This is a genomic window from Cerasibacillus quisquiliarum, from assembly GCF_014202495.1.
GTDB classification, from domain to species: Bacteria; Bacillota; Bacilli; order Bacillales; family Amphibacillaceae; genus Cerasibacillus; species Cerasibacillus quisquiliarum.
This window is the reverse complement of record NZ_JACHHA010000012.1, coordinates 1-57,671: the sequence shown is the minus strand read 5'-3', so window position 1 is coordinate 57,671 and position 57,671 is coordinate 1. Positions and strand designations below refer to the sequence as shown.

At 36.7% G+C, this 57,671-nt stretch carries 51 protein-coding genes (1 of these 51 running past the window's edge); 50 read left to right on the top strand and 1 reads right to left on the bottom strand.

Going from position 1 to position 57,671, the window contains the following annotated elements; translation table 11 throughout:
* The 33 genes from glyA to HNQ35_RS11265 all read left to right on the top strand — a co-directional run.
* Window positions 1-753, top strand: partial view of a serine hydroxymethyltransferase gene (gene glyA / locus HNQ35_RS11425; protein WP_146938443.1) — the 3' portion only. 483 nt of this gene lie to the left of the window's left edge; the window shows 753 of its 1,236 coding nt (coding positions 484-1,236); its start codon lies beyond the left edge, outside the window; its stop codon occupies window positions 751-753.
* A 164-nt stretch (window positions 754-917) separates the two neighbouring features.
* The gene (gene upp, locus HNQ35_RS11420) at window positions 918-1,547 is read left to right on the top strand and encodes a uracil phosphoribosyltransferase (protein WP_146938442.1); all 630 of its coding nucleotides are present in this window, start codon (window positions 918-920) and stop codon (window positions 1,545-1,547) included.
* A 201-nt stretch (window positions 1,548-1,748) separates the two neighbouring features.
* The gene (locus HNQ35_RS11415) at window positions 1,749-3,929 is read left to right on the top strand and encodes a S8 family serine peptidase (RefSeq protein WP_146938441.1); all 2,181 of its coding nucleotides are present in this window, start codon (window positions 1,749-1,751) and stop codon (window positions 3,927-3,929) included.
* A gap of 441 nt (window positions 3,930-4,370) precedes the next feature.
* The gene (locus tag HNQ35_RS11410; protein ID WP_146938440.1) at window positions 4,371-4,754 is read left to right on the top strand and encodes an ATP synthase subunit I; all 384 of its coding nucleotides are present in this window, start codon (window positions 4,371-4,373) and stop codon (window positions 4,752-4,754) included.
* 63 nt (window positions 4,755-4,817) lie between these two features.
* On the top strand, window positions 4,818-5,540 hold the full coding sequence (atpB, locus tag HNQ35_RS11405; RefSeq protein ID WP_146938439.1) for a F0F1 ATP synthase subunit A: 723 nt from the start codon (window positions 4,818-4,820) through the stop codon (window positions 5,538-5,540).
* 119 nt (window positions 5,541-5,659) lie between these two features.
* Window positions 5,660-5,872, top strand: a complete 213-nt coding sequence (gene atpE / locus HNQ35_RS11400; protein WP_146938438.1) for a F0F1 ATP synthase subunit C — start codon at window positions 5,660-5,662, stop codon at window positions 5,870-5,872.
* A gap of 145 nt (window positions 5,873-6,017) precedes the next feature.
* The gene (locus HNQ35_RS11395; RefSeq protein ID WP_146938437.1) at window positions 6,018-6,542 is read left to right on the top strand and encodes a F0F1 ATP synthase subunit B; all 525 of its coding nucleotides are present in this window, start codon (window positions 6,018-6,020) and stop codon (window positions 6,540-6,542) included.
* Entirely contained in the window at window positions 6,539-7,084 is a 546-nt protein-coding gene (locus HNQ35_RS11390; RefSeq protein ID WP_146938436.1) for a F0F1 ATP synthase subunit delta, read from the top strand. Before HNQ35_RS11395 ends, HNQ35_RS11390 begins: the two co-directional genes overlap by 4 nt.
* An 18-nt stretch (window positions 7,085-7,102) precedes the next feature.
* Window positions 7,103-8,614, top strand: a complete 1,512-nt coding sequence (gene atpA, locus HNQ35_RS11385) for a F0F1 ATP synthase subunit alpha (RefSeq protein WP_146938435.1) — start codon at window positions 7,103-7,105, stop codon at window positions 8,612-8,614.
* Window positions 8,615-8,725: 111 nt separating this feature from the next.
* Complete coding sequence (gene atpG, locus HNQ35_RS11380; protein ID WP_146938434.1) at window positions 8,726-9,589, top strand: ATP synthase F1 subunit gamma; 864 nt, start codon at window positions 8,726-8,728, stop codon at window positions 9,587-9,589.
* 41 nt (window positions 9,590-9,630) lie between these two features.
* Window positions 9,631-11,046 carry a F0F1 ATP synthase subunit beta gene (gene atpD / locus HNQ35_RS11375; RefSeq protein ID WP_146938433.1) on the top strand — a complete coding sequence of 472 codons (1,416 nt, stop codon included), beginning with the start codon at window positions 9,631-9,633 and terminating at the stop codon, window positions 11,044-11,046.
* Window positions 11,047-11,160: 114 nt separating this feature from the next.
* Window positions 11,161-11,559, top strand: a complete 399-nt coding sequence (locus tag HNQ35_RS11370; RefSeq protein WP_146938432.1) for a F0F1 ATP synthase subunit epsilon — start codon at window positions 11,161-11,163, stop codon at window positions 11,557-11,559.
* A gap of 183 nt (window positions 11,560-11,742) precedes the next feature.
* Window positions 11,743-12,021, top strand: coding sequence for a DUF1146 family protein (locus HNQ35_RS11365; protein WP_371862327.1), 279 nt, complete (start codon window positions 11,743-11,745; stop codon window positions 12,019-12,021).
* Between the two features lie 433 nt (window positions 12,022-12,454).
* The gene (murA, locus tag HNQ35_RS11360; protein WP_146938431.1) at window positions 12,455-13,759 is read left to right on the top strand and encodes a UDP-N-acetylglucosamine 1-carboxyvinyltransferase; all 1,305 of its coding nucleotides are present in this window, start codon (window positions 12,455-12,457) and stop codon (window positions 13,757-13,759) included.
* 475 nt (window positions 13,760-14,234) lie between these two features.
* The gene (locus tag HNQ35_RS11355) at window positions 14,235-15,041 is read left to right on the top strand and encodes a serine hydrolase (protein WP_146938429.1); all 807 of its coding nucleotides are present in this window, start codon (window positions 14,235-14,237) and stop codon (window positions 15,039-15,041) included.
* A gap of 130 nt (window positions 15,042-15,171) precedes the next feature.
* Window positions 15,172-16,104, top strand: a complete 933-nt coding sequence (locus tag HNQ35_RS11350) for an ABC transporter permease (RefSeq protein ID WP_146938428.1) — start codon at window positions 15,172-15,174, stop codon at window positions 16,102-16,104.
* 2 nt (window positions 16,105-16,106) lie between these two features.
* Complete coding sequence (locus tag HNQ35_RS11345; protein WP_146938427.1) at window positions 16,107-17,063, top strand: ABC transporter permease; 957 nt, start codon at window positions 16,107-16,109, stop codon at window positions 17,061-17,063.
* 7 nt (window positions 17,064-17,070) lie between these two features.
* Window positions 17,071-18,084 carry an ABC transporter ATP-binding protein gene (locus tag HNQ35_RS11340; protein ID WP_146938426.1) on the top strand — a complete coding sequence of 338 codons (1,014 nt, stop codon included), beginning with the start codon at window positions 17,071-17,073 and terminating at the stop codon, window positions 18,082-18,084.
* An 18-nt stretch (window positions 18,085-18,102) separates the two neighbouring features.
* Window positions 18,103-19,761 carry a peptide ABC transporter substrate-binding protein gene (locus HNQ35_RS11335; RefSeq protein WP_146938425.1) on the top strand — a complete coding sequence of 553 codons (1,659 nt, stop codon included), beginning with the start codon at window positions 18,103-18,105 and terminating at the stop codon, window positions 19,759-19,761.
* 81 nt (window positions 19,762-19,842) lie between these two features.
* Entirely contained in the window at window positions 19,843-20,865 is a 1,023-nt protein-coding gene (locus tag HNQ35_RS11330) for an ABC transporter ATP-binding protein (RefSeq protein WP_146938424.1), read from the top strand.
* 195 nt (window positions 20,866-21,060) lie between these two features.
* Complete coding sequence (gene spoIID, locus HNQ35_RS11325; RefSeq protein ID WP_146938423.1) at window positions 21,061-22,128, top strand: stage II sporulation protein D; 1,068 nt, start codon at window positions 21,061-21,063, stop codon at window positions 22,126-22,128.
* Between the two features lie 446 nt (window positions 22,129-22,574).
* Complete coding sequence (locus tag HNQ35_RS11320) at window positions 22,575-24,827, top strand: 5'-nucleotidase C-terminal domain-containing protein (RefSeq protein ID WP_246118098.1); 2,253 nt, start codon at window positions 22,575-22,577, stop codon at window positions 24,825-24,827.
* 75 nt (window positions 24,828-24,902) lie between these two features.
* Entirely contained in the window at window positions 24,903-28,742 is a 3,840-nt protein-coding gene (locus tag HNQ35_RS11315; RefSeq protein WP_146938421.1) for an FN3 associated domain-containing protein, read from the top strand.
* A 226-nt stretch (window positions 28,743-28,968) separates the two neighbouring features.
* Window positions 28,969-29,802 carry a stage II sporulation protein SpoIIQ gene (gene spoIIQ / locus HNQ35_RS11310; protein WP_146938420.1) on the top strand — a complete coding sequence of 278 codons (834 nt, stop codon included), beginning with the start codon at window positions 28,969-28,971 and terminating at the stop codon, window positions 29,800-29,802.
* A 934-nt stretch (window positions 29,803-30,736) separates the two neighbouring features.
* Window positions 30,737-31,024 (top strand): sporulation transcriptional regulator SpoIIID, encoded by a 288-nt coding sequence (gene spoIIID / locus HNQ35_RS11305; protein WP_146938418.1) that lies wholly within the window; start codon window positions 30,737-30,739, stop codon window positions 31,022-31,024.
* 432 nt (window positions 31,025-31,456) lie between these two features.
* Window positions 31,457-32,458, top strand: a complete 1,002-nt coding sequence (locus tag HNQ35_RS11300; protein WP_146938417.1) for a rod shape-determining protein — start codon at window positions 31,457-31,459, stop codon at window positions 32,456-32,458.
* A 51-nt stretch (window positions 32,459-32,509) separates the two neighbouring features.
* Window positions 32,510-33,313: a flagellar hook-basal body protein gene (locus tag HNQ35_RS11295; RefSeq protein WP_146938416.1), complete on the top strand. Its 804-nt coding sequence runs from the start codon at window positions 32,510-32,512 to the stop codon at window positions 33,311-33,313.
* A gap of 71 nt (window positions 33,314-33,384) precedes the next feature.
* Window positions 33,385-34,215, top strand: a complete 831-nt coding sequence (locus HNQ35_RS11290; RefSeq protein WP_146938415.1) for a flagellar hook-basal body protein — start codon at window positions 33,385-33,387, stop codon at window positions 34,213-34,215.
* An 83-nt stretch (window positions 34,216-34,298) separates the two neighbouring features.
* Entirely contained in the window at window positions 34,299-34,622 is a 324-nt protein-coding gene (locus HNQ35_RS11285; protein WP_146938414.1) for a DNA-directed RNA polymerase subunit beta, read from the top strand.
* A gap of 83 nt (window positions 34,623-34,705) precedes the next feature.
* On the top strand, window positions 34,706-35,125 hold the full coding sequence (gene fabZ, locus HNQ35_RS11280; protein WP_146938413.1) for a 3-hydroxyacyl-ACP dehydratase FabZ: 420 nt from the start codon (window positions 34,706-34,708) through the stop codon (window positions 35,123-35,125).
* A gap of 227 nt (window positions 35,126-35,352) precedes the next feature.
* Window positions 35,353-35,541: a hypothetical protein gene (locus HNQ35_RS11275; protein WP_146938412.1), complete on the top strand. Its 189-nt coding sequence runs from the start codon at window positions 35,353-35,355 to the stop codon at window positions 35,539-35,541.
* A 324-nt stretch (window positions 35,542-35,865) separates the two neighbouring features.
* Window positions 35,866-36,735: an efflux RND transporter periplasmic adaptor subunit gene (locus HNQ35_RS11270; protein ID WP_146938411.1), complete on the top strand. Its 870-nt coding sequence runs from the start codon at window positions 35,866-35,868 to the stop codon at window positions 36,733-36,735.
* A 3-nt stretch (window positions 36,736-36,738) separates the two neighbouring features.
* Entirely contained in the window at window positions 36,739-39,816 is a 3,078-nt protein-coding gene (locus HNQ35_RS11265; RefSeq protein WP_146938410.1) for an efflux RND transporter permease subunit, read from the top strand.
* A gap of 65 nt (window positions 39,817-39,881) precedes the next feature.
* Here the strand turns inward: HNQ35_RS11265 and HNQ35_RS11260 are convergent, their stop codons facing one another.
* Window positions 39,882-41,342 carry a zinc ribbon domain-containing protein gene (locus HNQ35_RS11260; protein ID WP_146938409.1) on the bottom strand — a complete coding sequence of 487 codons (1,461 nt, stop codon included), beginning with the start codon at window positions 41,340-41,342 and terminating at the stop codon, window positions 39,882-39,884.
* 439 nt (window positions 41,343-41,781) lie between these two features.
* Here HNQ35_RS11260 and HNQ35_RS11255 point away from each other — a divergent pair, with 439 nt between their 5' ends.
* The 17 genes from HNQ35_RS11255 (at window position 41,782) to HNQ35_RS11175 (ending at window position 57,592) form a co-directional block, all read left to right on the top strand.
* Window positions 41,782-42,912: an AAA family ATPase gene (locus tag HNQ35_RS11255; RefSeq protein WP_170226718.1), complete on the top strand. Its 1,131-nt coding sequence runs from the start codon at window positions 41,782-41,784 to the stop codon at window positions 42,910-42,912.
* Window positions 42,913-42,961: 49 nt separating this feature from the next.
* The gene (locus HNQ35_RS11250; RefSeq protein ID WP_146938419.1) at window positions 42,962-44,125 is read left to right on the top strand and encodes a TadA family conjugal transfer-associated ATPase; all 1,164 of its coding nucleotides are present in this window, start codon (window positions 42,962-42,964) and stop codon (window positions 44,123-44,125) included.
* Between the two features lie 25 nt (window positions 44,126-44,150).
* The gene (locus HNQ35_RS11245; RefSeq protein WP_146938407.1) at window positions 44,151-45,086 is read left to right on the top strand and encodes a type II secretion system F family protein; all 936 of its coding nucleotides are present in this window, start codon (window positions 44,151-44,153) and stop codon (window positions 45,084-45,086) included.
* Between the two features lie 6 nt (window positions 45,087-45,092).
* Window positions 45,093-45,956 carry a type II secretion system F family protein gene (locus HNQ35_RS11240; protein WP_146938406.1) on the top strand — a complete coding sequence of 288 codons (864 nt, stop codon included), beginning with the start codon at window positions 45,093-45,095 and terminating at the stop codon, window positions 45,954-45,956.
* A 48-nt stretch (window positions 45,957-46,004) separates the two neighbouring features.
* Window positions 46,005-46,187 carry a Flp1 family type IVb pilin gene (locus HNQ35_RS11235; RefSeq protein WP_146938405.1) on the top strand — a complete coding sequence of 61 codons (183 nt, stop codon included), beginning with the start codon at window positions 46,005-46,007 and terminating at the stop codon, window positions 46,185-46,187.
* A 243-nt stretch (window positions 46,188-46,430) separates the two neighbouring features.
* Complete coding sequence (locus HNQ35_RS11230; protein ID WP_146938404.1) at window positions 46,431-47,039, top strand: pilus assembly protein; 609 nt, start codon at window positions 46,431-46,433, stop codon at window positions 47,037-47,039.
* A gap of 14 nt (window positions 47,040-47,053) precedes the next feature.
* Window positions 47,054-49,279, top strand: coding sequence for a DUF5702 domain-containing protein (locus HNQ35_RS11225; RefSeq protein WP_183330162.1), 2,226 nt, complete (start codon window positions 47,054-47,056; stop codon window positions 49,277-49,279).
* Window positions 49,280-49,306: 27 nt separating this feature from the next.
* Window positions 49,307-49,951 carry a DUF4352 domain-containing protein gene (locus HNQ35_RS11220; RefSeq protein ID WP_183330160.1) on the top strand — a complete coding sequence of 215 codons (645 nt, stop codon included), beginning with the start codon at window positions 49,307-49,309 and terminating at the stop codon, window positions 49,949-49,951.
* A 231-nt stretch (window positions 49,952-50,182) separates the two neighbouring features.
* A complete protein-coding gene (locus HNQ35_RS11215) occupies window positions 50,183-50,770 on the top strand; it encodes a TadE/TadG family type IV pilus assembly protein (RefSeq protein ID WP_146938841.1) in 588 nt (195 codons plus the stop codon).
* Between the two features lie 30 nt (window positions 50,771-50,800).
* Window positions 50,801-51,322 carry an A24 family peptidase gene (locus HNQ35_RS11210; protein WP_146938842.1) on the top strand — a complete coding sequence of 174 codons (522 nt, stop codon included), beginning with the start codon at window positions 50,801-50,803 and terminating at the stop codon, window positions 51,320-51,322.
* A 39-nt stretch (window positions 51,323-51,361) separates the two neighbouring features.
* On the top strand, window positions 51,362-53,185 hold the full coding sequence (locus tag HNQ35_RS11205) for a DUF6382 and FHA domain-containing protein (RefSeq protein ID WP_146938843.1): 1,824 nt from the start codon (window positions 51,362-51,364) through the stop codon (window positions 53,183-53,185).
* Between the two features lie 524 nt (window positions 53,186-53,709).
* The gene (locus tag HNQ35_RS11200) at window positions 53,710-54,297 is read left to right on the top strand and encodes a DUF4352 domain-containing protein (protein WP_146938844.1); all 588 of its coding nucleotides are present in this window, start codon (window positions 53,710-53,712) and stop codon (window positions 54,295-54,297) included.
* A gap of 32 nt (window positions 54,298-54,329) precedes the next feature.
* On the top strand, window positions 54,330-54,932 hold the full coding sequence (locus HNQ35_RS11195; RefSeq protein ID WP_146938845.1) for a DUF4352 domain-containing protein: 603 nt from the start codon (window positions 54,330-54,332) through the stop codon (window positions 54,930-54,932).
* A 98-nt stretch (window positions 54,933-55,030) separates the two neighbouring features.
* Window positions 55,031-55,678, top strand: coding sequence for a hypothetical protein (locus tag HNQ35_RS11190; RefSeq protein ID WP_146938846.1), 648 nt, complete (start codon window positions 55,031-55,033; stop codon window positions 55,676-55,678).
* 171 nt (window positions 55,679-55,849) lie between these two features.
* A complete protein-coding gene (locus HNQ35_RS11185) occupies window positions 55,850-56,455 on the top strand; it encodes a DUF4352 domain-containing protein (protein ID WP_183330158.1) in 606 nt (201 codons plus the stop codon).
* A gap of 94 nt (window positions 56,456-56,549) precedes the next feature.
* Entirely contained in the window at window positions 56,550-56,879 is a 330-nt protein-coding gene (locus HNQ35_RS11180) for a DUF4352 domain-containing protein (protein ID WP_183330164.1), read from the top strand.
* Window positions 56,880-57,157: 278 nt separating this feature from the next.
* Window positions 57,158-57,592, top strand: coding sequence for a hypothetical protein (locus HNQ35_RS11175; RefSeq protein ID WP_183330156.1), 435 nt, complete (start codon window positions 57,158-57,160; stop codon window positions 57,590-57,592).
* The last annotated feature ends 79 nt before the right edge of the window (window positions 57,593-57,671 follow it).

Genomic DNA, 57,671 nt, shown 5'->3' with positions numbered 1-57,671 from the left:
GTAAAACCGAAACTCATTGTAGCTGGTGCAAGTGCTTATCCACGTCAAATTGATTTTGCTAAATTCCGTGAAATCGCCGATGAAGTCGATGCTTATCTGTTAGTTGATATGGCTCATATTGCTGGATTAGTTGCAGCTGGACTTCATCAAAATCCTGTAAAATATGCTGATTTCGTGACAACAACGACACATAAAACATTACGTGGTCCACGTGGTGGGATGATTTTATGTAAAGAAAAGTATGCTAAACAAATCGATAAAACTGTATTTCCTGGAATGCAAGGTGGTCCATTAATGCATATTATTGCTGCCAAAGCGACATCATTCAAAGAAGCGCTATCTGATGAATTTAAAGCATACTCTAAACAAATTATAAAAAATGCTAAAGTTCTTGGAGAAGCTCTAGTTGAAAAAGGTATTCGCATCGTATCTGGTGGTACGGATAACCACCTACTATTATTAGATGTCACACCACTTCATTTAACTGGAAAAGTGGCAGAAGAAGTCCTTGACGAAATCGGTATTACAACGAATAAAAACACGATTCCATTTGATACGGAAAGCCCATTTGTAACAAGTGGTATTCGTATAGGTACACCCGCTGTTACAACACGTGGCTTTAAAGAGGAAGAAATGAAAGAGATTGCAGCCATCATGGCACTTGCTCTTAAAAATCATGAAGATGAAGCGGTATTAGAAGAAGCAAAGGCTCGTGTAAAAGCATTGACAGACAAATTTCCACTATATGCGTAATCATGAAAGCAGGTGAAGAGAATCGTATATTCTCCACCTGTTTTTTTCCAATTAACCTGTCAAACACCTTTTTTACTTAATGAAAAGAGCGTCCACTTGAATCTAAATGTTTTATTCTGTAAAATTTAAGGGATGTAAAAAAATCATAAAGGAGTGCACCGCATATGGGAACATTACACGTACTTGATCATCCATTGATTCAACATAAACTAACACATATTAGGGATAAGAATACCGGTACAAAAGATTTTCGTGAACTCGTCAATGAAATCGCCATGCTAATGGCTTTTGAAATTACAAGAAATCTACCAGTAGCTGAAACAACAATAGAAACACCAGTTAAAACTGCGAAAGCAAAAGTGCTAGCTGGCAAAAAAATCGGTCTCATTCCAATCTTACGTGCTGGTCTAGGTATGGTCGACGGTATGGTCCGTCTTATTCCAGCAGCTAAAGTAGGTCACGTCGGACTATATCGTGATCCAAAGACATTAGAACCAGTAGAATATTACATAAAGTTACCATCTGACATATCAGAGCGTGAATTAATCGTCATCGATCCAATGCTTGCAACAGGTGGTTCCGCAGCTGATGCGATTCACTCCTTAAAAAAACGTGGAGCAAAGCAAATTCGTCTAATGTGTATTGTCGGTGCTCCAGAAGGTGTTAAGAAAATTCAAGAAGAGCATCCAGATGTTGATATCTATCTCGCAGCACTAGACGAAGGATTAAATGAAGAAGCGTATATTGTTCCAGGTCTTGGTGATGCTGGTGACCGTTTATTTGGTACAAAATAATATTTACAAAAAGCGATCAAAGTTGTCTCATTGACAATTGATCGCTTTTTTGTTTTTAAAGAAGCGTAAAACTCATCACCCACTTTGATCGTGAAAGCTCCTTCACACTTACATAACAAAATTCGCTCGTCTGTCGTATGATTTACCTCTTAATTCAAACACTAAAGAAAACAGCACGTTAATTTAAAAGGAGCGGTTAACATGTTTCGACTCATTTCGTTTATCTTTTTATTCGGAAGTATATTACATTTTCCAAATGATAAGAATGAACAGCCAATACAGACTGAAGATGAAGCCATTATCATAGAAACAAATGGTGAACCGAAAAAGCATAAGGAATATATCGAAACATACTATCCAGCTATTAAAGTCGTTCAAGTATACGAAAAAATATTTACCGGACTTGCTTTAAAGGCTCATCCCGACAAACTTCAGCCGATTGGTCAGCTTGAGTTTGTTAAAAATATTCATCCAGTAAAGACTTATCAATTATCGCCAGAATTAAAAGAAACGATGGTACGTATAAAACAAGAATCATTAGAAAATAACACATCGTACACAGGAAAAGGTGTAAAGATTGCAGTGATTGACACGGGGATTGATTATAAGCACCCTGACTTAAAAGCGAATTATAAAGGTGGATATGACCTTGTAGACTTAGATTCAGATCCAATGGAAACAGGAGTCAAAGAGGGCATACCGACATCACATGGAACGCATGTCGCCGGTATCATCGGTGCTAATGGTCATATAAAAGGGGTGGCACCAGACGCTGACATATATGCATATCGCGCATTAGGACCAGGCGGTGTCGGTACATCTATTCAAGTCATTGCAGCGATTGAGCATGCGATAAAAGATGATGTTGACATTATTAATTTATCATTGGGGAACACAGTTAATGGTCCAGATTATCCAACAAGTCAGGCTGTCAATAAGGCAGTTGAGTTAGGAAAGCTTGTAGTCATTGCAAATGGAAATAGTGGACCCCAATCATGGACTGTTGGTGCACCTGCAACAGCGTCAAAAGCAATTGCTGTTGGAGCTTATCAACCCGCTACTAAAACACCTTACTTATACTACTGGAAAGAGAAGAAAACAATCCCTCTACAATTATTATTAAATTCACCTCCATGGAATTTAAACAAATCTTATCCCGTTATTCATACAACTTTACAAGAAGAAATACAACTTCACGGTAAAATAGCACTTATTCCTAGGGGTGATCGTTCTTTTTATGACTTGGCTAAACAGGCAGAACAAAATGGTGCCGTAGCAGTCCTTATTTATAACAATGAACCAGGTCCATTTCAGGGAGCTTTACAAGGAAATGAACGAATAAATATTCCAGTTGCCTCTTTATCCCAACAAATAGGAGAGTGGCTAAAGGAAACAACGACTCAAGACAACTTATGGTTAGAAACTCAATATCAAACATATTCTGAACAAATTACACCATTTAGCTCACGAGGACCTGTAACAGTCAATTGGCAAATTAAACCGAATATCGTAGCACCGGGAAAGGGCATCGTTAGTACCGTTCCTAATGGATATGCAGCATACGATGGAACGAGTATGGCTGCCCCATTTATATCAGGTGTTCTAGCTTTAATGAAGGAAGCACATCCAAATTGGACAAATGAACAAATCCAAAATGCTTTATTGACAAATGCTCGACCACTGTTAACACATCGAAAACGACATATCAACCCAAGTCTCCAAGGAAATGGACTTGTACAAGTCGATAAAGCAATCGATGCTCAAACGATTATATATGAACCTTATCTAGCATTCGGAAAAACAGATGAACCAAACTTTCGTAAACAACAAACGATAACAATAGAAAATAAAACAAATAAACCAAAAACTTACTCATTCATCATACCTAAGAAAGAAAGAGGTGTCCGCTTCCAACTTCCCAAAGCTTTCATACTCCAAGGAGGCGAGAAAAAACAATTAACATTAAAACTCAATTTACAATCATTACTCGTTAAGGAAGGCATCCATGAAGGTTATATACAATTAAAAGAAGGAGAAGAAATCTATCATCTTCCATATATGTTTATTCACAAAACAGCTGATTATCCAAAGACAAGCGGATTTGAATTCACTCTTAAACCATTTGATACCGATACGTTTCTTTATCGATTATATGTCACATCAAAAGAGGTCGAAGAAGTCAATATTACTTTATATGATGCCGATAGCTTAATCTTTAAGCAGCATCTCTTAACAATCAAACCGGTTAGACAAGGCATCAATAAAGGACAATTAAACCGTCAAAAGATTAAAAAGCCTGGCTTATACCGAGCGCTCATCACACTGAGATTGACTGATGGGACATATGAAAATAGCGAAACAGAGGTTTATATCACACCATAGGCGGTTAAACTGATGGTGAAATTGCATCAAATTAACCAAAAACGTTCACAAAAATGTTACAATTAGCATGAAAGATTAATATTATAATGGAGGATAGGTGTTCTATTTTAAGTGTCATATTTTGTTTTAATATTGGCATGTTCAATGTTTACATTAGCCTCGCATATTCTACAGGATTTCTTGTGAAATATAACGAAAAAACAGTAGTACATAAAGTGGTTTAAGAAGCTCACAAACCCTACATAAAAAAATATTGATAATTGTAGGATACTGATTGACAATGCTGTTTTGCTAATGTAAACTTGCTTAGTGTGGAACGCTGAAGGTTTCGTGTTAAGATGCGATATCAGTCTTCAATAATAGGAGATGGACAAGCAGTTTCAACTTCATTCGAAGCAATATGTATGTAGCCACCGATGAATAATTGAGGAGTAGAGTTATATGACGGAATATAGAAAGATAGTCATACGACAACGAAAATGGATGCTCTACCTCCTAGCAGTCATCGTACTAGGGGCTGGATTCAGTTCTTACCACAGATTTTTCAATGGACTCGTATTAGGTACCGCATTTAGTTTCTATCATTTATGGATACTCCATCGTAATATGGAACGTTTCGGTGCTATGATCATTAACCACGGAAAAAGAGCAGGTACGGGGACATTTATCCGATTAGGAGGGGCTGCATTAGCTGCATTAATCGCATTACGCTATGAAGAATACTTTCATATCGTTGGTGTTGCAATCGGACTATGTACAGCGTATATCGTTGTTTTAATCGATTTAACGATCCACTTTATTAAGGATGATAGTCGTTCTAAGTAAACCTACGAATATGGAATAATTCTTCTCTTATGCTATAATTTTGCCTGAAAAGAGGTGATGAATGTGGATACAAAAGCACCAATCGTTGAGAATGTGTTTGGTATTTCCTGGCTTTCCTTTAACCTATCTAACGTGCTAATGATTACATTAGTATCAGTGATCATTCTTATCATTTGTATAGCAGCAACACGCAAGTTACAAATGAAGCCAACTGGTGCACAAAATGTGATGGAATGGTATGTTGATTTTATTAAAGGACTCATCGGTGACACGATGGATTGGAAAACAGGTAAAACTTTTCTGCCACTTGGTCTAACGCTCTTTTTATTCATTTTAATTAGTAACGTCATTGGGATGGTAACAGTTGTCGTCGTTGATGATTACTCCTGGTGGGGTTCTCCAACAGCAGACGCAGGAGTTACATTAGCATTAGCGTTTATGATTGTCTTGTTATCACACTTCTATGGCCTTAAACTTCGTGGAGGTAAGGAGTATGGTAAGAAATTCTTTGAACCTGTATTCTTTATGTTTCCGTTTAAAGTCATTGAAGAGTTTACAAATACGTTAACGCTTGGCTTACGTTTGTTCGGTAACATGTTTGCTGGTGGAATGTTAACAGCACTCATAATTGGAATAGGAGCAAAAAGTATCGGTGGTGCTGTTTTAGCTAGTGTGCCAATGCTCATTTGGTCAGGATATAGTTTATTTATTGCCGGAATTCAGGCGTTTATATTCACGATGTTGACGATGCTTTACATCTCACATAAAGTGGAAGCAAGTCACTAAGAATCAAGTGATTAATGAAACGAAACCTTTTTAAATCTGTGTTTTAACTTTAAGAAATAACAGTTTCTTAATGTAAAATAAAAATAAACTTAGGTAAATATAAAAGGAGGAACTTTAGAATGGGAGCTTTAGCAGCAGCAATTGCTATTGGTTTAGCAGCATTAGGAGCAGGACTTGGTATTGGATTAATTGGTGGAAGAACAGTTGAAGGGATTGCGCGTCAACCAGAATTACGTGGTCCGTTAACAATTACAATGTTAATGGCGATCGCGCTTGTTGAGGCTATTCCTATCATGGCTGTCGTTATCGCATTCATGGTACAAGGCCGATAATATTCGTTTTACTTAAAAATGTATATGGCGGGGTTCGTTTCCGAATGAATCTTCGCCATTCCTTTATGTACGACTATTATTCAGATGATTCATTTAAATACTTAAATCAAAGACCGTATGTAAGAGATTGAAAGGAGTGAATTCTGTGCATTTTTATAGTGACTTTTTGACATTAGGAGCTGTTGGAGGGCTTCGTACTGGTGATATGTTCTTTACGATTATTCTCTTTATTATTTTACTTGCATTACTTAAAAAGTTTGCATGGGGTCCATTAATGGAAACGATGGAGAAACGTGAAGAGTATGTTAAAAACGAAATTGAAATGGCAGAAAAAAGCCGCCGTGAAGCAGAAACAGCTTCTAAAGAGGCTAAAGCCCAATTAAGACAAACAAAAGAAGAAGCACAAAAGATTATTGATGAAGCTCGCAATACGGCAAAACAAGAAGAGCAGAAAATTATCGATATTGCAAGACAAGAAGCAACCCGTCTCAAAGAAGCTGCTGAAGCAGATATTCAAAATGAGAAGGAAAAAGCCATTCAAGCTTTACAAGATCAAGTTGCCTCATTATCCGTTCTTATTGCAAGCAAAGTAATTGAGAAGGAAATCAGTGCACAGGATCAAGAAAAATTGATCAATGAATATATTAAAGAGGTAGGAGAAGAGCGATGAGTGAAGCTGTAGTTGCTAATCGATATGCAGATGCTCTCTTTCAATTTGGGACTGAAAAAAATATATTAGATCAATTAGTTGACCAATTCCGTACTGTAAAAGAAGTCATCAATACAAATCAATCATTCCGTCTAGTATTGGAACATCCACAAATTTCACAAGAAAAGCAGCAACAACTGGTTGAAACTGTGTTCCAAGGAATGGATTCACATGTTATTCATACTATCAAGCTACTAGTTGAAAGAAATCGTGTTCATATCATTGGAAACATGGTTTCACGTTTAGAACAGCTTACAAACGACGCCAAAGGGATTGCTGTTGCACAAGTTTATTCCGTTCGTCAACTAACTGAAAAGGAACAACAAGATATTGCACAAGCAATCGCAAAGCGTTTTCAAAAACGAGAAGTGAAAATTAATAATATTGTAGACCCAGCGATTATCGGTGGCTTAAAAGTCCGAGTTGGTAATACAATTATAGACGGTTCAGTAAGCGGCAAATTAGAGCGACTTGAACGCCAGTTTGCAGCTCAGAACAATTGAAGATAGGGGTGAAATGGTATGAGCATCAAAGCTGAAGAAATTAGTACGTTAATTAAGCAACAAATCGAAAATTTCGATTCAAATATTGAAGTAAGTGATGTTGGAACAGTCATTGAAGTTGGTGACGGAATCGCACGTGCTTACGGTCTAGATGATGTTATGGCCGGTGAGCTTGTAGAATTTTCCAACGGCACAATGGGTATGGCACAAAACCTTGAGGAGTCTAACGTCGGTATCGTTATTCTAGGACCATACACAGATATTAAAGAAGGCGATGAAGTTCGTCGTACAGGCCGTATTATGCAAGTACCTGTTGGAGAGGAGTTATTAGGACGAGTTGTTAACCCACTCGGACAACCAATTGATGGACGTGGACCAGTAGAAACGACAAAAACACGTCCAATCGAATCGCCAGCACCAGGAGTTATGGATCGTAAATCTGTTCATGAACCATTACAAACAGGGATTAAAGCGATTGACGCTCTCGTTCCGATTGGTCGTGGCCAACGTGAATTAATTATTGGAGACCGTCAAACAGGTAAAACGACGGTTGCAGTTGATACAATTATTAATCAAAAAGATCAAGATATGATTTGTATTTATGTTGCGATTGGCCAAAAAGATTCAACAGTTCGTGGTACAGTCGAAACATTACGCCGATACGGTGCACTCGATTATACAATCGTTGTCAGTGCATCAGCATCTGACCCTGCACCATTATTGTATCTCGCACCATATGCTGGTGTATCAATGGGTGAAGAGTTCATGTATAACGGTAAACATGTCCTTGTTGTCTATGATGACCTATCAAAACAAGCGGCAGCATACCGTGAACTATCACTACTATTACGTCGTCCTCCAGGTCGTGAAGCTTTCCCTGGTGACGTATTCTACTTACACTCACGCTTACTAGAGCGTGCTGCTAAGTTAAGTGATGCCAAAGGCGGCGGTTCTTTAACAGCTTTACCATTTGTTGAAACACAAGCAGGAGATATCTCTGCTTACATTCCAACAAACGTTATCTCTATTACTGACGGACAGATTTTCTTACAATCTGACTTATTCTTCTCAGGTGTTCGTCCTGCGATTAACGCTGGATTATCAGTATCCCGTGTCGGAGGGGATGCGCAAATTAAAGCGATGAAGAAAGTTGCTGGTACACTGCGTCTAGACTTAGCCGCATATCGTGAACTTGAAGCGTTTGCTCAGTTCGGATCAGACCTTGATAAGGCAACGCAAGCGAAGTTGAACCGTGGAGAAAGAACGGTTGAAGTTCTAAAGCAAGGCTTACACAAACCATTACCAGTTGAAAACCAGGTAATGATTATTTATGCTTTAACACGCGGATTCTTAGACGATATTCCAGTAGAAGATATCCAACGCTTTGAAGCAGAATTTAACACATGGCTTGCTCACAACCGCGAAGAGTTACTCGCTAGCATTCGTGACACAGGCCAATTACCAGATGAGAAAGATTTAGATGATGCAGTAGAATCATTTAAGAAGACTTTCTTACCATCTGAAAAGTAATGTACGTGAATGAATATTACGATAGAACGGATAATGAAGGGAAGATAATGTAACTTTCCTTCACCATCCGTTATGAGAAACAGACTTCTGTTAGGAAGGATGGTGAACAGCTTGGCATCTTTAAGAGACATTAAACAACGGATTGACTCGACTGAAAAAACGAAACATATTACAAAAGCGATGGAAATGGTATCGGCATCAAAAATGAGTAAAGCAGAAGAAAACGCACGATCATTCGTTCCATATAGTGAGAAGTTACAAGAAGTTGTCGCACATATCGCTGCTCATTCAGATGCTACACATCCAATGTTACAAAAGCGTGATGTGAAAAAAACGGGCTATGTCATTGTGACATCAGACCGTGGTTTAGCAGGGGCTTACAACAGTAACATCTTAAGAACGTTTCATCAAACCGTTGAAAAACGCCACACATCAAAAGATGAATATACCATTATCGCTATCGGTCGAATTGGCTATGAATTTTGTAAAAAACGTGATTTACCAGTCGTAAAAAGCATTCTAGGCTTAGCCGATCAACCGAACTTTGCAGATATTAAAAAGCTAGCATCTGAAACCGTTCAGATGTATACAGATGAAGAAATCGATGAACTCGTTATATTTTATAACCATTATGTGAGTGCGATTTCACAAGTGGTAACTACGAAGACACTGCTTCCAATTACAGATATAGAAGCAGGTGAAACAGGTTCAGTAGAAAGTCAATACGAATATGAACCAAGTGAAGAAACAATTTTAAAAACACTTTTACCTCAATACGCAGAAAGTCTTATTTATGGGGCGTTATTGGACGGTAAAGCAAGTGAACATGCTGCGCGTATGACAGCGATGAAGAACGCTACAGATAATGCTGAAGAGCTTATTGATGATTTAACATTAGCATATAACCGCGCACGCCAAGCAGGAATTACACAAGAAATTACCGAAATTATCGGTGGAGTAGCAGCATTAGAATAACTCTATCATCGATAGTTCTAAGTTCGTTAGGAGGGAAATGGATGAGTAAAGGACATGTTACTCAAGTTATGGGACCTGTCGTTGACGTGAAATTCGATGACGACAAGTTACCTGAAATTTATAATGCATTGACTGTCCACTTTGATTCAGACAACGAAGGTGAACAAGACAAAACACTTACACTCGAAGTCGCACTTCACCTAGGAGATAATACTGTCCGTACAATTGCAATGGCATCCACTGATGGAGTAAAACGTGGTATGCCCGTAACAGACACTGGTAACCCAATTTCTGTTCCTGTTGGTGATGTCACATTAGGTCGTATTTTTAACGTATTAGGAGAAAATATTGATTTAGATGAACCATTACCAAAAGACGTAAGAAAAGATCCTATTCACCGTGAATCACCGAAATTTGAAGAATTAACAACTGAAACGGAAATTCTCGAAACGGGAATAAAAGTTGTTGACTTATTAGCACCATATATTAAAGGTGGAAAGATTGGTCTATTCGGTGGAGCAGGTGTTGGAAAAACCGTTCTTATTCAGGAATTGATTAATAACATTGCACAAGAACACGGTGGTATTTCTGTATTTGCTGGTGTTGGAGAGCGTACACGTGAAGGAAACGACCTTTATTTTGAAATGAAGGACTCAGGAGTTATCGAAAAAACAGCAATGGTTTTCGGTCAGATGAACGAACCACCAGGTGCACGTATGCGTGTTGCTTTAACTGGGTTAACAATGGCTGAATATTTCCGTGATGAAGAAGGTCAAGACGTACTCTTGTTTATTGATAACATATTCCGTTTTACACAAGCAGGTTCTGAAGTATCTGCTTTACTTGGGCGTATGCCTTCTGCGGTTGGTTATCAGCCTACACTTGCAACAGAGATGGGTCAATTACAAGAACGGATTACATCTACTAATAAAGGATCAGTTACATCCATTCAAGCAATTTATGTACCAGCGGATGACTATACAGACCCTGCTCCGGCAACGACTTTCGCACACTTAGATGCAACAACGAACCTTGATCGTAAACTTTCCGAACAAGGTATTTATCCAGCGGTTGATCCACTTGAGTCTACCTCACGTGCATTAGACCCTGAAATTGTCGGAGAAGAACACTACGAGGTCGCAACAGCTGTCCAACGTACATTACAGCGTTACCGTGAACTTCAAGATATTATCGCTATCCTTGGTATGGATGAGTTATCTGATGAAGACAAATTAACGGTTGCACGAGCACGTCGAATTCAGTTCTTCTTATCTCAGAATTTCCACGTTGCTGAACAATTTACCGGTCAGCCAGGATCATATGTCCCTGTAAAAGAAACAGTTAAAGGGTTTAAGGAAATTCTTGAGGGTAAGTATGACCATTTACCAGAAGATGCATTCCGTCTCGTTGGTCGTATAGAAGAAGTTGTAGAAAAAGCAAAGAAAATGCAACAATAAGTTTTGATATAGGGCGGAAAGGCTAATTATTGGTCCATGGTGGGGACCGATGACTGCCCCAGAAAGATGCGTACGCATCTTTCTGGACTCTTGCCTGTCTAAGGAGGGGTTTCTTTGAAAACACTAGAAGTGAGTGTTGTTACTCCTGATGGCCCAGTTTTGGAAGACAATTTCGAAATGGTTGTCTGTAAAGCTGAAAATGGTGAAATCGGTATTCTACCACAACATATACCATTAGTGACACCACTCGATATAGGCGAAGTCCGTCTAAAAAGTGGAAACGACACCAAGTTCGTCGCAGTTAATGGCGGTTTTCTCGAGGTGCGTCCAGATAAAGTTACGATATTAGCTCAATCAGCAGAAAAAGCAGAAGATATTGATGTTGCACGTGCCGAACAAGCAAAAAAACGAGCCGAAGACCGCCTTCAGTCCAAACAAGACCATATAGATTTCCAAAGGGCTGAATTGTCACTCAAACGAGCGATGAACAGATTACGAGTAGCTCAAAGATAACTAGAAGACTCTCGCTTATTGCGAGAGTCCTTTTAATTTGATTTAAAAAGGAACATTTAAATAAAATTTGTCGATATTTCCCAGGCAATAAGTTTTTATCATCTAATTATTTTCGACAAGTTTTGTCAAACATTCACGATATGTTGATGTATGTTATATTTCCTTTGACAAGTGGGCTATCAAGTGGCAAAGTACAGTTATGCTTATTATAAAACGACAGGAGAAATATACATGTTTTCAATCGGTCAAACAGCCATTATAAGTATGATTTCACATTTACTATTCATTTTTATCACATGGCGGGTGATGCAAGCTATTAAGTTCGATCCCCTTATTCGTAAGGGCCGTGTTATTGAAGCACGAATTTTCCTATTATTCATCGCAATTGCTATTGGAACAGCAGTCAGTCGTTTCTTTTTGGAGTTTTTACATTGGTCAGGAGACTTGATTTATCTTTTTTAAACATATGGATATTCTTCATTCAGTTGTAACTAAAATGAAACCATTTCTGTAAAGAAATTGTAGACAATCATAGTATATGATATGTTTGTGACATTTGTTTTAACAATTGTTTACAAAAATTTAAACTAAGTATATTAGCTTGTCTGACAACCTGATGTAATGCTATAATAAAACGTGATTGCTTTTTTATGTGAGTCAATGAAATCTTGTTGAACGAATGTTTATTTTGATTACATATATTTAAAAAAAGCAACCATTTAATTTTAATAAAAAGATGATACTGTGGTATGTAAAATACAGTTATCTCACGTTTTAATCTTGAATTTACGGGTAAGCTAAAAAAACTGAAATAAATGAAAAAGTGTCATTGGAACACCTAACTTTAATTTTGAATATGAATATAGTGAAACTGGATCTGAAGGAGACTTGACATATGGAAAAAATCATTGTAAAAGGCGGAAAAGTATTAAATGGTACCGTCAAAGTAGAAGGAGCAAAAAATGCAGTACTACCTGTTTTAGCAGCAAGCTTATTACCTAGTAAAGGAACAAGTGTTATTCATGGTGTTCCTGTATTAGCTGATGTATACACAATCAATGAAGTTCTACGTAATTTACATGCAGATGTAACGTTTGAAAATAATACGGTAACAGTAGATGCATCAAAACGGTTGCTAACGGAAGCACCGTTTGAATATGTTCGACAAATGCGTGCATCTGTCCTTGTGCTCGGGCCATTATTGTCACGCTACGGTCATGCAAAAGTAGCTATGCCAGGCGGGTGTGCAATCGGTTCAAGACCAATCGACTTGCACTTAAAAGGATTTGAAGCAATGGGAGCCGAAATTCACGTTGGAAACGGCTATGTTGAAGCGAAAGCTGATGGACGACTTAAAGGTGCTAAAATTTATTTAGATATGCCGAGTGTTGGCGCAACCGAAAACATTATTATGGCAGCTGTGTTAGCTGAAGGCCAAACGGTTATTGAGAACTGTGCTAAAGAGCCAGAAATTATCGATTTGGCAAACTTCCTCAATAAAATGGGAGCCAAAATTGTTGGTGCTGGTACCGAAACAATACGGATTGACGGTGTAGAAGAACTCCACGGTGCTGAACATACTGTTATTCCTGACCGTATTGAAGCAGGTACTTTCATGGTTGCTGCAGCGATTACTGGTGGCGATGTGTTTGTTGAGAACGCCATGAGCGAACATTTACGTCCAGTCATCGCAAAGCTTCGCGAAATGGGTGTCACTGTTCTTGAAAAAGAAAATGGTATTCGAGTCATCGGAACAGACCAACTGAAGGCGACCGATATTAAGACATTGCCATACCCTGGCTTTCCAACAGATATGCAATCGCAGATGATGGCATTAATGCTCTGTGCAGAGGGAACAAGCGTCATAACTGAAACCGTATTTGAAAATCGTTTCATGCATGTTGAAGAATTTAGACGTATGAATGCACAAATGAAAATAGAAGGTCGTAGTGTTATTATTGAAGGCCCTGTAAAACTTCAAGGAGCAGAAGTCGCCGCAACAGACCTTCGTGCAGCTGCAGCTCTCGTGTTAGCAGGACTTGCTGCTGAAAATTATACACGTGTTACAGAATTAAAACATCTTGATCGAGGATACGTCGATTTTGTCGAGAAACTCGCAGCCCTAGGTGCAGATATCGTTCGTGTAGACGACCGTAAAGTTATTAAAACTGTCACACCAAAATTTGCGGCAGAGTCATAAACATATGTTTTGCTTAGAACTTATTGCTCGTCTCACCTTATAGTATAAATATTAAATTAATGCTCACCGATATGTTTGAGCTATAGTTAATGAGATGGCTACCATCATTGAGAGATCCAATGCTGGTAGCCGTTTTTTATGATTAAACCTCCCATTCAATGTATCATCATTCCATTCATGACCAATCTTTCTAATAACAAATGTTAAGTACTTTGATATGGTGTTTAAATTCCACAGTTCATCATACATGAAACCTCAAAAATAATTATTAGAAAGACTATGTTAAACCCCACAAATATTCACAAAACACCATATAATATAAATAATTTTTATTTTAACCTTTATTTTTATCAATTTATATGGTATTATTTATAGAAAATTAGAAAACTTGATTAGGATAGGAAGTATTTTTTAGGAAGTCAATGAAAACGCTTACTTATTTAGAAAAAATTATGACTTACTTAAGGGGAAAACGATGAAAACATTAATACAACAAATTGAAAAGACCATCACAGATTCTAACGGCGAATGGGGCGTCGTCCTAGAAGATCTACAAACGAAAGAAACATGGACATACAATGAGCATGAACAGTTTCCAGCAGCAAGTATTATTAAGCTACCGATCATGGTCGCAGCATTTCAAGCGGCAGAAGATAAAATATTACGCCTAAGTGATACATATTCATTAAGTCATGACGACCTTGTAGGTGGTAGTGGTGTATTACAACATATGACACCAGGAACAAATATAACAATTCATGATTTGATTACACTCATGATTATACAAAGTGATAATACAGCTACAAATATATTAATTGATTTATTAGAAGTCGATTATATCCAAAAAATTATGGAAGATATTGGAATGCATGAAAGTGAATTTTATAACAAATTAATGATTGTTCCTGTAAAGCGTAAAGGGGCAAATACAATAACTGCTAAAGATGTGTCACACTTATTAAAACAACTTGTTCAAGGTGCACTCGTTTCCGAACATGCATGTGAACAAATGATAGAAATAATGAAAAAACAGCAGATTTCTGATGGTTTTCGTGGTAAGCTGCCTTCACAACAAACAGAAAGTATAATTGGCGCCATGCCCCAATGGCAACTTGCTAATAAAACTGGTCATATAACGAATGTTCAACATGATGCCGGAATATTTTACGTTGGATATCGCCAGCTCATTGCAACTGTTTTAATAAAAAACTTAGAGGATTATAAAGCCAACACAAGCTTGATGCAATTAGGGGAAACAATTTATCAATATTTAAGAGCATAAGTTTTCTAATAGTTGATGAAAAACAATCATATAAAACATTCATTTTATAAATAACTAAGATTAATGAAGTTTAAATATTAAAGATAATTATAAAAGACAATATATGAACGGCACCATGAGGAGGACGAAAATGTTAAGATATACGTTAAAAAGATTGCTCGTTATGCTTATTACTTTATGGATTATTATTACATTGACATTCGTACTAATGGTTTCAATACCAGGGTCACCATTTAATAGTGAGCAATCATCGAATGAAACGGTTCAAGCAAACTTAGAAAAACATTACAACTTAGACAAACCGTATGTTGTCCAATATTTATTATACATAAAATCGTTAGCGACATTTGACTTTGGTCCATCGATTTCCCAGCCTAACCAAACTGTTAATGATTTACTCGGTCGAGGCTTTCCAATTTCCTTTGAATTAGGGATCGTTACGATTATCGTCGCTGTTATATCGGGAATTATTCTCGGTATATTAGCCGCTTTAAGACATAATGGAATCATTGACTATATCGCAATGGGAATCGCTGTATTAGGCATATCGATTCCGAACTTTATTTTAGCCACATTACTTATTCAAAAATTAGCCGTCGATTGGGAGCTTTTACCTGTTGCCACATGGGCAGGACCAGAGTATATGGTTCTTCCGGTTATTGCACTAGCCACTGGACCGATGGCAATTATAGCACGATTAACACGATCAACCATGCTCGATGTACTTACACAGGACTATATTAAAATGGCTCGTGCAAAAGGCTTATCACCGTGGAAAATTATATTTAAACATGCGTTAAGAAATGCTCTTATGCCTGTTGTGACAATTATGGGAACATTACTGGCAGGCATCTTAACCGGAACATTTGTTATTGAGAAAATATTTGCCATCCCAGGAATGGGGAAATATTTCGTGGAAAGTATTAATCATCGTGACTACCCAGTTATTATGGGCACGACCGTTTTTTATAGTGCCTTTTTAATTATCATGTTATTTCTCGTTGATATCGTCTATGGTCTATTAGATCCGCGTATCAAAGTACATCAAAAGGACGGTGAATAAACATGAACCAATTAAAGAAACAACCAGTTACTGCCACTAACATACCTGATCATTGGTTTAAACAAGTCAAACAAGATGAATCACAAGCCGAAGCTGTATACCGTCCCTCTCTATCATATTGGCAAGACGCATGGCGCCATTTACTGAAAAACAAACTCGCCATGCTCGGATTAGTTTTTTTAATTTTACTAGGTTTTATGGCTATTTTTGGTCCGATTTTTTCACCGTATGAAGTGAATCAAGCAGACTTACCAAATCAGTATCAACCACCATCAAAGAAACATTGGTTTGGCACAGATGCATTAGGACGAGATGTTTTTACAAGAACATGGTTTGGAGCACGTATCTCTTTGTTTGTCGGTTTAATGGCAGCGCTTATTGACGTTGTTATCGGCATTGTGTACGGAGGAATCTCTGGTTATAAAGGTGGCCGTACAGACAATATTATGATGCGTATTATAGAGATTTTATACGGTATACCGTATTTGTTAGTTGTTATTTTATTACTCGTCGTATTAGGGCCTAGCTTAACGACGATTATTATTGCCTTAACAGTAACAGGTTGGGTCGGGATGGCTCGTATCGTAAGAGGTCAAGTTTTACAAATTAAAAACTACGAATTCGTGATGGCATCACAATCATATGGCACGAAGACATCACGTATCATACGGAAACACCTATTACCGAATACGATGGGACCTATTATCGTCCAAATGACCCTAACTGTCCCGTCAGCTATATTCGCCGAAGCATTTCTTAGCTTTTTAGGATTAGGTATTCAAGCACCATATGCAAGCTGGGGTGTAATGGCAAACGACTCATTAGGTGCTATCCTTTCAGGGAATTGGTGGACTTTATTTTTCCCAGCGTTTTTCATATCGTTTACGATGTTTGCATTTAATGTATTAGGTGATGGGCTCCAAGATGCTCTTGACCCGAAATTAAGAAAAAGTAGGTGACACTGAGATGAACAAAGACGAACCCATTTTAAAAGTAAACAACCTCCACGTCACCTTTTCAACTTATGGTGGTACTGTTCAGGCAGTGCGTGGTGTTGATTTTCATTTAAATAAAGGTGAAACATTAGCGATTGTTGGTGAATCAGGTTGTGGTAAAAGCGTGACATCTAATGCAATCATGCGTCTCATTCCTGATCCACCTGGAAAGATTACAGCCGGTAACATTTATTTTAAAGGTGTTGATTTAACAAAACTATCAGAAAAGAAGATGCGCGCAATCCGCGGTGTCGATATATCGATGATTTTTCAAGATCCGATGACAGCACTAAATCCAACGCTAACGATTGGCACACAGCTAACAGAGGGTTTACGTCAACATCAAAAAGTTTCAAAAGAAAAAGCAATTGAAAAAGCGATTGACATAATGGAAGTTGTCGGTATACCAAATCCTAAAGAGCGTTTAAAACAATATCCACATCAATTTAGTGGAGGGATGAGACAGCGCATCGTCATCGCCATGGCTCTTATATGTGAACCAGAATTACTGATTGCTGATGAGCCGACGACGGCACTTGATGTGACCATTCAAGCGCAAATTCTCGAGCTCTTTGAAACGATTCAAAAAGCAACTGGTGTATCAATCATATTAATTACCCATGATTTAGGCGTTGTTGCTAAAATAGCGGATCGCATTGCGGTCATGTACGCTGGCAAAATCATTGAAACGGGTAATAATCGGGATATCTTTTATCAACCACAACATCCTTATACGAAAGGATTACTTAATTCCGTTCCACGACTCGATTTAGCTGGCGAAAAACTTGAGCCTATTGAGGGCACACCACCAGATTTATTCTCACCTCCAAAAGGATGTCCGTTTGCTGCGCGATGTCCATATGTGATGGAGGTGTGTAATAAAGTATTTCCTGTTCAGACGGAATACACCGATTCACATCATGTGAATTGTTGGCTTCAAGATGAACGGGCAAAATCATTATTGGCTACGATAGCCAATGAATAAACAAAGGGGGACAAGTAAATGAAAAAGTGGATACTTCTTTTATTGGCAGTCGTATTAGCACTTGGCTTAGGAGCATGTGCAACATCAACAGACTCTGGCGAAGGAGATAATCCAAAACAGACAGAAGATGGTAAAAAAGATAAGAAAGAAGGAGACAAAGATGACAAAGGGGAAAAGGTTCTCAGGTTAAACAACGGGACAGAACCAAAGTCATTAGATCCGTCCATCGGATTTGACTCTGTCTCTTGGACACCATTGAACAACCTAATGGAAGGTTTAACCCGACTTGATGAAAACTCTCAGCCACAAGCAGCAACAGCAGAGAAATGGGATATATCAGAAGATGGTAAAACATATACTTTCTATATCCGTGAAGATGCGAAATGGTCAAACGGTGATCCAGTTGTAGCAGAAGACTTTGTCTATGCATGGAAGTATATGTTAGATCCTGATACAGCTTCACCAGCAGCATTTTTAGCTTACTTTATAGAAGGGGCTGAAGAATATAATAGTGGTGATGGGTCTGTTGATGATGTGAAAGTAAGTGCAAAAGACGAGAAAACATTAGAAGTCGTATTAACTGCACCGACAGGATTTTTCTTAGACTTATTAACGAACCCAGCATTCTTCCCAATTAATCATAAAGTAGCTGAAGACAATCCAAAATGGCATGCCGAAGCAGATACCTTTGTTTCAAATGGACCATTTGCATTTGAGTCATGGAAACATGAAGAGGAAATGGTGTTTGTAAAAAACGAACATTACTGGGATAAAGATGTTGTGAAATTAGATAAAGTGCACTGGGCAATGGTAAATGATGAGAATACGCCTTATCAAATGTTTGTCAGTGGAGAATTAGATGTAACAGGGATACCAGCAGAACTATCTGATGAGTTAATTGATGGTGATAACGTCTATATCGGTGATCAAGGTGGATTGGAGTTCTATCGTTTTAACATCACTAAAGAACCATTTCAAAACAAAAAAATTCGCCAAGCATTTTCATATGCCGTAAATCGAGATGAGATTGCAGAATTCGTTGTGAAAAACGGTGTCAAACCAGCTTATGGTTTTGTCTCACCAGGTTTTATCGGTCCAGATGGAAAAGACTTCCGTGAAGGAAATGGTGATCTCGTCACCTTTGATCCAGATAAAGCGAAAGAATTATTAGAAGAAGGTATGAAAGAAGAAGGTTATGATAAATTACCAGAAATTACATTAAGCTACAATACAAGTGATACGAATAAAGCCGTCGCTGAAACCGTACAAAATATGCTTAGCGAACATTTAGATGTCGAAGTTAAGTTAGAGAACCAAGAATGGAATGTATTCTCAGAGGCGCAAATGAATTTAGAATTACAATTTTCAAGAAGTTCATTTATAAACGACTATAGTGACCCTGTAAACTTCCTAGAAAGCTTTGTTACCGACTCCTACATGAACAGAACAGGTTTTTCTAGCAAAGAATACGATGAACTGATTAAAAAAGGAAAAACAGAAGTCGATGAAGAGAAACGTTGGGAGTATTTACAAGAAGCTGAAAGAATGCTTGCCGATGAAATGATTGCAATGCCAATTCGTTATTATAATATCGTTGCATTAGAAGCTGACGGTGTCACAGGGTTGCTTCGCCATCCAGTAGGCTATCTTGACTTAAAATATGCCGATAAAAATTAATATAAAAAAACAAGGAATTGTCTATTAAGACAATTGCCTTGTTTTCATTTTTAGAAATCATGACAGAATAGGTGAATCGTTATGTTCGAGGACAAAGAGAGAAAAAAAATTTTACAAGTGCATCATGTAAAAAAATACTTCCCAATGGACCGAGGCAAACAATTAAAAGCTGTTGATGATGTGACATTTCACGTATATAAAGGTGAAACATTCGGTTTAGTAGGAGAATCAGGTTGCGGAAAATCAACCATTGGCCGAACAATTATGGGGTTATACAATAAAACAGCTGGTGAAGTCATTTTTAAAGGAAGAGATGTGCATGCACTAACTGAGAGAGAAAAACATGCATTTTATCGTGAAATGCAAATGATTTTTCAAGATCCATATGCATCACTAAATCCGCGGTTAACTGTACGTGAAATTATTTCAGAACCAATGGAAGTTCACCGGTTGTTTCCTAATAAACGTAAACAAAACGCGCGCGTAGATGAGCTGCTTGAAGAAGTCGGTTTAAATCGTGATCATGCGAATCGCTACCCTCATGAATTTAGTGGTGGACAGCGTCAACGTATTGGGATTGCTCGTGCTTTAGCCTTAGATCCAGAATTTATTATCGCTGATGAACCGATTTCTGCTTTAGATGTATCGGTACAAGCACAAGTCGTGAATCTACTTAAAACATTACAGACAGAAAAAGGACTCACATTTTTGTTTATCGCTCATGACTTGTCAATGGTTAAACATATTTCAGATCGAATTGGTGTTATGTATCTTGGGCATCTTGTTGAATTAACTGAGAGCGATACGTTATACGACGATCCACTACATCCGTATACGAAGGCCCTTTTATCAGCTATACCAATACCTGATCCAGATATTGAAGAGAAACGCGAGCGTATTATTCTTAAAGGAGAATTACCGAGTCCAATTGATCCACCAAGTGGGTGTGTATTTCGTACACGCTGCCCAGTTGCGATGGATATTTGTGCAAGAAAAACACCGACATGGCAAGAGGCAAAGCCTGACCATTTTGTCGCTTGTCACCTTTACAATGAAAACGGACCAAAAGTAAACATTCAAGGTCACAACAAAGTAGAAGTATAATTGTTATAAATAATAGGTGTAGCGATAAGCGTCTGATGAAAAAAACATCAGGCGCTTTTTTAACTTTTTATCTATTTAAAAAGCGAAGAATCTAAGAAAACAGTTCTATTAAATTTCTTACGTGTATACATTAAATAGTAAAGATGATAGAGCAACAATCACCAAATGAAAAATCGAAGCAGAGAGGAGAATATCATGAGACAGTGGTCTATAGCAAAAAAGTCGAAGAAAATTCGCAATCTACGTCCGAAGCGAAATCGTTTGTTTACAATCACACCAATCCTTGTCTTCTTATGTATTTTTACGACCGTAACCATCATTCCGACACTTATCGTCATACCAACAAAATCAGATGAACAATTAAAACCAGCAAAGGAAGAAATCGAGATAAAATCAAAGCAAGATAGTCAGTCAGATGCTATCACAGTGTCTGTCATGCGCAAGCAAACAAACGATATTGAAGATATCCCGTTAGAAACATATGTCTCATATGTCGTTGCAAGTGAAATGCCTGCAGAATTCGAACTCGAAGCACTAAAAGCTCAATCACTGACAGCAAGAACATATATCGTTACGCAAATGCTACATAACAAATCGGAAGCCGACGTAACGGACACGACATCAGACCAAGTGTATCAAAATGAAACAGAACTGCGTAAACGATGGGGTGATACTTACCATGAAAAAATGAGCAAAATCCATAAAGCTGTCCAAGCTACAAAAGGAGAAATCTTAACGTATAATGAAACACCAATTTTTCCTGCTTATTTTTCAACAAGTAATGGTTACACCGAGAATTCCGAAGATTACTGGGAAAATAAACTTCCATATTTAAGAAGTGTTAAAAGCCCGTGGGATAAAGAGTCTCCCAAATTTTTAGATCAAAAAACACTCTCAATTCAAGAAGTGTCTCAACTACTAAACATTCCTCTTCAACCAGGAACAACAATTCCGATTGAATTAACTAGAACAAAGAGTGAGCGTGTTAAAAACTTAAAGATAGGGGATCAAACATTGACAGGACGAGATGTTCGTGAACGACTAGACTTAAGATCAAACGATTTCACAGTGACACAAAAAGGTGACTATCTCATATTTAAAACAAAAGGATACGGCCATGGCGTCGGGATGAGTCAATATGGAGCAAATGGTATGGCAAAGGAAGGAAAAACATACGATGAGATCGTTAAATATTACTATAAAGATGTCGAAATCAGTTTAATTGATGAAACAGCTCCCACCCTCTTAACAAAAAATAATTAATCGTTCATCGTGGTTGAAACAACAAATAAGCGTCTCCTGTTAAGAAAACAGTGTCATGCTTCACTACTTAACTTGTTTTAAACTGTAACTTTAACATCAGTAATAAGAAAGACCGATATATAAGTAGAAAAACAAGCAAAGATACTTATTTTTACAAAGTAAAAGAGTATGAAATGAAGTGTATAAATCTTGATTTCATGCTCTTTTTAACTTGTATTGAGTTATAGCTAATCATGTCGTTATTTCCTAATTTCAAATGAGTCCATAGACCTAGTGTAATAGTGCCATTATTTATAATCATATAAAAAGAGTAACAATAACCTTGAAATATAAGAGTAGTCATGATAATTTTAAGAAAGTTAACGAAGGTTTTACATTTTGTTGACTTTTGCTTAACACAGCTTTGCTACAATCATTTAGAGAACAAAATAAAAGGAGGAAGTTTCTTGAGGAAGAATAGAATTTATCAAGTATCTATGAATCTATTATTGTCTCTCTTACTTATCGTATCATTCATGCCTCTTCATGCTTTAGCTGAAGAAAGTGGAGCAAATCATTTTGATTTAACGGTCATGCATATGAATGATACACATGCACATGTTGACAAATATCCACAAATGTTAACAGCGATTAAAGAAGTTCGCGCTGAGAAGGACAATACACTTCTCTTACATGCGGGAGATGTTTTTTCAGGAACACTTTATTTTAATGAATTCAAAGGCGAAGCAGATTTAAAATTAATGAATTTAATGGATTTTGATGCGATGGTCTATGGAAACCATGAATTTGATCGTGGTTCAAGCGAAGGTGGCCATGAATCGTTGTCAAAATTTGTATCCGGAGCAAACTTCCCATTAATCGGGACCAATATCGATTTTTCTAAAGACCCTTTTATGGCGGGATTAGTTGTTCATCCAGGAGAGTTTGTCGAAAATCCTGAAGGGGGCAAGTCATATCATAGTATCGTTAAAGAAGTAGGCGGAGAAAAGATTGGTATTCTCGGCTTAACGACAGAAGATACACCTGCTATTTCCAGTGCCGTACAAGTTGAATTTCTCAACTATATCAAAGAAGCAGAAAAGGCTGTGAAGCAATTTCAAGATGCTGGAATTAATAAAATTATTGCCTTAACACATTTAGGTTATGACAGTAATCCGGCCGTTGGAAATGATTTAGTCCTTGCAGAGCAAGTTGCGGGCATTGACATTATTGTTGGCGGCCATTCGCATACAAAGCTTGATGAACCAACTGTTGTAGAAGGTAAAGAACCGACTGTAATCGTTCAAGCTGGACAATACGCAGAGCACTTAGGAAAACTAGATGTGACATTTGATGAAAACGGTGTCATTACAGAATATGCTGGTCAATTAATAGCGACTGGAGATAAAGCGGCTGATCCAGAAGCTGCTGAAGTATTAAAGGAATTCAGTGCACAAATAGAAGAGAAGATGAACGCTGAAAGTGGAGCAGTCGCACTTAAAGATTTACCAAATCCACGTCAGGACAAGCCAGGTGATGATAGTGTTCGTGCAAATGAAACAGAGCTTGGTAATTTAGTGACTGATGCGATGTTAGCAAAAGCACAGGAAAAATTCCCTGAAACAGTGATTGCTCTGCAAAATGGTGGCGGCATTCGTGCACCAATTCAAAAAGGACCAATTACGATTGGTGAAATCATCAGTGTCCTTCCATTCGGAAATGATCCAGTTGTCGTTACATTGACAGGTAGCGAGTTAAAAGAAGTTTTAGAACATAGTGTTCGTCTTGCACCAGCGGAAAACGGAGGCTTTCTACACGTATCAGGCATGCGCTTTAAATATGATAGTACACAAGAAGCTGGTAGCCGTGTGCTAGTTATGGAAGTAAAAGAAGGCGACACATACGTACCGATTGAAGAGAATAAAGAATATACGATTACGACGAATCAATTTACAGCGATGGGCGGCGACGACTACGATACATTTAGAAAGGCTTATGCTGAAGGTCGTGTAACAAACATTGGCGAAATCGATTGGGAGCAACTAATGAACTATATGATTGAAGAGGAATATTTAAATGGAAAAGTTGATCCTGTTCGTGAAGGGCGTATTATCGACATTGCTCGTGACGAAATCGTCTGGGGTCAAGTCGCACCAATTGAAATCTCACCAGATGAAACAGAAGTTGAGATTGGAACTAAAGTAGAGTTAACGACAGCTACAAAAGATGCAACGATATATTATACATTGAACGGTTCAGAACCATCGGAAACAAATGGTTATCTCTATGATGGTCCGATTGAGATTAAACATGATATAACGATTAAAGCAATTGCACTAAAACATGGCTACTTACCAAGTGATGTTGCTGAATTTTCATTGACAATCAAGCAAGAGACAGAAGAACCAACAGATCCAAGTGATGATGATAATAATAATGACGACAACAAAGGCGATAACAACGCTAAAGATAAAGACGATGGATCTGACAACGGAAAGAATGTTGACGATCAAGGTGATGGTAGCGGAACAAATGACAAAAATGACAACACAAATGATCCGAAACCTTCAACGAACGACAAGAACAAAACAAACGATGGAACAGGTGGAAATAAACTACCAAACACTGCAACACAAATGTATCAATTCATGCTTTATGGCGCGATATTACTAATCATTGGTGCCAGCATCGTTATTTATCGCAAATTTAAAACGAACTAAAAAAATAAACAAGGCCTTTTATGCCAATCGTATAAAAGGCCTTTTTTTCTAAATCATTCAAAAGGAGAAACGCGCATGCGAAAAATGACAATCCGTAGACGACAGCAGAAATTGCTCGCTTACATATCAATCATCGTACTATTCATTTCTAATTTAGCATTTGCTTTACCGACACAAGCAAATGAAGAAGTTATTTCTGTAGAAGAAGCAATTGCTCATAATACTGGTACAAAAACAGTCGAAGGTTATGTTGTTGGCTTTATTAAGAGTAAGGACAATGTTACGAATGATCCATCTGAATTTACAGGCGATACAAACATGGCCATCGCCTCAAGCCCAACAGAAACGAATCTTGATAACATGTTATTTGTCCAAATAGCAAAAAATTTCCGGGAAGAATTTGGTCTAAAGTCCAATCCTGATAACATTGGGAAAAAGGTACATGTAACAGGTAATCTAGAACCATATTTTACTAAACCGGGATTAAAGTCCCCATCAGCAATGATTTTTGTTCATGATACAGAAGCACCAGATCCAGGTGAAGAACTAGACTTAAAGACGATTAAAGAAGCACGAGACCAACAGATAGGTGATGTAAAAGTAAAAGGTGTCGTGACAGCTAAGCTTAAAAATACGATCCATATTCAAGACGATACAGCTGCATTAGCTATCCGGCCACCGAACTTAGATGTTGATATTGGTGATGAAGTTACTGTTTCGGGCACATTACAAGATTATCGCAATCTTTTACAGTTAAACGACACAACCATTGTAGAAAAGCATGGTAAACAAACGATTACACCGATAACCGTAACAGGTGAAGCAGTTAATCAAGAGGAGAATGAATCAAAACTCGTTACAGTAAAGAATGTCACATTAACTTCAGATCAACAAGGTAACGGTTGGGTTAATTATGAGGCGACAGATGGAACAGAATTCATTGTAAGAGATGAACATGACAATCTTGGTTTAGAAATCGGAACAACGTATGATGCTATCACAGGTATTATTACGCAATTTGACGACATATATCAGATTATTCCACGCAATCGACAAGATATTATTCAAGACGTTACACGCGTACAGCCGGTTTATGCGACACCAAGCCAAGGAGAAGTTCCAATTGGAACAGAAGTTGCATTGAAATCTAATACTGAAGGAGCACAGATCTATTACACATTAGATGGAACAGAACCATCGGAAACAAATGGTGAAGTATACGAACAGCCAATTGAAATAACAGAAGATACAACGATTAAAGCCATTGCCGTTAAAGAAGAAAAAAAGCCAAGCGAAATAACAACTTTTGTCTATACAGTCTATAATCCAGATAAAACATTACAAATCCATGATATTCAAGGTGATGGTCATGAGTCTCCTCTAAAAGGAACCGTTGTTACAGATATAGAGGGAATCGTTACTTATACGTATAATATTCGCGGCTCTCATTACTTCCATTTGCAAGCTGAGGAAGAAAATTATGATGATAATCCCCATACATCAGAAGCTATTATTGTTTATACGGGGAGAAAAGAGAATATTGAAGTTGGTGACCGTGTAATCGTCGAAGGTAAAGTTGATGAGTACTATATTGACGGTTACGATGATCGCCAACAAACTGATTTATCAGTGACACAAATTAATGCTCGTGATGACCGTGGCGGAAGTATCCAAGTAATCGAAAATAATGTCGAGTTACCAGCACCCGAAACGATAACATCGTCTGATATACCAGATAGAATCATCGGTCCAGACGGTTTCAACACATTTGACCCTGAATTAAACGCCATTGATTTTTGGGAAAGCTTAGAAGGGATGCGAGTTGAAGTCGCACCGTCTAAAGCGATTGCACCACAACAACACGGCGATCTTGTCGTTGTAACTGAAGAATATCAAACAGATACGATTCATGGTGGCATCCGTTTAAAAGAAGAAGCCAATGCTCAATTTATTCAATTTAAGTTACAACCGAATGTGCTAGCACGTGGGTTAAAAGTAAAAACAGGTGATATATTAACCGAATCAGTCACCGGGGTAGTTAATTATGGTTTCCAAAATTATAAAGTTTACGCTGACTTAGATGATGTAGAAGCCATTTTACAAGAAGGCAAAACCGAACCAAAACAAACCAATATTAAAAAAGACGATAATAAACTAACCATTGCCAGTTATAACGTTGAAAACTTCTCAGCTAATACGCAAGAAACATCACATGAGAAGGCTAGAAATATTGCAAGAGCGATTGTTCAGGATATGCAATCACCAGACATTATTGGTTTAACTGAAATCCAAGATAATAATGGAACAGAAGCAGGACCAGAAAACGCAGATGCATCCAAAACATATGAAAGACTTATTGATGTGATTCAGGAAGCAGGTGGTCCAACATATGACTATGTCAATATTGATCCAGCCTATAATGAAGACGGTGGCGCACCGAATAGTAATATTCGAGTCGGATTTATTTATAATCCAGACCGCGTCTCATTAAAAGAAGGACCAGCAGGAACGGCAACAGATGCTGTCACATACGAAAATGGTAAGCTATCAATAAACCCAGGCCGCATCAGTCCAACAAATGAGGCTTTTGAAAATTCGCGAAAACCACTCGCCGCTCAATTTGAATTTGCTGGTGAAAGTGTTGTTGTGATTGCTAATCATTTAAATTCTAAGCGTGGTGACCAACCATTATTCGGAAAACATCAGCCACCACAATTAAAGAGTGAAGCACAAAGGATGAAACAAGCAGCATTAATTAATGATTTTATTAAGGAAATTAAAGCGGACAATCCAGAAGAAAATGTTATCGTTTTAGGCGATATGAATGACTTTGAGTTTTCTAATCCGTTACAAACGTTAAAAGGTGAAGAATTAACCAATCTAATAGATATCGTTCCAGAAAATGAGCGCTATACGTACATTTTCCAAGGAAATTCACAAGTGTTAGACCATATTCTCGTTTCCAACCATCTTGTTGATCAATCAGAAGTAGATATTTTACACATCAACGCAGACTTCACACCGATGCATGGTCGAGCAAGTGACCATGAGCCTGTTTTAGCACAAATAGATTTAACAACAAATGTAGATTCTGAACCGTCAGAACAAGTCGCACCGGTTAAATCATCACATGAACCAGGCGTAGTTAATTCAGGAACTGAAATTGAACTATCAACAGAAACAGAAGATGCTCTGATATATTACACGACAGATGGAAGCGAACCAACAGAGGAAAACGGCACACTCTATGACGAGCCATTGATCATTACTGAAGATATAGTTATTAAAGCGGTTGCTATGAAAGATGGATTTTTACCGAGTGATGTTGCTACATTTAACTATACAGTGAAAGAAGAGCAAACAGGTTCACTTATTATTCGGCATATCGAAATAGATGAAACTGGTAAAGAAGTAGAAGAGCTTTTAGTCATGAAGCAAACAGATTTAAAAGTAGGCGAGACATACGTTACAGAACCATTAGAACTGGATGGTTATTCATTAGTTGAAATAGATGGTGAACCAACAGGTACAATGATAGCCGGCACTATAACGGTCACTTATAAATATGTTAAAGATGATAAACGACAAGATGATAGTGATCAGGAAGCGAAACCAGTCCCACCAGAGCATAAAGACAAAAATAAAGGTAAAGATCAAGACAAGAATAAAGATAAAGACCATAAAAATAAAGACAGGAATAAAGATAAAGATCATAAAAATAAGCATAAAGGTAAACAAGAAGGACCACACAATAAGAACAAGCATACCAATGATCAGGCAGAACTCAAAGGAAAAGGTCAAAATGGTAAACCATTACCAAACACGTCTACTCATACGTATCATTTCTTATTCATCGGTGGAACTCTTATCTTAGTCGGTTCAACATTTGTTATTTATAGACGCCGTGACGCTTAAGTAAGCAAGCTTGTAGGAGTTATATTTTCCTACAAGCTTGTTTTTTTAATGACTAAAACTACTATGTCATCTCCTAGTAATCTATAGGTGATTTTTTTATAAAAATTTCGTACCATCAGCGACAATGCGCCATTTTACAATAAAAATTATGAAAATGACAAAAAAATCAATGATAGAGGTATAGTTTATAAGTTTTCTGAACAGAATGGTTGCTGAGGTGATAAAGATGAAAGAAGAAAATAAAGGTACTCCTAAAAATGCATGGAGTCGCCTGTATCGTAAGAAGTGGTTTTTCCCAGCGCTTTATCTCGGTGCTGCAGCCCTTCTGTTAACAATTGTAATTTGGTTTCAAGGTGGAGATAAACAACAAGAAGCAGAAGGTGATCTTTATAAGCCAAATGAACATCAGCAAGAAGCAGTACCTGTCGTCGAACAAGATGAAGTTATTAGAATGCCGGTCAAAGATGGTACAACAGTAGAAATCGCTACAAAATTTTATGATTATGACGCCGACCAAAAAGATCGACTAGCTGCATTAGTTTACCACAATAGTCGCTATTATCAAAGTACGGGTATTGACCTTGTTTCAGATGATGGCGAAACATTTGAAGTCATTGCTGCGTTAAGCGGAACAGTATCTGAAGTTAAAGAAGATCCGCTACTTGGTAATATCGTGAGTCTAGATCACGGAAATGATGTCACAACTTATTATGCAAGTCTCGCTGATGTTGATGTTCAAATCGGAGATAAGATGAAACAAGGTGATGTCATCGGTACAGCAGGGAAAAACTTATTCGGAAAAGAACATGGTAATCACGTCCATTTTGAATTACGAAAGAACGATAAAGAAGTTAACCCAGAACTTTATTTTAATCAACCTGTTAGCAAGCTAGATGAGATTGTTCAAAAGGACGATGAAGAAGCGCCGTCTGATGCAGAAGAAAATGGCGACAATTCTGTAGACGACAACGAAGATGAGCCATCAAACGAAGACCAAACAGATGAAACGCCAGAAACCGATACAGAAGAGACAGAGAATATAGAAAATCAAGATCAATAATATGATGAACAAATCCCGAATCCACTTATGTGATTCGGGATTTTTTTAAAAATCGCGCAACCCTGGGCCAGAATCGCGCAACCCTGGGCCAGAATCGCGCAACCCCAGGCCAGAATCGCGCGACCCCGAGCGAAAATCGCGCAACCCCGAGCGAAAATCGCGCAACCCCGAGCGAAAATCGCGCAACCTAGGGCCCAAATCGCGCAACCCTGGGCCAGAATCGCGCAATCCCGGGCTAAAATCGCGCGACCCCAGGCTAAAATCGCGCAATCCCAGGCCAAAATCGCGCAATCCCGGGCTAAAATCGCGCGACCCTGGGTCAAAATCGCGCGACCCCAGGCCAAAATCGCGCAATCCCGGGCCATAATCGCGCAACCCCAGGCCAGAATCGCGCGACCCCGAGCGAAAATCGCGCAACCCCGAGCGAAAATCGCGCAACCCCAGGCCAGAATCGCGCGACCTCGTGCCATAATCGCGCGACCTTTTTTTAAATTAAAGTGCCACCCCGAGAACCACGCACACTCTTATAAAAGCAAAGTCTTCAAATTCCTAAACAAAAATTGCTCCATTAGAAAAATTAATCATAATCTTAGATAGCTAATAATAAAATATTACAAACCAAGTACACGATCATCATCTGAGGTGAAGCTGGTGTGGCTATATGTGATAAGTAAATTTTTATTCATTGAGATACATATGACAATCACTTTTAGCATTCATAGCATGTTTTTCTTTTATTTACTCATGGTGTTGATTTAACACATAAAAAAATGCCTTGTAAAGTAGTCACAAAGTAAATTTGCTCCTAAATTAATGTTAAAAGCCACCACGTTGCATGATTTATGAAAAAAGAGATATTTAAAAAATAGCATGATTAATAACCTTGTCTCACTCCACACCTCAGAATTAATGACATCATAGGGAGGAGAACGGTGTGCATGATTACATCAAAGAAAGGACGCTTCGAATTGGCTTTTATTATGTGGAGACGAGGAAGACAGTCCGAAAAATAGCGAAAGAATTTGGTGTGTCTAAAAGCACAGTTCATAAGGATTTAACAGAGCGATTACCTGAAATAAATCCTGAGCTTGCAGCAAAAGTAAAAGAGATTTTAGAATATCACAAATCCATTCGACATCTTAGAGGAGGTGAAGCGACACGACAAAAATACAAACAAAAATCATTAAAAAAGCAACAAGAAAAAGAAGCGACATCACAGTAATGACCTAAAATAACCTTTTCTCCTGATCATCAAAATGAATCATTCTATTTATCTTGCTTGTAGGAAGTCACTTTCTTACAAGCTTTTTCAATTTGATAAGACCCAATAACTTAGCATGTCTTTTACAATCGTCTGGTAAACTGCCACAAGTGAGCAAAGTAAATCCATTACCATCAGGCGACATTCGACACGTATAAATATCTACTGGCTTATAACAAACAATTAATAGACGTTTATTCCTATCCTTTATATGCATATAGTTAAAAAAACCTAAGAAAAACGTCATACAAATAGTCATTCGACATATCTTTACAAAATCATAAAAGTTTCTTTAAGATTATACACTTAATTGTTTCAATTTGTGGTAAAATATGATATTAGTTGCATATATAATTTACAGGCGAAATGAAGAATATTAGGAGGAACCAGACGATGTTTTCGCGAGATATCGGAATTGACCTTGGAACGGCCAATGTGTTAATTCATGTTAAAGGAAAAGGAATTGTTTTAAACGAGCCTGCAGTCGTGGCTATGGATCGAACGACTGGAAAAGTTTTAGAAGTGGGCGAAGAAGCACGTCGCATGGTAGGGCGTACGCCTGGAAATATCGAAGCGATTCGCCCTTTGAAGAATGGTGTTATTGCCGATTTTGACGTCACAGAAGCGATGCTAAAACATTTTATTAACAAAATAAAAGTACGCGGATTTCTATCCAAACCACGGATGCTTATTTGTTGTCCGACAAATATTACAAAAGTAGAACAAAAAGCGATTAAAGAAGCAGCCCAAAAATCCGGTGGTAAAAAAGTATATTTAGAAGAAGAGCCGAAAGTCGCTGCCATCGGTGCGGGGATGGAAATCTTCCAACCGAGTGGTAATATGGTCATTGATATCGGTGGTGGAACGACTGATGTTGCCGTCTTATCAATGGGGGACATTGTGACATCTGAATCGATTAAAATGGCCGGAGATACGATTGATCAAGATATTCTTCAATACATAAAAAAAGAATACAACTTGCTTATTGGAGAACGTACAGCAGAAGATATCAAGATCAATGTCGCTACTGTATTTCCAGAAGGAAGAGATGAAAGCATGGATATTCGCGGTCGCGACTTAGTAACTGGATTACCACGAACGATAACCATTCATTCTAAAGAAATAGAACAATCCTTACGAGAATCGGTCTCTGTCATCGTCCACGCAGCCAAGTCAGTACTCGAACGGACGCCACCTGAATTATCAGCTGACATTATTGATCGCGGTGTCATTTTAACTGGTGGTGGCGCACTCATTCATGGCATTGACCAATTACTAGCAGAGCAGTTAAAAGTTCCTGTCTTTATTGCAGAAGAACCGAAAAATTGTGTCGCTAAAGGAACTGGTATGATGCTAGCCAATATTGATAAGATAGAACGGAGAAAAATTATTTAACGATAGAAAATCCTGAAAACGCTTAGCTAACATGAAGGAGATGGATGGAACGTGTTAAGAGGTTTTTATACGGTAGCTAGTGGTATGATTGCACAACAACGCTATCAAGAAGCATTATCTAACAATATAGCAAATGCGAACACACCGGGGTATAAAGCCGACCGAGCAACATTTCGCGCCTTTCCAGAAATGCTTATGCATGAAATAAACGCAAAACAGTTGCCCGTTAAACACGGTATGAAAGTCCCGACAAATCGCCCTATCGGTAGCTTGAATACAGGTGTTTATATTCAAGAATATGTGCCCTATTTTAATCAGGGAGATATTCGCGAAACAGGAATAGATACAGATTTAGCCCTCATTCAAGAAAATGTACCTGATGAAAATGGCAGCTTCTTTTTCGCTGTACAAAATGAAGCAGGCGATATCCGCCTTACGCGTAACGGGAATTTTACAGTTGATGGTGAAGGCTATCTTGTCACAACAAAAGGTTATTATGTATTAGATAATAACCAAAATCGAATTTTTACAGACGGGCTAGACTTTACTGTTACACCTGACGGACAAATTGAAACAGATACTCAAGTGTCTCAATTAGATATTCGTTATGTAGCTGATGCCCATATATTAGAAAAAGAAGGTAATGATTTATACGTAGGACCAACAGATGCGATACCTGCTCATGCAGCATATCACATTCAACAAGGTTTTTTAGAAGAGTCCAATGTCAATGCTTTACAAACGATGACACAGATGATAGAAGCTTATCGTATGTTCGAAACAAATCAACGCGTTTTAAAAGCATATGATGAAAGTATGGGAAAAGCAGTGAATGATATCGGTCGGATAGGCTAATACGAATATGAATACCAATCACTTATCATAATACGCGATCTTATAAAATGAAAATGGGGGAGACAAACTTTATGTCACGTATGATGATTCAAGCCGCAGTTACAATGAATCAACTACAGAATAAGTTGGATACCATCGGCAATAATCTAGCAAATAGCCAAACGACAGGATACAAAAGTCGCCAAACCGAATTTTCTTCTCTACTATTTCAGCAAATCAATAATATGACAGATCGTGCGAATGCTGAAGGACGTTTAACACCAGATGGTATACGTGTCGGTTCAGGTGCTAAACTAGGTTCCATTCAGAGAAACTTTGCGATAGGGTCCATTAAACAAACAGACCGATCATTAGATACCGTTCTACTTAAAGAAAATCATTTCTACCCTGTTCAAGTTGAAGTTTCAGGAAACATCGAAACACGATATACGAGAGATGGTGCATTATATTTACATCCGACTGGAACAGGACATGTCCGTCTCGTTACATCGGATGGCCATCCAATCATGGGATTAGCCGGTCCAATCGATATTGAAGAAGGTTTTGATGATATATCGATTCGCTCGAATGGTGCGATATACGTTACGCGAAACGGTGTTGATCAATTTGTCGATCAGTTGGCTATTGTAGAAGTGATTCGTCCACGTGTGCTAGAAGCTGCGGGTGACAATTTATTCAGATTACCAGACTTAGAAGCACTAGGTTATAACGAATTAGATATTTTGCAAATGGCAGATGATACGGCTGAACTAGTTCAAAGCCAAGCACTCGAGCAATCCAATGTCAATTTAGCAGAAGAAATGACTCACCTAATAACAACGCAGCGCTCTTATCAAATGAATGCACGTACGATTACGATGGGCGATCAAATGATGGGATTAATTAACCAAATACGATCATAAAGTTTTCAAATGCTGTAAAATATAATATGTTATAATAACGATATTCTAATCGATGTTGATAAGAGAAAGAGGCGAAATTTGCCATGGGAACAAAGCAGTTAGAAAAACCAGCAACGAGAAAAGAACATAAACAGAAAAAACAAATACAAACCACACAAGAAACAGAAACACTTTCACGAAGAGAACGTAAGAAAATGAAAAAAGCAGCGAAACAAAAAACAAAAAGACCACGTCGCCGGATTTTTCCAATTTGGCTCCGTCTAATTGTCATTGCTATTTTGGCAGCAGCTGCCCTTATTGCTGGTTTAATGATTGGTTATGGTGTTCTTGGAGACGGTGATCCGAAAGATGCCATAAAAATAGAAACATGGCAACATATCATAGATATCGTCAATAAAGAAAAATAGTTTATAATATAAAAAGCTTGCACTTTTCTGATGCGAGCTTTTTCTCAATCTACATAAAAAGAAGAAGTAAAAGGAGTGATCTCGTGGATATTGAACAAATTAAACAAACAATTCCCCACCGCTATCCCTTTCTGCTTGTCGATAAAGTATTAGAAATGGAAGAAGGTAAACGCGTCGTCGGAATGAAAAACGTAACAGCAAATGAACCTTTTTTTCAAGGGCATTTTCCAGAATATGCTGTTATGCCAGGCGTTCTCATCGTGGAAGCACTTGCTCAAACAGGAGCCATTGCCATGTTAAATATGGAGCAAAACAAAGGGAAAATAGGCTTCTTAGCCGGCATTGATAAGTGTCGCTTCAAACGCCAAGTAAGACCAGGAGACACATTAAAACTCGAAGTCGAAATCCTACGTATGAAAGGTCCTATTGGTAAAGGTAAAGGCATCGCCACAGTTGATGGTGAATTGGCCTGTGAAGCAGAAATTATGTTTGCGATTAAATAATGAAGCGAGCGTCTCGTAGTCGTGATTTTCGACATGAGACGCTTTTTAAAAAGTATCATCCTTTCGAAACTTAAATACATCCACATCAAGCATGGTGTTCAATTTTTTCCTTTCATCTTTCTCAACTTCACTTAAATTTTCCAAAATAACCCGCATGACTTTTTTAAAGCAGGACAAACTAACCATTGTATACCATTACAACACGACCGTCAGAAGGAGGGAAAATAATGAAAAATAAATGGTTAGTTCGTCTACTCGTTCCATTTATGGCTTTAACCGTTTTTACAGCTTGTGCAGCTCCAGATAATAATAACAACGATAACAACAACGCACCACTCGATCAAAATGATGGTGACAACGGTGACATTAATCAAGACAACGGAAGCGATATGGGAGATAATAACGATAATCAATAAGCATTTTTATTGAATGATAGAGGGCATGGTGAGAATACATATGCTCTCTTTTTTTGTTCACATTGATAGAAGAAAAATACATGTATAAAAGTAAAACAAATGCAATATCATTCATCTAATAGTACAATTATTTTAGTACCTATCACACTTGAAAAATAGTGGCGATGTGACTACACTAGAAAGATAAATGAACGAACAACATTAGAATTACCCGCTTTTTTTAATCTCCGTTATAAATACAATTATCATAAGATATGAAACAAAAGCCGATCATCATCGTATAGATCATATGTTTTTTAAAAAAAGAAACGAGGAGTCGAACGAATGAAGAAAACACATTATTTACTAATTGCCGTACTTATCATGTCAATATTAAGTGCTTGCACAGAAAAAGCTGAAGATACAGAAAACGCAAAATCAAAAGAAAGAGAAACCCCTGTAGAAGTGGTTGAGGTCACTAAAGGGGATCTCGTTGTTGAACAAACCGTTTACGGAAGAACAGCACCACAAACAACGACACCGATCATGCTACAAGCAGCAGGAGAAATTGATTCAATCGAAAAAGAAGAAGGATCCGATGTGAAAAAAGACGACACTTTATTTGTCGTGAAAACACCTTACGGTAAACAAACAATCAAAGCACCAAAAGATGGCACACTCGTTAATTTCTCCAAAAAAGAAGGGGACACTGTTTCAACAGAAGAACCAGTCGCACTCATCGCTGATTTAGAAACATTAAATATAAGTTTTTCCGTCACAGAAAAAGACCGTCAACATTTTAAAAAAGAGCAAACATTACAAGCGACTTATAATGGTAAAAAGGAAAAAATTACGATTACATCGATCGGCACACTACCTGGTGATACTGGGCTTTACCCGATTGAAGCAACAATTGATAATAAAGACAACAAAATCGTTTCAGGAACCATTTTAAAAATAACCGTTCCAACAAAACGGATTAAAAACACATTAAAAATACCGACTGAAGCACTTGTTGAAGAAGCAGGGGAAACATTCATTTATATTGCTAAAGATAATAAAGCGGAAAAAGTAAATGTTACGATTAAAGAAACACAGTCTGACTATACAGCCGTTGAAGGAAAACTAAAGGAAAAAGATCAAGTCATCGTTAATGGCCAATTAACGTTAACTGATGGAAATAAAATTAAAGTCGTCGAAGAAAGCGGGGAATAGATCGTGAAATTAGTAAACACTTCTGTAAAAAGACCAGTCGGTGTCATCATGATCGTCCTTGCCATTATCGCACTAGGTGTTGTCTCCGTTCGGAACCTAGTCGTTGATTTATTCCCAAAGATTGACCTACCCGTTGCCGTTATAGCGACAACCTATGAAGACGCGGCACCACAGGAAGTCGAGAACTTAGTAAGTCGCCCGATTGAATCAGCGATTAGTTCTGTCGAAGGCATAAACACGATTCAATCTCAATCACAATCAGGTAACTCACTCGTTTTAATGATGTTTAATAACGGGGTTGATTTAGACCAAGCCCTCCTTGATGTCAGAGAACGAGTAGACCAAGTGAAAAATATGTTGCCCGATCAGGCAGGCGACCCGAATATTATGCGTTTTAGTCCGGACCAATTGCCTGTTATGTGGCTTAGCTTAACTGGAAAAGATGCGGCTGTCTTAACAGACCTTGCAGATAATCAAATCGCTCCATTTTTTGAACGGCAAGAAGGTGTCGCATCCGTTACGATTGATGGGGCAAAAGAACGTGAAATTCAACTCATACTTGATGAAGCGAAACTGCAACAATATGGTGTGAGCCCACAATTGATTACACAGGCAGTTAGTAGTCAGAACCGATCCGTATCTGTCGGTTCCGTCGAAAAAGGACATAAAGATTTACAACTCCGCGTCGTTGGTGAATATCATTCTCTTGAAGATATTAAAAAAACACTCATCCAATCACCAACAGGTGCAAAACTCCATGTCGAAGACGTTGCAACAGTAGAAGATACATTTAAAAAATCAACGTCCGAAACATTAGTCAATGGTGAACCAGCCGTTGTGTTATCGATTATGAAAAAGACAGATGCCAACACAGTCGCAGTTGCGGATGAAATTTTAAATAATCTAGATGAAATCAATCATAAATTAGCGTCAGACGTTAAACTTGATGTCGTCATTGACACATCTGAATTTATAAAGCTATCGATTGACTCTGTTATTCAAAATATCCTTATCGGTGGAGTTATCGCGTTATTCGTCCTACTGTTATTTTTAAAAAGTATTCGAGCAACGATTGTCATCGGTCTATCGATTCCGATTGCAGTTATCTCTACTTTTGCTCTTATGTATTTCACTGGACAAACATTAAACGTGTTAACACTCGGTGGATTAGCACTCGGACTTGGAATGATGGTCGACAGTTCGATCGTTATTTTAGAAAACATTTACTCATATCGTCAGCGTGGATACAGTCTTTTCGAATCAGCAACAAAAGGGGCATCCGAATTAGCACCAGCGGTTATTGCATCGACAACAACAACATTGGTCGTCTTTTTACCCATTGTTTATGTCGAGGGAATCGCATCTGACTTATTTACACCCCTTGCATTAACCGTCTCGTTCTCACTGATTGCATCATTAGTTGTCGCCGTTACACTTGTGCCGATGTTGTCATCGAAATTACTTGCCCGAGCGATGGAAGACCATGGACGAAGATATTGGTTTAATCGCTTTTTAGAGCGATTAAATAATGGATATGCCCGTGCCTTGAAACGTGTTTTAAAGTATCGTAAAACAACGGTAACTGTTACGATTCTAGCCATTGTCGGAAGTTTAGTTTTAATTCCATTTATCGGTGCGGAATTTATACCAGCAGCAGATGAAGGACAGATGGAAATATCAGTCGAAACAGCACCTGGAAGTTCACTTGAACATGTCAAAAGCATCACAGATCAAGTCCATGACAAATTAGAAAAATACGAATCAGTCATTGAAACGAACTTCGTCACCATCGGTTCAGGTGGCTTTGGTATCGGTGGTTCATCAGGGAATAAGACATCATTTATGATGCAACTTGTCCCGAGTCATGAACGTGATAAAACGACAACCGAAATTGTTCAAGATATAAATGCCGACTTACAATCAATCGTCGGTGCAGAAATAAAGGTGAAAGAAAGTCATGGCGATATGTCAATGGGGGACCCGATTACGATCGAACTTAACGGACCCGACCATGACACGCTTCGAGAACTCGCTGATGATGTCGTAAGTGAAATAAGAACCGTTGAAGGTATCTATAACCCAGAAACAGCAGCAAACGAAGCTGTACCACAAATGCATATCGTCGTGGAAAAAGAAAAAGCCGCCCTATATGGATTGACACAGGACGATATCTTAAGTCAAGTGCAAATGCAATTTACAGGTCAAGTCGCGACAACATACCGTGAAGAAGGACAAGAAATGAATGTTACTCTGCTCTATCCAGAAGACGAGCGACAAGAGATCAGTGATTTACAAGATATGAAGGTCACGTCACAAGAAGGGACGACTGTCCCATTAGAAGAAGTAGCAGAATTTAAAGAAGTTCAAGGTCCCGTCTCATTACTAAGACAAAACCAACAACCACAAATGAACGTTACAAGTGATATCGTTGACCGTGACTTAGGAAGCGTTCTTCAAGATGTGGAAACAACGCTTAAAGATATGGAAAAAGGTTTTCCAGAAGGCTACAGTTATAATATCGGTGGGCAAGCTGAAGATATGGTCGAGTCATTTTCTGACTTAGCAAAAGCCCTTGTCTTCTCCATCTTCCTTGTCTATGCTGTGATGGCCATTCAATTTGAGAACTTCCTATTTCCATTTATCATTATGTTTTCAATGCCAACGATGGTAGTCGGTGTACTCGGTGGATTATTCATTACAGGCTTACCATTAAGTATTCCAGGCTTTATCGGAATCATCATGTTGGCCGGTATTGTCGTTAACAACTCGATCGTACTTGTTGACTATATTAATATATTACGGCGCCGTGGTGTCGAAAGGTACGAAGCGATTATTCAAGCAGGAAAAAGCAGGCTCCGTCCAATCTTAATGACGACGCTGACGACAATCTTAGGTATGGTGCCAATCGGACTCGCACTTGGCGAAGGAGCAGAAATGCAACAACCATTAGCGATTACGATTATCTTCGGACTCGGCGTATCCAGTATCTTTACACTGTTACTCATCCCAGTCGTCTACACATTTTTTGATGATTTAACAGCGAAACTAACACGTCGCAACAAAAAGGAAAAAGAAGCATAATTAAAAACACCGCTTATTCTCGTAGGAGGATAAGCGGTGTTTCATGTTTGTTAGGAGGATGGTCGTTATTTTTTCTTTTTAGACTTTGGCTTTTTATTGATTTCGTAATGAAGGGCTTTATCAGAATCAACAATGTATGCTTGTTCCCATTTATCAACTTTCCACTCTTGATCTTTCTCATCATATATGACGAAAAGTGCTCGACCACGTTGATATTCATGACTATTCTCTCCTTCAAAAAGCCATCCGATTGTTCCATTCGGTTCGTAATACGTATACAATGCAGTTACTTCAAATGAGTAAACTTTTTTCTTTTCGTCATATTCAGGCTCCCCATCAAAACTCGTTCGATACCTGGCATTTAATAACGTTCCTTTATATTTTGGATGTTCTTTTTTAACCATATCTATATCTTCTTTCAGTTGCTCCTTAAAATTATCTGTCGTCTGTTTATGAAGAAGAGATGCATCTTTTTTACTTAATGCTTTAGTGTAACTATCAAAAACATCATTAACAAGATTTCTTATTTTTTCTTTTTCTTCTTCTGTCATTAATGAAAGAGGTTCAAAGCTTATGTCTGGTCCTTCTTCATTTAACACTTTTTTGTCGGACTTTAACGTATCCCAAGGCAGCTCTTTTTCAACATGGAATGTAATCGGTTCATCAAGTGGAAACTGACCAATCAATTTTCGTCCGCGTTCAACTTTTATATCAGTCTTTTCGTCATTAATGAAAAGTGTTGACTCCCCTGAAAAAGGCGAATTAATATGAACACGTCCGATATTCAAATCAATTTCAGCATGGGCTGCTTCATTGTTTAAATTAAAAGCAGTTATATTCTCTGTTTCTTCAGCAGTAAAATAATCACTTTCTAATTTTCCTTTTACTGTGTATTCTCCAGGCATATATGGACCGTATCTCTCATTATGTGTCCCGTGTTCAGATGTTGTGTCTACTTTTTCATCATTAATTAATAAATCAATTTCACTATTAGCTGAATAAATATGAATGTATGCAGGAACGACGACAAAATGATATTCATCGAAAAAGAGCCATTTCTTTCCACTTCTTTCTAAATAAATCGTTCCGTAAGCACCATCAATATATGGCATTCTCCCTTTTTGATAGTCAGATGCTTGGCTTTCCAGTTGTTCAATTAATTGATCAAAGTCATCTGTATGATTCTTTAAATAATCGATAAGTACTTTCGTATTGTCTTTGTTAATCTCAAAAGAATCATCAACAACTAAGAGCATTTCAGCAACATCTTTCGTTTTTTCTTCTAACACCGCTTCTTTAAAGGCTTGAATTTTTTTATACGGGTCAAATTTTGCTTTTCCAGTTGTAAAGAAGACAGAAAAAATAATGATGACAGCTAAAATCGCACCGCCAATATAAAATGGCTTTTTCCCTAATTTTTTCTTTCCAGCAGTTTCTTTATTAGTATGTTTTTCTATAAAGCCTCCACAATTTGGGCAAACATCTTCATTATGAGTTAATTCATGACCACAGTGTTGACAGTTCACTTTATTTCATCTCCTTTTTTGATATATAAAATCATTTTAACAACACAACCGACAATTGTTAATGCAACTTTAAGACTATTTTTATAATTTGTTTAAGATTATATAGAGATTTCTTAATGATAATTGTTAATTCTTCTTTACATTGTTATTTCTTTATTACATAAATATTACAAATAGATATATTGAACTAGTTATATATAACCTAGAGCGTGCCGTATTTTAGGCAAAAAATAGGGACAATCGTCTAAAATGCCACAATTTATAGTAGAAAATATGTATGTAGCAGTTAAAAGTCGTTCAATTCTAAATTTACATTTCACGGTAGGTCCAAATTACTATTTTGCTTTTTCCCTATTGATTTTTCTGATAAATCTAGTAAGATAACAGAACATAGTTGTTTTAATTATTTCTATAATTCGGTATGTGGTGGTGGGTTAGTTTGAAAAAAATACGAGTTGTCGTGGCAGATAGCAATCATGATTATTTAAAATCATTTGTTTCTTTTACAAGAACGTCGCACAATGATTCACGTTTTGTGTTTACATATTTTTCTGATCAACAGATATTACAAGAGTATATTGACCATGGGCATGCGATTGATCTTCTACTGATTAGTCCTGATTTACATGAATCCGTAATGAATTTAGCGGATGATGTACTTATTGTTTTGCTTGAAGATGATATATTATCAGACGATGATCGTACGTTTCCAGGCGTGTATCGTTATCAAAGATTAAGTCAATTATTATCGAATCTTATAGGTTTATATTATGAACATAATGAAGCAGCTGAAAGACAATTAGTTAGAAGTAAGCAAGCTAAGGTCATTTCAGTTTACTCGCCTGTTGGCGGTACAGGAAAAACAACCGTTGCAGCCAATTTAAGTAAACAATTGGCTCTTAATGGCTCAAAGGTGTTTTATTTAAACTTAGAAACAATCAATTCTAGTGGCTTATTTTTCTCATCAGAAGAGGATAATCCATCATTACAAATCTTTTATTATGCTAAATCTGACTTTAAACAACTGCTATCTAAGATTGAAACATTAAAAAAGCATGATGCTTATGCAATGGTAGATTATTTTGATATTGAAATAAATGCGGAAGAAATGCTTGAAATGAGAGGTGAGGAGGTTAAAAGAATAATTAATGGGATAGTAAAAACAGGTGAATATAACTATATCATTGTAGATCTAGATTCATCACTTCATGAAAGAAATCGGACAGCGCTTACCGAGAGCGACAACATTCTCTGGATTATGACGAACGATAATCAAAGTATATTAAAAACAAAAGCACTGCTTGATAAGGAAGAAGATTTATTTGGCAAGAAAAACATAATCAGAGATCGAATGACAACGATTTTAAATAAATTTACTGGCGCACAGATTGGTGATATGGATGATCTAGGTGTGACCATTGATGGATACCTACCTTTCATCTCAGCTTGGCTAGTTCCACAAACAAATGACGGAATATTAGGTAATGACAGATTTAATCAAGAAATACAAACAATCGCACGAAATATTATCGTGTATAACAAGGAGGGGGTGGCGACGGGTGGACTATGATCATGTTATTAAAAGTTTAATTCAGCAATTACGTGAAACACTCGACTTAATGCATTCCATTTCTAATGAAGAATTAAAAGAATATGTAGAAGCGGCAGTATTTGATTATGCACGTGAACATAAAATTAAATCAAGTGAAATAAAGTATTTAGTCGATCGGGTGTTTAACTCGTTTCGTGGATATGATATCCTTCAGCCCTTAATTGATGATAAAACAATAACAGAGATTATGATAAATAATCATAAGGAAATATTTATTGAACGAGACGGTGCCATCTCAAAAGTAGATATGCAATTTGAAAGTGAGCAGAAACTGGAGGACATTATTCAGGCCATTGTTTCTCGAGTTAATCGAGTCGTCAATGAATCGTCTCCGATTGTTGATGCAAGGTTACAAGATGGCTCGCGTGTTAACGTCGTATTACCTCCTATTGCACTCAAAGGTCCCGTTATGACCATACGTAAATTTCCAGAAAAACCACTGATGATCGAAGATTTAATCCGTTTTAATTCCATTACACAGGAAGTAGCAGATTTCTTAGAGAAACTAGTTATTGCTAAATACAACATTTTTATCGGTGGAGGAACAGGATCCGGTAAAACAACTTTTTTAAACGTATTGTCTAATTTTGTTCCTAAAGATGAACGCATTATCACGATTGAAGACTCCGCAGAATTACAAATCAAACAAGTCCCAAACTTAGTCAGCTTAGAAACAAGAAATGCGAATACGGAAGGAAAAGGTGAAATTACCATTCGTGACCTCATTCGTTCTTCACTCAGAATGAGACCAGATCGAATCATTGTAGGTGAAGTTCGTGGTGAAGAAGCCCTCGATATGCTCCAAGCGATGAACACTGGGCATGATGGTTCGCTTTCAACAGGTCATGCTAACTCTGTAAAAGATATGTTAAGTCGATTAGAAACGATGGTCCTTAGTGGAGCTGAATTACCAGTCACCGTGATTAGAAAACAAATTAGTTCAGCGATTGATATTATGGTTCATCTCATGCGCTTACGTGATAATTCTCGTAAAGTAGTAGAAATTAGTGAAGTGTTAGATGTTGAAGATGGAGAAATTACCCTCAATCCACTCTATCAATTTGTTGAGGAAGGAGAAAACGAAAAAGGCGAAGTCATTGGAGCACTCCAACCGACTGGAAATGATATTCAAAATACAACAAAGCTAAAACTAGCTGGTATATCCTTGTAAAACGATAAGAAAGAAGGTGAAAACGATGTTTGATATATTATTGTTCATCATTTTGGGAGTCCTTATTATTACACTTGTCATTGTCATCATAAGAAGAAAAAAACAAGAAAAAGAAGGCATACCTACAGTTGAACATTCAGAAATTGACCAGCTTAAAAAGCAACATTTTATGAATAAAATCAAAGAAAAATCAAAAAGAGAAGTTGATACACATCTGATTGATTACTCTGTATATCGTTTATCCATTAAAGAATATTTATTTTATGCGACTATAGCTGTTATATTCTTCGCCTTTGTAGGTTACTTATTCTATGAAAGTAAGATTATGGTTATTATTTTTGGGGGATTAGGTTTATTCTATCCTAAAATTCAAAAGAAAAAACTATTAGAGCAACGAAAAGAAAAGTTAAGAATGCAATTTAAAGAAGCCATTGCCTCTCTATCTTCTTCACTGGCAGCTGGTCGGTCTATAGAAAATAGCTTTAAAGAAGTTGTAACAGATTTATATTTACTATATCCAGATCCAAACACATATATTATTCAAGAGTTTGAAGTCATTAATCGGCGTGTGGAAAACGGTGAAACAATTGAAAATGCCATCCATGATTTTAGTGTCCGTTCAGATGTTGATGATATCCAGAATTTCGCTAACGTCTTTATTACATGTAAGCGAACTGGGGGCAATTTAGTCGAAGTGATTCGTAGGACTTCAGACATTATTAGTGAAAAAATCGATATCCAACAAGAAGTCTCAGTAATGGTTGCCCAAAAAAAGTTTGAATCAAAAGTAATGACGCTAGCTCCATTAGCTATGATTTTATTACTCAAGACAAGTGCTGATGATTATCTCGCGCCGATGTATAGCTGGGATAATAGTGGTCCAATTATTATGACTGTCTGTTTAGCCATTTTAGTTTTTTCCTATTGGTTGGGCCAGCGAATTATGAAAATTAAGGTGTGATATGACATGTATATTTATCTCATCCTAGCAGTTGTAATTTTAATTCTTTATCTTGCGGTTTCTATAAAGGTTGGTGACCAATACAATCTCGTCTTAGAAACATATAAAAAGCAATATCCACTGATGTTTATGTTTCCAGCTTGTTTTTATATCATTGATAAATTTAAGATTATGCAACGATTTTATGAGCAGATAGCAAAAATACAGCAAAAAATGATTAGTTTATATGGAAATCGAACGGCACTTCAACATACAAAGCTATTTTTAGCACAATTAATGGCAACTGTCATTATTGGATTAATGGGGACATTTTTATTTACAGCAGTAGCAGAAGGCGATACAACGATTTTAGTTGTTGGACTCATTTTTACATTTTTTACCCCATTTGCCATGATTAGCAAGCTATCAACACAAGAAAAAGAACGTAAAGATATGATTCTCCTTGAATTACCTGAAGTTGTGAACAAAATGATTTTACTCATCAATGCCGGAGAGACCGTACAACAAGCACTAGTTAAGTGTGTTACGACAGCAAATAATCCAAATTCTCCACTCATGATTGAGCTAACAGAGACAGTCAATAAAATGATGAGTAATGAACCATTTCATCAAGTATTAAATGATTTAAGTAAAAAATGCGGTATTCGAGAAATTTCAATATTCACAACGACAATCTTATTAAACTACCGAAAAGGCGGCAGTGATCTATTATTAGCACTTAGAGAACTATCACATGAATTATGGGAAAAACGAAAAACAATTTCTAAAACGAAAGGTGAGGAAGCATCATCAAAACTAGTTTTTCCACTCGTATTAATCTTTATTGCCGTCATGATTATTGTAGGTTATCCTGCTCTTACGATTATGTAAGCCAGGTTAACATATATATATAAATTAGTAATGAAGGGAGGCGAAATCATGAAAAACTTTATGACTGAATTTTGGAATGATGAAGAAGGTTTACAAACATTAGAGATTATGTTGATCATCGCAGTTATCGTGGCGATTGCCTTAATATTCCGTAAAGAGATTGTAGCTTGGATTCAGAAATTAGTAGGATTTGGCAATGATAATATTGATGAATTCAACCCACAAAATTAATAGTTAAATAGGTAGGAGAAGTAGGGAGAAAGTTACCTACATCATGATTTGTCTCACCAATACCTACTTCCTCCTAATCATCATTGATTATACTTTTTTCGATAATCGTATATTTGTGAACAGCATACTGACGTGGTATTCGGATCTAAAGATTGCTGTTTTCAGATATACAATTATCACCTTAATTATAAGTTACTTAGTATGTACATATACTTTATCAATGAATGAAGGAGGTTAAGTCTAATGGAACGGTTAAGACATTTCATAAAAGACAGGCGTGGTAGTTTCACATTAGAAGCATCAATCATGTTTCCCATTCTTTTAATATTAACGATATTATTCATCTTTTTTAGTCTAATCATCTATGAAAAAGTCACCCTTCAGTATAAAGCTAATCAAATTGCAAGTCGAATGGCCCAAACATGGAGTAGCAGCACAATGGACTGGGAAACCGGGAAGATGGGAAAAAGTGACTATGTCACTAAGAATGGCGACGGTCTTTATTGGCGGTTAACATCAAATAATTATTTTGATAAATTTGGTTTTAACCTTGGAGATAGTGGAACAGTAAAAAGGAAAAAGGAAAGAGCTGGTAAATATTCCGAGAATATTACTTTTGACAACGGATTTTTTGTTCAAAAGATTAATGTATCATTGGAAAAGAAACTAGCACTCCCACAAGTATTACAAAAAGCATTCCGTATCAACTCTGTAGGGGCATCTGCTAGTCACCCTATTGTTGAGCAGACTGAATTGATTCGTAATACCGACTTTATTATTTATGGCTGGGGAAAATTGCAAGAGTATGGTGGAAAGTATCTAAACATTTTTAATAAGAATAAAGGCGAGTAAGGGGGGAGAAATGATTGAAGCGATTATTTAAGAAGGCTTTTCATAAGTTTGTAGTTAATGAAAAAGGTGCAGTTTCGATTTATCTTATTATTGTAGCGGTATTTCTACTCTTATTTAATGCCGTCTTAATTGATTTTGCTAGAATTATTGTTGCAGAAAGGCAAACCGAAGAAGCAGCTAAAGTAGCTCTTCGTTCGTCACTCGCTGCTTATAATACGGACTTACAAAACAAAGGGCTTTTCGGTCTTAGCTATAATCAAAAGGAGGCTGAATCAGTATTCAAAGAAGTCTTTAAAAAGAACTTAGAAGGGGGGGATAATTACAACCTTCTAGGCTTAAAGCCAGTTGGTAATGAAATTTCCCTAAACTTAAATATGGAGCGCAGCCTCGCTAACAAAGATATCTTAAAGTATCAGATTTTAGAAGAAATGAAGTATAAGGCTCCAGTTGAGATTGGAGAGGCTTTGTTAAAGGATTTTCTATCTATTGCAGAGCATGTACAACAGGCGTCAGACTATGCGAAGGTAGCTAAGAAAATTAATAAAAAAGCTAAGAATAGAGAAGAGCTTTTAGAAGATGTAGAACAGCTTCTAGAAGATGCAAAAGAATTGCTTGAAGAAATTGAAGATGATATTCATGGTGAAAGTGGTGCGGGTAATAAATACCCTAATGTTAAGTACATTGATGATATTTTTCGATTTCATGGTCAATACTTAAGCGATTTGGAAGATGTAGAAGACTATGAAAAAGAGCAAGAAAATAAGGATGAAGAAGATGAGGAAGAGGATGACGAAGAAGCTGAAGGAGAAATAAAGAAAAAGAAAAAAAACATGGAGAAATTTAAAAACGAGTCAACTCGTTTGTTGAAAAGGTTAATACACCGATCTACAGGGGCAAAAGAGATATTAGAAGAAGCGCTAGAACTTATCGAAGAAGCTGAAGATATTAATGAAGAAATTGAGTCAGATATTGAAGAACAAAAGAAAAAAGGATCCTCCAAAGATTACGAAGACGCAAAAGAAGTAAGCCTAGAACTTGAACAGAACGATTCAGATTTAATGGGAACACTAGATAATTACGTTATTAATCCACAATTTTTTACAGATCTAAAAGCAGAAGTTAATAAGGCCCTAAACGAACATTTAAGAAAAACTGATGAAAATACAGGTAAACTTATTCCAAAATTAGAAGAATTCTTAGAGGGAGTCGAATCGGATTTTAGTGGTAAACATCGTAGTTATGATAGACATGTTGAACACATACAAGATTATCATGAAGATACCCTTGAAGCTGTTAACAATGCTTTAGATATTGTCCAAAACAGTGAATATCGTAAAGATTATAAGGAAAATGAAGATGAAATTAAAGAAGAAGAGGATAAGGCAGACGAGCATAAGGATGAAACAAAGGAATTGCTTGATGACCTTGATGAAGAAATGGAAAGGATAAAAAAAGATAGGGATATTTTTGATAAGCTAAACGAATTAGTTGTCCACTATGGAGGGAAAATTGAGGAAAATGGCAATAAATTCTCTTTGGAAGACCGTGACGAGACGTCGGATGAAGCATTTGGTTTTGTAGATATGTTGTTTAAAAATATAGGAAACATACTTATCAACGCACGCGATGAACTTTATATTAATGAGTATATCTTAATGCGCTTTCAAAGCCATGACTTTAAGGCAAGTGACCGCTATACGTACGCAAATAACCAGGTAGAATACATTATTTATGGACTTAATAGTGGTGGTGCAAACTATGCAGCAGCCATTAGTGAAATTTTTGCCGTTAGATTCGCTATTAACTTAGCAGCGGGATTTTTGCAACCAGAAGCAAGAGGATTTGGACCATTTATTTGGGCGTTTGCTTTAGGATTTGCATTTAAAGAAACAGCGAAAAATATGATAGATATAACAGATGGAAAATCAATAGACTTGTTTCCTATTAAGTTAAGTAAAAAGATAAGAATACCTCAGATGAATTACAAGGATCATTTGAGATTATTTCTTTTTGTTCATATGGAGGGAGAAAAGTTTGAACGTCTTATGGCTGTTTTACATCATGATACTGACCAAGATTTATCAGAACGTTCAACCTATGTTACTGCAAAAGCAACATCGACAGTAAACTTATGGTTTTTGCCTCAGGTAATTGATATGTTAGGCAGTACCAAGGCCATCAATGGTCGAGTAGAAGGCAATACATTTTATATAGAAAAAGAAGTTCATGCATCATATTAAAATAAACAAAAACAAGAGGTGTTTAACATGAAAAGGCTAACTTTAATTTTAACAGCATTACTTATCAGTACATTTATGCTAGTCGCATGTAGTGATGATAAAGATGAAGTGAAGGAATCAGATAATAATGTAGTTAATGAAGAAAACAATGATGGAAAAGACAATGAAGACGCTGAAAAAGACGATGACTCAAAAGATAATGATGATTCAGGTAAAAGCACATCAGAAATCACAACAGAGGACCAATTAGATTTAAAACTAGGGGATACAGGTAAGTTTGATACAACACTTGGAACTTATGAAATGACCGTTACTTCTGCAAAAATAATAGATTCAGAATTAGATGGCAATGAGCCTTACAACTATGGTTTTATTTTATTAGATATTACAATTAAGAATACAAGCAACCATGATTTGGATGCAGAAGATCTAATGGTTTCAATGGAAGTTACAGACAATCTTGATGGTTCGGGTCATATTGATAGTTCTGGTGCATTTGAAAGTGTTCAGGAACTGGAAGGGACTATCAAGCCTGGTGAAGAACTATCTGGTCAATTTATAACTGATATTTATGATTCTGATGAATATTATTTTAGAAAAAAAGAAGGAAATGTAGCTGGTGGTAGTAGTAACCAAGTGATCTGGACTATACCAGCAGATGAAGCAAAGTAAGAGGTATTGCCGTGAGGCAATACCCTCCCCTTCTTTTTTTGGAAAATGGTATGAAGTAACCATATCAATTCCCCAAACAATAATGCCTCGTATAATAAAATAGAAAAGTAGTTCTACATAAATTAATTTACATCATGATACAGAACGAGAATTATAACATATTTTATATATGTATCTATAAATTTCTTACTTATTAAATTTTTTTCTAAATCTATGAAAGGAGTGATTTTGATGAAAAGATTAATTAGGAAAAGCGATGGAAGTATAACATTAGAAGCTGCGATGGTTGTGCCATTCTTTATGTTTTTTATTTTATTCTTAACGATATTAATTCGCTTAGCAGTAGCGGATATGGCATTATATAAAGCTGCGGCAGAAACAAGCGAAATTGTAGTTGCATATGCATATCCAGCTGAAACGGTGAAAGAAGGTATTTCGGGCTACATGAATAATAAAATTAAAAACATAGAAAAGGAAAAAGATATAGATATAGAAGGAGCGACTAAATGGGCAAAAGAAAGTTTAGACTTTTTTGGTGTTGATGTAAAAGGAGCAATAGAAAACTTTATAGAAAGTTTAACGGCTGATGTATTAACCCCAGTTGTCCGGGGAAAATTCGAACAAGCAACAGGAAACTGGAACTTTTTCAATCCCGATAAGTTAAAAGTTAATAATGTTGAAATCCCGAGTTTAGCTGGAGGAAAAGGCGAATTTTTAGAGATTAATGTTCAATACGAATTTGATTTAAAAATTCCTTTTGTCGACAAAACATTAATATTAGAAAAAACATCTTATGAAAGAATATGGAATGGATCATAATGCAAAGTTATAAAAGAAAGGGGGATAAATATGCTGGACATTCAGGACTATATCTTATTTATTTTTTTAATTATTGCATTTATTACAGATGTTAAATACCATAAGATTCCCAATTGGTTATCAGCAGGCGGTGCTTTAGTCGGCGTTTTATACCACCTCATTGTGGGTGGTGTTGATGGTCTTATTTTTTCTTTTTTAGGACTGCTCGTTGCAGGTGGAATATTCATGGTTCTATATATATTTAAAGCAATTGGAGCCGGTGATGTAAAATTATTTGCCGCCATTGGTGCGATAGTCGGCATTCAAGTTGTCTTATATCTTATGATGTATTCTGTTATTGTTGCTGGTCTCATTGCAATTATTATTTTATTATTTACCAATACATTTTTAAAGCAAATAACAAGTGCTATTTTTCATCTTATTGAAACAATTACATCAAAAGATATGAGTTGGCTAGACGATTTTAAAACGACTAAAAGCACGCGGTTTCCTTTCATGTATGCTGTCATACCTGCTACCGCTATTACATATTATTATTTGTATTTTGTATAACAAAGTTGCTATACATAACGCAACAAGGGGGATTCAAGCATGAGAACAGTTTACAATCTCGGTTATAACATATCACAGCAAAATGGACAATCTATCATCTTTTTAGAAAAAGACAATCAACCATTACAAACAGAGGATATCCAAGTTGTTCAACTGAAAATGATTCAGTCGAACCGAATACCACATTTTTTGCCGTTAACAGTTGAAAATATGGATATGACGACGAAGCTTCACTATGATATTCATGCTAAGCAACAGCTCTTAACATTTATTCGCAATACAAACATAACAATCAATGATTTTTACCAGCTTTTCTTAAATATTATAAAAACACTTGAAAACAGTGGACCATACATGTTAAATCAGGAAAATTTCACTTTGGATCCTCACTTCATATACGTTGGAGAGCACGCTAGTGATGTGTATCTTACCTATTTTCCAATTAAGGAATTAAAACGAGAAAAGAATATAAATGAAGAAATAAAGAACTTATTTATGACTGTATCAAGAGAGATAAAAGGATTACAAGAAAATGATTTCCAAATCATATCTAATTATATGAGAAATGTTTCCTTTAATATTACGGGTTTTAAAGAATTACTACTAGATCTTATGTCTCGACAATCCAATATGAACCAAGTTAATCAGATGAGCCAAGTTCATTTAGGTGGCAATCTAAATGTCAATCAACCTACCGTTGCAACAAATAATCAAAAAGAAATGCAAATAAATCAACCAATACCAAAACCACAGAAAAAAAGTAAAAAGGTAAACAAATCGAAAGGTAAACTTCCACCACTATCATCTAGAGCAAAAGTCTACCTATTCGCAGGTGCTCTTTTAGCAATCGCCATCATTTGGAAATTATACACAATGAACCCAACTGAAGAGATGCTTATGATTAGTGCTGGAGCAAGTTTATTTGTATTAATATGTGTCTTTATACTCCTAAAAGTATGGCGCCCAGGTGTAAAACGAATTGAAACAGAGCCAAAGGAACTCAATCAACAGAATCAGCAAGCACCACAAGCTAAGCAACAACCAGTACAAGGAACACCAAAAGAATCTAGAAAGCAACTCGAATGGAATACGATGGCACAAGTGAACAAGCAACATCAGCATGTCACAGCACAACCGATACAACACGAACCATTACCACCACAACAACACCACGACTTCCAACAACACGATCATCAGGTGGTTCCAGACACGATACCATCACAACATCAAGAAAGGCAACAACCCGTTCATCCGATTGGACAAGAGTCAATCCAACAGAACCAATTACAACATGTTTCTGAATCATTGTCGCAAAATCCAAGTAAAACAATCAATCAGCATGCAACTCCGATTCAAACACAACGAGAAATCGTTCAGCCGTTACCAAGTGAAGAAACGAGTATTGCACAGAAAGAAGAGATTGCGCAAACCGTATCTCAAGCACAAGTGCCAACAACAATAGCGGCCACACATACAGATACCGCTTTATTGGATGATGAGTCAGATGATACCGTCTTACTGGACGAATCATTTTATGGTGAAGAAGAGATACGACCGATATTAATACGTGAAACAGAAGACGGCACTGTCAGCGAAATTATAGTAGATTCAGATCAATTTATGATTGGAAGAAACAGTGATTTAGCCAATTATTTAGAGGATACGATCGGTGTATCAAGAAAGCACGCAGAAATTGTAAAAATCGACGAAGATACATACGGTATAAAGGATTTAGACTCAAAAAATGGAACCCGTGTAAATGGAAAGGCACTCGTCCCATTTAAAGTTTATGAATTAAACGATGGTGACAAATTTAGAATAGGTAAAGTAGACTACACGTTTAAATGGGAAACGAATGAATAAACGATTAAAAAGCGGTAAATCCTTTGGAAATTACCGCTTTTTTATTTGATAACTGATTAAAATGAAAGGCGCAAATTAATGCTATATCCTTGATGATCTCCTCATGTTATCGATAACAACTGTCGCATTTTCGCTGAGACTTTTTTGCAGAGCGAGTATTCTATGTCGCTTAAAATATGCTTTGTTTATCAAAAAACCTGAATTTTATCCTAAAAGTTTATTTTAAGTCTGTCAAAAGAAATACAAATTGAAAATGTATTTAGGTATAAAGAATCATTTTTCTGAAAAATGAAACCGAATCAGGCTAAAAATGGTATATGTATTATATGGATAATTTGAATTATTCCAATTAAACTTGTGGCTATTAGACTAGCTAGTACGAGCAAAGCTATCGATATGGAACGTTATTAGATTAAATGCATTTATCACAAAAGAGTGAAAGGCCAAAGTGAAGTCATTGTGTAGGAAGGTTTAATGTAATCTTCTCTGATAAAACATTAACAATAACTAAGAGGTGAAAAATCATGAGAAAGCTAACATTAATTTTAACAGCATTATTGGCGAGTATGTTTTTGATGTCCGCATGTAGTGAGGATAATAGTCAATCGGAAACTTTAAGTAAAAAGATAAACAACGATACTAAATCGGAAGAAAAAAATGAGGTCGATGGTGAAATTCCAGTTTATCAGATTGGAGAAACAGCGGTTATTACAAGTGATTTATATGATTTTGACTATGAAGTAACGGTAACAGATTTTAATCTAACAAAAGAAGTTGACGGTGTTAAGATAGAAGATTATATACTTGGCGCCGAGGATGATGAATATGCGAAGTTTGCAGTGATTGATATAACAATTAAAAATATAAGTGATGAGTCGTATGTTCCTAATGAAATGTTTTCTGCAAACTTCGCTAGAGAAAATGATAGGGGAGGGGTGACATCCGAGGATGAATTTTTTGAAGTTGGCGATAAAGAATTAGCCCCTGGTGAAGAATTAGAAGGACATTTAGTATATGTCATCCTTCTAGATGATTCGGAAACATTCACATTAAAATATGAATTTATGTCAGATGAAGAAACTCATTTTATCCTTCCGAATCCAGAGAAATAATCTTTTATGTTACCAAAAAGGAGGACTTCAACATGAAACGCATATTAATCATATTACTAACCGCAATACTGTTAATTGTAACAGCTTGTGGAGACGGTGACGGTGCAGAAAACACATCTGCGACCAATAAGAAGGAAAATGAAAATACAACAGAAGAAAACAATGATAACAATAAAGAAGAATCTGATGATAAAATTCCAGTTTATCAGATTGGAGAAACAGCTGTAATCAAGAATGATAAGTTTGATTTAGAATATGAAGTTACGGTCAATAGTTTTGAGATTACTAAAGAAGTAGATGGAGTGCCATTAGAAGAACTGTTAGAGAGTGCTTATGATGAAAGTGGATTTTTAGTTGCAGAAGTAACATATAAGAATATTAGTGATGAAGCTTATGTACCAAATGAAAGATTTTTGGCATATTTTACATATGGTGATGGTGGAGGAGGGGAGCTGACGGAGTATGATGATATGTTTTTTAACGAGCTTGAAAAAGAGCTTGCTCTGGGAGAAGAAATAACAGGAAAGCTAGTCTATGTTTCTGCGAGTCCTGATCATGATTATTATACATTAACGTATGAGCCAATGCAGGACAATGAGACCTGGTTCCAACTGCCAAATCCAAATCTAAAATAATACAGAACCTTAATGGATGTGGGAAATACCTTTTATATAGAAAAAGAAGCTCATGCATCATATTAAAATAACTAAAACGAATAAAAGAGGTGTTTAACATGAAAAGGATATCTTTAATTTTAACGGTATTACTTATCAGTACATTTATGCTTGTTGCATGTAGTGATGATAAAGATGAAGCAAAGGAATCAGATAACAATGTAGTAAATGAAGAAAATAATGATGAAAATGACAAAAATAATGCTGAAAAAGACGATGACTCAAAAGACAATGATGATGATTCAGATAAAAGTTCATCAGAAATCATAACAGAGGACCAATTAGATTTAAAACTAGGGGATACAGGTAAGTTTGATACAACATTAGGCACTTACGAAATGACTGTTATGTCAGCAAAGTTATTGGATTCAGAGTTTGAAGGAATTGAATCACAACTTGATAGATTTATTTTACTTGATATTAAAGTGAAAAACACAAGCAATAATGATCTGAAATTAGACGATATAATGGCTTCTATAGAAATTACTGAAGACTTAGAGGGATCTGGTTTCGGGGACTCCTCTGGTGCATTTGATAGTATCGAGGAACTAACTGGAGAAATCAAACCAGGAGAAGAAATATTTGGTCAATTTATTACTGAAGTTTATGATTCAGATGTATATTATTTTAGAGAGGGCCCAGGGGTAGTAGCGGCAGGTTGGAGTAACCAAGTGATCTGGACTATACCAGCAGATGAAGCAAAGTAGTGAATGAAGTTAATATTATAAGATAAATAAATAATAGGTGAAATAGTCTATTTAGTTGCTACAGCTATCGAAGACTACTTTAATCTACGAACCAATGCTGGACGGAGAAACCTGGTTCCATCTACCGAATTCAAATAAGTAAGTTTCAATACATAGAAGGGAGAATAAACAATGAAACGTTTATTACAATTAATATTGTTCATTTTACTAGCAATCGGCTTAGTCGCATGTAGTGATAAGGAAGAAACTAGTGATGTTACAAAAGGGGATGAGGTAACAGAACCAACCAAACAAAATGCTGAGCAAGATAAAGAAGAGGTTAACGATAATGAATCAGGAGATAGCGAATGGGGAGAAGACCAGCTTGATTTAAAAATTGGTGATACTGGGACAGTAAATAATAATTTTACATCATTTGAGGTGACAGTGAATTCGGTAGAATTTTTAGAAAAAGCAGGTGAAGAATATCCTCAAGGTGATAAGTTTGCTTTAATTGAATTAACTCTAAAAAATCTCGGCGAAGATTCATACACAGCAGAAGATATACTTGGTAGTGTTACCTTAGCAGATGAACCTGGTTCATCTGGAATGTCGTGGTTCTATGTGGAAGGCGTAGCTGAAGAATGGCCTGGAGAAATAGGAACAAATGAATCGCAAACAGGCTACATATTATTTGATATTTATAATAGCGACCAATACTTTCTACAATTCGGAACCTTTTTAGATGCAGTTTCAAACGAGGTGCGCTTTCTCTTCACTGATGCAGATGCTAAATAACTTGTTTTTAACAATTCGTTAGTGATTTTATCATACATTATGTAAGGACTATGACTCAAAAGACAATGATGATTCAGGTAAAAGTTCATCAGAAATCACAACAGAGGCCCAATTTGATTATTTAATTTTAATTGACTTAAAGCTTAAAAATACAAGTAACCATGACCTAGATGTAGATGATATTATGACTTCATTGGAAGTTACCGATAATCTTGAGGGATCTGGTTTTTTCGATGCATCTCCATCTTTCGATAATGTAGAAGTATTAACGGGGACAATTCAACCTGGAGAAGAAGTTTCTGGTCAATTTATAACAGAAGCATATGATTCAGAAAAATATTATTTTAGGGAAGACCCTGGAAACGTAGCTGCGGGTGGAAGTAACCAAGTGATCTGGACTATCCCAGCAGATGAAGCAAAGTAAGAGGTATTGTCAAGAGATACTATTATCCTTCAAGTAAATAATACATCAATAACTGAAGAAAAAGTAGCTTTACTACAGACCAAGACTTATCAGAACGTTCAACTTCAACCTATGTAACAGAAAAAGCAACATCAACGATAAATTTATGTTTTTTGCCTCAATTGATTGACATATTAGGCAGTACAAAAGCCAATGGTCGAGTAGAAGGTCATACCTTTTATATCGAAAAAGAAGTTCATGCATCATATTAAAATAAACAAAAACAAGAGGTGTTTAACATGAAAAGGCTAACTCTAATTTTAACAGCATTACTTATCAGTACATTTATGCTAGTCGCATGTAGTGATGATAAAGATGAAGCAAAGGAATCGGATAACAACGTAGTTAATGAAGAAAATAATGATGGAAAAGACAATGAAGACGCTGAAAAAGACGATGACTCAAAAGATAATGATGATTTAGGTAAAAGAACCTCAGAAATCACAACAGAAGATCAATTAGATTTAAAATTAGGGGACACAGGAAAATTTGATACAACACTTGGAACTTATGAAATGACTGTGGAGAGTGCAAAGCTTTTGGAAGAATTAGATGGGAAAGAGGCCCAATTTGATTATTTAATTTTAATTGACTTAAAGCTTAAAAATACAAGTAACCATGACCTAGATGTAGATGATATTATGACTTCATTGGAAGTTGTAACCGTCAAGTAAAATTGAACACTTTTTGCTCATTAATTTTGAACATTTTCCGATTAAAATATAGACTTCCTATATTTAATTCGGTGGCTTT

Excerpts from the sequence above, each read along its gene's own strand:
- upp (WP_146938442.1), top strand. The coding sequence starts at position 918 with ATGGGAACATTACACGTACTTGATCATCCATTGATTCAACATAAACTA.
- HNQ35_RS11415 (WP_146938441.1), top strand. The coding sequence starts at position 1,749 with ATGTTTCGACTCATTTCGTTTATCTTTTTATTCGGAAGTATATTACAT.
- HNQ35_RS11410 (WP_146938440.1), top strand. The coding sequence starts at position 4,371 with ATGACGGAATATAGAAAGATAGTCATACGACAACGAAAATGGATGCTC.
- atpE (WP_146938438.1), top strand. The coding sequence starts at position 5,660 with ATGGGAGCTTTAGCAGCAGCAATTGCTATTGGTTTAGCAGCATTAGGA.
- HNQ35_RS11390 (WP_146938436.1), top strand. The coding sequence starts at position 6,539 with ATGAGTGAAGCTGTAGTTGCTAATCGATATGCAGATGCTCTCTTTCAA.
- atpA (WP_146938435.1), top strand. The coding sequence starts at position 7,103 with ATGAGCATCAAAGCTGAAGAAATTAGTACGTTAATTAAGCAACAAATC.
- atpD (WP_146938433.1), top strand. The coding sequence starts at position 9,631 with ATGAGTAAAGGACATGTTACTCAAGTTATGGGACCTGTCGTTGACGTG.
- murA (WP_146938431.1), top strand. The coding sequence starts at position 12,455 with ATGGAAAAAATCATTGTAAAAGGCGGAAAAGTATTAAATGGTACCGTC.
- HNQ35_RS11355 (WP_146938429.1), top strand. The coding sequence starts at position 14,235 with ATGAAAACATTAATACAACAAATTGAAAAGACCATCACAGATTCTAAC.
- HNQ35_RS11350 (WP_146938428.1), top strand. The coding sequence starts at position 15,172 with ATGTTAAGATATACGTTAAAAAGATTGCTCGTTATGCTTATTACTTTA.
- HNQ35_RS11345 (WP_146938427.1), top strand. The coding sequence starts at position 16,107 with ATGAACCAATTAAAGAAACAACCAGTTACTGCCACTAACATACCTGAT.
- HNQ35_RS11340 (WP_146938426.1), top strand. The coding sequence starts at position 17,071 with ATGAACAAAGACGAACCCATTTTAAAAGTAAACAACCTCCACGTCACC.
- HNQ35_RS11335 (WP_146938425.1), top strand. The coding sequence starts at position 18,103 with ATGAAAAAGTGGATACTTCTTTTATTGGCAGTCGTATTAGCACTTGGC.
- HNQ35_RS11330 (WP_146938424.1), top strand. The coding sequence starts at position 19,843 with ATGTTCGAGGACAAAGAGAGAAAAAAAATTTTACAAGTGCATCATGTA.
- spoIID (WP_146938423.1), top strand. The coding sequence starts at position 21,061 with ATGAGACAGTGGTCTATAGCAAAAAAGTCGAAGAAAATTCGCAATCTA.
- HNQ35_RS11315 (WP_146938421.1), top strand. The coding sequence starts at position 24,903 with ATGCGAAAAATGACAATCCGTAGACGACAGCAGAAATTGCTCGCTTAC.
- spoIIQ (WP_146938420.1), top strand. The coding sequence starts at position 28,969 with ATGAAAGAAGAAAATAAAGGTACTCCTAAAAATGCATGGAGTCGCCTG.
- HNQ35_RS11300 (WP_146938417.1), top strand. The coding sequence starts at position 31,457 with ATGTTTTCGCGAGATATCGGAATTGACCTTGGAACGGCCAATGTGTTA.
- HNQ35_RS11290 (WP_146938415.1), top strand. The coding sequence starts at position 33,385 with ATGTCACGTATGATGATTCAAGCCGCAGTTACAATGAATCAACTACAG.
- HNQ35_RS11285 (WP_146938414.1), top strand. The coding sequence starts at position 34,299 with ATGGGAACAAAGCAGTTAGAAAAACCAGCAACGAGAAAAGAACATAAA.
- HNQ35_RS11275 (WP_146938412.1), top strand. The coding sequence starts at position 35,353 with ATGAAAAATAAATGGTTAGTTCGTCTACTCGTTCCATTTATGGCTTTA.
- HNQ35_RS11270 (WP_146938411.1), top strand. The coding sequence starts at position 35,866 with ATGAAGAAAACACATTATTTACTAATTGCCGTACTTATCATGTCAATA.
- HNQ35_RS11250 (WP_146938419.1), top strand. The coding sequence starts at position 42,962 with ATGCATTCCATTTCTAATGAAGAATTAAAAGAATATGTAGAAGCGGCA.
- HNQ35_RS11245 (WP_146938407.1), top strand. The coding sequence starts at position 44,151 with ATGTTTGATATATTATTGTTCATCATTTTGGGAGTCCTTATTATTACA.
- HNQ35_RS11240 (WP_146938406.1), top strand. The coding sequence starts at position 45,093 with ATGTATATTTATCTCATCCTAGCAGTTGTAATTTTAATTCTTTATCTT.
- HNQ35_RS11235 (WP_146938405.1), top strand. The coding sequence starts at position 46,005 with ATGAAAAACTTTATGACTGAATTTTGGAATGATGAAGAAGGTTTACAA.
- HNQ35_RS11230 (WP_146938404.1), top strand. The coding sequence starts at position 46,431 with ATGGAACGGTTAAGACATTTCATAAAAGACAGGCGTGGTAGTTTCACA.
- HNQ35_RS11220 (WP_183330160.1), top strand. The coding sequence starts at position 49,307 with ATGAAAAGGCTAACTTTAATTTTAACAGCATTACTTATCAGTACATTT.
- HNQ35_RS11215 (WP_146938841.1), top strand. The coding sequence starts at position 50,183 with ATGAAAAGATTAATTAGGAAAAGCGATGGAAGTATAACATTAGAAGCT.
- HNQ35_RS11210 (WP_146938842.1), top strand. The coding sequence starts at position 50,801 with ATGCTGGACATTCAGGACTATATCTTATTTATTTTTTTAATTATTGCA.
- HNQ35_RS11205 (WP_146938843.1), top strand. The coding sequence starts at position 51,362 with ATGAGAACAGTTTACAATCTCGGTTATAACATATCACAGCAAAATGGA.
- HNQ35_RS11200 (WP_146938844.1), top strand. The coding sequence starts at position 53,710 with ATGAGAAAGCTAACATTAATTTTAACAGCATTATTGGCGAGTATGTTT.
- HNQ35_RS11195 (WP_146938845.1), top strand. The coding sequence starts at position 54,330 with ATGAAACGCATATTAATCATATTACTAACCGCAATACTGTTAATTGTA.
- HNQ35_RS11190 (WP_146938846.1), top strand. The coding sequence starts at position 55,031 with ATGAAAAGGATATCTTTAATTTTAACGGTATTACTTATCAGTACATTT.
- HNQ35_RS11185 (WP_183330158.1), top strand. The coding sequence starts at position 55,850 with ATGAAACGTTTATTACAATTAATATTGTTCATTTTACTAGCAATCGGC.
- HNQ35_RS11175 (WP_183330156.1), top strand. The coding sequence starts at position 57,158 with ATGAAAAGGCTAACTCTAATTTTAACAGCATTACTTATCAGTACATTT.